This window comes from Kitasatospora albolonga (assembly GCF_039535905.1).
GTDB lineage: Bacteria > Actinomycetota > Actinomycetes > Streptomycetales > Streptomycetaceae > Kitasatospora > Kitasatospora albolonga.
In genome coordinates this window covers 1-46388 of sequence record NZ_BAAAYB010000121.1, presented here as the reverse complement: position 1 = coordinate 46388, position 46388 = coordinate 1, and the positions used below count along the sequence as shown (strand labels likewise).

Below are 46388 nucleotides of genomic sequence, written 5' to 3'. Positions count from 1 at the left end.
ACGGACTGCAAGCAGGTCTCTTCCAGGGTCCTCAGTCTGGCAGCCCAGTCCATGATCTTCCTGACTGACCCGCGCGCGCGCCCTTCGTATTGTCGGTACTTATCCCTGTGCACTGACACCGAGCAGCGCTCTCACCAACCGTGGTAAGATGACACGCGCACGTCCAGCGCGTCGGCCGGTATGCGCGCGTGGCCAGGATCCCGGTGCATTATTCTGCTAACCGTGATGTCCTGAAGCGATCCGAGCCGCTACACCTGAGTTTAGGCCCAGATGTAGGTGCAAAGCACCAGCTAGACAGACGTGACTCCTCTAGCACGAGCCAGGTAGCACACGTACGGCCGCCAGCCGTGCATGTCGCGCGTGCACACGGCCCTCGAACGCAAGTACGTTCGACTGGCCCGGGCGATGTTCGAGACCTGCATGGCTCCGTCCTGGTCGAGCTCCAGCGATATGCGTACCAGACGGCATCCGCAGAACGTACCTCCTGCTCCAGCCCCTGGCTACGCCGCATACGATTTCCTTCATGAGTACTCCGCGTTGCGGAAGCACCTCGATGCGGGCCGCACGAGTCAGTCGTCCATGCGACTGCTCCAGGAAGCAATGTAGCGCCTCCGGGCATCAGCTCCCCGGCCAGCACGGATCGCTACGCTTCGGCAAGTTGATACGCTGGGCCTCGCGGCGCCCTGGCGCCTGCTGGTAGGAACCAGTAGCGCCGCCCTGAGCTGCGGGGCTAAGATCGGAGCGGGACACTAGGTGAACCAGATCACGTCTCGAGGACTCTGGTCGCGGTTAGCCGGACAGCAGGAACGCGGGCGGTGCAGGTCGTCGGTGAGGTGGAGGCAGGTGGCTACGGTTACCCAGGTAAATCGGCCAAGGTTCGGGTCTCTCGAACAACCGAGCCTTGCACGGTGAGTTACGGACAGCCCGTATTGCAGCCTTAGGTCTGCGGAACATACTGCCTAGAATGAAATCAGTGAGGCTTCTGAACAAGCAGTTGCGAGAGGCCCTTGCCGAGCGGTCAGAAGGAAGCCGACGTCGAGCTCGATGGTGACGGTCCTCCTGCTCAGATCGAAGCAGACTTCGGCGATAAGCTTAGTTCTGCACCAGCCAAGAGCTAGAACTCTCCATCGCAGAGCGCGTCGCTTCGAACGACGGCGCCGGCCGCCTCCCTACCGCATCGTCCCGGCAGCTATCGATCTGGCGCGTGCAGAGCTCGCGCCGGTAATCCTAGATTAGCCCCGTGAGTAGAAATGTTATGTTGAAGGCCGCGCTGCCCCACCAGCGCGTCCAGACTGCCAGAAGGACTCTAGGCTGTGCAGCCACCAATGTAGTCCGGAGAGCCAATTCTCGGGCTCCTAGCGCCTCCGGTTGTGCGAGGTCATGGTCAGGCTGAGCTCAGCCCTGGTCGGAGCTGAAGGACTGTTATCCAGCAACGGACAGTAGTCTGTCATACTTTGGCGATGACGAGTCCTGACACGTTGTCACTCTGTCAGCAGGCTATCTGCATCTCGACGATGTCTCGCTATCTCGCTAACCCGGACCGACGAGCATTCTATAGGCACCATGCCTAGGTCCGTCGCGCGGCCGGCGAAGTTGAGCGATGGCTGTCCTCGTCGAGGCGCTGCGGACCGTGACGCTTGACATACTATCCGCGCCCCGCTCTACGTACCGCCGTGTGAGGTCCGCGTAACGAAGCGTATCGCAGGTGAGCCGCGGGCTGGATTGAAGTTGAGTGCCCTGCGTGTGAATGCCGCTCCCGGTCCGCAGTTAAGTGAGTCGCACAGGTGGCGCGCCACTCCGGACAGGCCTGTAGATGCGGCGGTCCATGAGGACGTACAAGGGTGTCGAGGTGTTGTCGACCTGAGCGACAGTCGTGGCCGCATCAGACAGAGGTGGCAGCGCGCCCCCGGGGGCAGGCTCCGGAACCCAGAATCGGCGTGCGGTGGCCGCCACAAGTGTATGCGGTTACGGGCACCGTAGCGGGTTTTTAAAAGGACTATCCGCAGAACACGGCTAATCACGTCCGGGCACGTGGCAACGTCCGCTCAGCGGCCGCAGGACATAGCCCCCATTCCATTATGTGTCTGCCATGCCACTGAGGTAGAGCAAGGCCCCAGTAGCGCGCTCAGGCTCTGCGACACATGGCAGGTCTGGCCCCGATGGCGATAAGGCTCTTCCAGCACGGGAGCTCCGCATATCAGACTTTTCATCTGTAAGTTATGATGTGCGCATGAAACAAGACTTTAGTGGATGCATATCCGTCCGGCCATAACGGCGATTCTAGACCTTCGGCTACAGGTGGCTACTCGGCCGATCTCCAGCAGCAACTGTACTATCGCTCGGCGACATGGCAGGACTCTTGATGACCGCCGTCTGTTCCACCAGCACGTGGCCGCAGATGTACAGAGTTGTGTCGATGCACCGAGGAAGTCTCGAAAAGCCGGATCGCGTGTGGTTAGACCTAGGCGGCCCGGCTAGCTGGGATAACTTTCAGAGGTGCGGAGTGGCCGAAACAGTCGCGCCATGGCATCCAGGCCGTGCTAGTAACACCGACGCCCATCGGGAGACGGGCCGGCTGGAAGCCGAGGTGTATGTATTCACGTACGAGGGCCCCTCAGCGCGGACTCCCTTAGTATGGACGTCAAACCGCCGGGGTGCGGTGCTTGGGTGGCTAGCCGGACTGCCCCTCGAGCCGATAGAGCACACCGCGGCACTCTGGCCTGCGAGCTTCGCCGCGAAAGCCATGTGTGCGCTCAGCATAGCTCGTGTCAAGTTGACGGTGCATCCACACCACGCCGGCAGGAGAACAGTGCGGCTTTCTCGTGCGATCCAGGCCTAGGCGCTCGCGAACGTCTGGTGCTACGGACAGGCGCGTCCAAGAAGGTGACTGTAGGCTGGACACGTCTTGAGGATCGCCCAGACTAGTGCGTCTGTACGAAACGTCTTTGTTTTTCTCGTTCGCTGGCATCCGCGGCAGCAGATCCCCGACCAGCCGGCCGGGCGCGCGCCCAGCGGGATCAGGTGGTGGGCCAACTGGTTGGCCCTGGCGTCGAGTTCGGCCGTAGCTCAGGCGGACCTCGCCCGCCTCGACCGCGACCGCCTGCGGGGCGGTGCGGGCCCGCTCGGCGATCAGCTCGTGCACCGGAACGGTGGCCGGGGCGGTGACCAGGGCCGGGGCCAGGGCGGCCCGCTCCTCCTCCTCGGTGAGCAGCGGCAGCCGGCTGACCGGCAGCGCCGGGTCGGCCAGCCCGGCGTCCAGCAGGCGCAGCAGCTGGGCCAGCAGCCGGCGGACGGTGGTGGCGTCCAGCACCTCGGTGGCGAAGTCGGCGTTCAGCTTCAGCCCCTGGGCGGACTCGCCCACGGCCAGCGTGAGGTCGAACTTCACCGCGTCGGTGCCGACCGGCAGCGGAGCCGTCTCCAGCCCGCCGAACTCCTGCCCGCTGCCGCCCCCTTCGCCGGCCTGCTGGGCCAGCAGCATCAGCTGGAACAGCGGGTGACGGGAGAGCGAGCGGGCCGGGTTGAGCTCCTCCACCAGGCGCTCGAAGGGGACGTCCTGGTGGGCGAAGGCGGTCAGGTCCGCCTCCTTGACCCGGTCCACCAGCTCGGCGAAGCCCGGGTCCCCGGAGGCGTCGGTGCGCAGCACCAGGGTGTTGACGAAGAAGCCGACCAGCTCGTCCAGGGCCTCGTCGCCGCGCCCGGCGGTGGCGGTGCCGATCGGGACGTCCGTCCCGGCGCCGAGCCGGGTCATCAGGGTGACCAGGGCGGCCTGCACCACCATGAAGACGGTGGCGCCGCGCTCCCGGGCGAAGGCGGTCAGCCGGGCGTGCAGCTCCGGGGAGCCGACGGCGGAGACCGCCGTGCCCTTGTGCGCCGGGACGGCCGGGCGGGGCCGGTCCAGCGGGAGCGCCACCTCGTCCGGCAGGCCGGCCAGGGTCTCGCGCCAGTGGGCGAGTTGGGCCGAGATCAGGCTCTCGGGGTCGTCCTCCTCGCCGAGCAGCTCCTGCTGCCAGAGCGTGTAGTCGGCGTACTGGACCGGCAGCGGCTCCCAGGCCGGGGCCGCCCCGCCCCGCCGGGCGGTGTAGGCGGCGGCCAGGTCGCGGACCAGCGGGCCGAGCGACCAGCCGTCGGTGGCGATGTGGTGCATCACCAGCAGCAGCACGTGCTCCCGCTCGGCGAGCCGGTAGAGGAAGGGGCGGATCGGCAGGTCGGCGGTGAGGTCGAAGGAGAGGTTGCAGGCCCGGTCCAGTTCGGCGGCCAGCTCCTGCTCGGTGGTGGTGCCCTCCGTCCAGACCGGGCGGGCGAGTTCGGCGTCCAGCACCCGCTGGTACGGACGGCCGTCCTGCTCGCCGTAGGTGGTGCGCAGGGCCTCGTGCCGGGTGAGCACGTCGGCCAGGGCCAGCTGCAGCGCCTCGGTGTCCAACTCGCCCCGCAGGCGCAGCGCGTGGGGCAGGTTGTAGGCGGAGCTGGTGCCGGTGATCTGCTCGTAGAACCAGAGTCTGGCCTGGGCGTAGGAGAGCGGGATCACGAGGTGACCTCCTTGGACCGGGCCCGCAGGGCCGGACGGGCGCGGACGGCGGTGGTCAGGCGGCCGGTGAGGTCGGCCACCGTCGGCGCCTCGAAGACGGCCTTGATGGTGAGTTCGGCGCCGAGCACCGAGCGGACCCGGCTGATCAGGCGGGTGACCAGCAGGGAGTGGCCGCCGAGCTCGAAGAAGTTGTCGTCGATGCCGACCGTCTCCAGGCAGAGGATCTCGGCGAACAGGCCGCAGAGCTTCTCCTCCTTCTCGTCCCGCGGGCCCCGGCCGGCCGGACGCTGCGTCAGGTCGGGGGCCGGGAGGGCGCGCCGGTCGAGCTTGCCGGTGGGCGTCATCGGCAGCGCGTCCAGCTGGACGAAGGCGGAGGGCACCATGTACTCCGGCAGCCGCTCCGCCACGTGGGCCCGCAGGGCGGCGGTGTCCACCGGGCGGTCGGCGGTCAGGTAGGCCACCAGGCGCCTGTCGCCCGGGCGGTCCTCCCGGACCACCACCGCCGTCTGGCCGATCTCGCCGTAGGAGGCGACGGCGGCGCGCACCTCGCCGGGCTCGACCCGGAAGCCGCGGATCTTGACCTGGTCGTCGGCCCGGCCGAGGAACTCCAGCGAGCCGTCCGGGAGCCAGCGGACCAGGTCGCCGGTGCGGTACATCCGGCTGCCGGGAGGGCCGTAGGGGTTGGCGACGAAGCGTTCGGCGGTCAGGCCGGGCTGGCCGGTGTAGCCGTTCGCCAGGCCGAGGCCGGCCATGTGCAGCTCGCCGACCACACCGGGGGCGACCAGGTCGAGGTGCCGGTCCAGCACCCAGAGCTGCTTGCCGTTGAGCGCGCGGCCGACCGGGATCGAGGGGCGCCCGGCGTCCGCCGGGGTGATGTGGTGGGCGACGGTGAAGATCATCGACTCGGCGGGCGAGTAGCCGTTCACCAGCCGGATCTGCGGGAAGTCCTCGACAAGGCGCATCACGTGCGGGATGGAGGCGGCCTCGCCGCCGGTCATCACCTGGCGCAGCTTCGCGAAGGTGGCCGGGTACTCGTCCAGCAGGAAGTTCAGCAGGCTGGCCGAGACGTGCAGGGTGGTCACCGCGTGCTCGGCGGCCAGCGCGGCGATCACCGTGGGCTCCGGGCGCTGGCCCGGCTGGAGCACGCAGGTGCCGCCGGAGAGCAGCGGGGAGAACAGCTCCAGGGCGAAGGCGTCCCAGGAGACCGGCGAGCACTGGAGCCAGACCTGATCGGGGCTCAGCTCCGCGAAGTCCTGGCCGAGCAGGGTGCCGACGATCGCCCGGTGCGGGGAGACCACGCCCTTGGGCGTGCCGGTGGAGCCCGAGGTGAACATCACGCAGGCGGCGTCCAGCGGGCCGGCCAGCTCGGGCGGGGCGGTCGCGGGGTGCCCGGCGGCGCCCTCCACCAGAAGCTGCGGGGCATCGATCCGGCCCGCGTGGGCTGTGTCGGTCACCACCCAATCGGCCGTCCTGGCCAGGGCGTTGAGCCGCTCGACCGGGAACTCCGGGTCCAGCACGGTGTAGGTGCCGCCGGCCTTGAGGACGGCCAGCACCGCCACCACCAGCTCGGGGGTCCGCTCCAGGTGCAGGCCGGCGACCTCGCCGCGCTTCAGGCCGCCGGCGATCAGGTGGTGGGCGAGGCGGTTGGAGCGCTCCTCCAACTCCCGGTAGCTGACGGTGGTTCCGCCGAAGACCAGGGCGGTGGCCTCCGGGCGGGCGGCGGCCTGCCCGGCGAAGACGCCGTGCACGGTGCGCTCCGGGTCCACCGTGGACGGCTGCCCGCTGAGCTCCTCGGTCAGCAGCAGGCGCTCCGCCGGGGAGAGCACGTCCACCAGGCCGACCGGCAGCTCCGGCGCGGCCAGCGCGCCCTCCAGCAGGCGGACCAGACGGGCCGCCAACTCCTCGACGGTGGCGCGGTCGTAGAGGTCGGAGGCGTAGTCGATGTTGATCTTCAGCCCGGCCGGGGCACCGGCCTCGCGGCGCTCGGTGACGGCCACGGTGAGGTCGAACTTCACCGTGTCCACCCCGGCCGGGACGATCGAGGCCTCCAGGCCCGGGATGCTCAGCTCGGCCGAGCTGTTGTTCTGCACCACCAGCATGATCTGGAACAGCGGGTGCCGGGAGAGGGTGCGGACGGGGTTGAGCTCCTCCACCAGGCGCTCGAAGGGGACGTCCTGGTGGGCGTAGGCGTCCAGGTCCGACTCCCGGACCCGCTCGACCAGCTGACGGAAGCTCGGGTCGCCGGAGAGGTCGGTGCGCAGCAGCAGGGTGTTGACGAAGAAGCCGACCAGGTCGTCCGCCGCCTCGTCCACCCGGCCGGCCACCGGGGTGCCGAGCGGGATGTCGGTGCCGCCGCCGAGTCGGGAGAGCAGCGCGGCCAGCCCGGCCTGGAGCACCATGAAGAGGGTGGCCTGGTGCTCCCGGGCGAAGCTCAGCAGCCGCCCGTGCAGCTCGGCGTCGGTGCTCACCCAGACCGCGTCGCCCAGGTTGCTCGGGGTGGCCGGGCGGGGCCGGTCGGTCGGGACGTTCAGCTCCTCCGGCAGCTCGGCCAGCGCGCCGCGCCAGTAGGCGAGTTGACGGGAGACCAGGCTGGAGGGGTCGTCGTCCGCGCCGAGCAGCGCCTGCTGCCAGAGGGTGTAGTCGGCGTACTGCACCGGCAGCGGGGCCCAGTCGGGGGCCTCGCCCGCGGTGGAGCGGGCCGCGTAGGCGGCGCCCAGGTCGCGGATCAGCGGGCCCATCGACCAGCCGTCGCTGGCGATGTGGTGCATCACCAGCAGCAGCACGTGCTCCTGCGGGCCGAGGTCGAACAGGTGCACCCGCAGCGGCACCTGGGTGGCCAGGTCGAAGCCGCGGTTGGCGGCCCGGGCGACCGCCCCGGCCAGCCCCTGCTCCGTCACCGGTGCCTCGTCCCAGGGGATCTCGGCCTGGTCGGGGGCCAGCACCCGCTGGTACGGGCGGCCGGCGAACTCCTCGAAGACGGTGCGCAGCACCTCGTGCCGGGCCACCACGTCGTCCACCGCGGCGCGCAGCGCGCGGGTGTCCAGGGCGCCGCGCAGCCGGACCGTCACCGGCACGTTGTAGGCCGAGCCCTGCTCCTCCAACTGGCCGAGGAACCACAGTCGTTGCTGGGCGAAGGAGAGCGGCAGGCGCTCCGGCCGGGCCACCGCGCGCAGCGCCGGGCGGGCGTGCTGGGCGCGGTCCACCCGCTTGCCGAGCCGGGCCACGGTGGGGGCCTGGAAGAGGTCGCGGATGCCGATCTCCACGCCGAGCACCGAGCGCAGCCGGCTGACCAGGCGGGTGACCAGCAGCGAGTGGCCGCCGAGGTCGAAGAAGTCGTCGTCGATGCCGACCGACTCCAGGCCGAGGATCTCCGCGAACAGGCCGCAGAGCAGCTCCTCCTGGGCGTTGCGCGGCTCGCGGCCCAGCTCGCCGCGGTTGTGGTCCGGGGCGGGCAGGGCCCGGCGGTCCAGCTTGCCGGTCGGGGTGATCGGCAGGGCCTCCAGGAAGACCACGGCCGAGGGCACCATGTACTCGGGCAGCAGCGCGGCCACGTGGGTGCGCAGCGCGGCGGCGTCCACCGCGGCGGCGTCGGGCGAGCCGTCGGTCACCACGTAGGCCACCAGGCGCTTGTCGCCCGGGCGGTCCTCGCGGACCACCACGGCGGCCTGGCCGACCCCGGGGAAGGCGGCCAGGGTGGCCCGGACCTCGCCGGGTTCGACCCGGAAGCCGCGGATCTTGACCTGGTCGTCGGCGCGGCCGAGGAACTCCAGCACGCCGTCGCCGCGCCAGCGCACCAGGTCGCCGGTGCGGTACATCCGGGCCCCCGGCTCGCCGAACGGGCAGGCCACGAAGCGCTCGGCGGTCAGCCCGGCCTGGCCAGCGTAGCCGTGGGCCAGGCCGACGCCGGACATGTAGAGCTCGCCGGTGACGCCGGGGGCGACCAGGCCGAGGCCGTCGTCCAGCACGTAGAGCCGCTTGTTCCCGAGCGGGCGGCCGACCGGGATGGAGGGGCGGGAGCCGTCGGCGGCGGTGATCTCGTGCGAGACGGTGAAGATCATCGACTCGGCGGGGGAGTAGCCGTTCACCAGCTTGATCTGCGGGAAGCCGTGCACCAGCTTCATCACGTGCGGGATGGAGGCGGCCTCGCCGCCGGTCATCACCTGCTGGAGGTGGGTGAAGGTGTCCGGGTACTCGTCCAGCAGGAAGTTCAGCAGGCTGGCCGACACGTGCAGGGTGGTCACCTGGTGGCGTGTCACCAGCTCGGCGATGACGGCGGGTTCGGGCCGCTGGCCGGGCTGGAGGACGCAGGTGCCGCCGGAGAGCAGCGGGCCGAACAGCTCCAGCGCGAAGGCGTCCCAGGAGACCGGGGCGCACTGCAGCCAGACCTGGGCCCGGTCGAAGTCCACGAAGCCCTGGCCGACCAGGGTGCCGACGATCGCCCGGTGCGGGGAGACCACGCCCTTGGGCACGCCGGTGGAGCCGGAGGTGAACATCACGCAGGCCGCGTCGCCCGGGCCGGCCGGGACGCCGGGCGCGGTGGCCGGGTGGCGGGCGATCGACCCGGCGTCCCGGTCGAGGTGGAGCTCCCGCGGGCCGTCGGTCAGCCTGCCCCCCAGCTCCGAGACGGTGAGCAGCAGGGCGGCCTCGGTGTGGCCGAGCACGGCGGCGATCCGGTCGGCCGGGAAGTCCGGGTCGAGCATGGTGTAGGTGCCGCCGGCCTTGAGCACCGCCAGCACGGCGGTGACCAGCTCGGTGGAGCGCTCCAGGTAGACGCCGACCACGTCGCCCCGGCGCAGGCCGCTCGCCACCAGGTGACGGGCCAGCCGGTTCGCCCGCTCGTCCAACTCCCGGTAGCCGACGGTCTCCTCGCCGAAGACCAGCGCGGTGTCCAGCGGCCGGCGGGCGGCCTGCTGCTCGAACAGCTGGTGCACGCAGGCCTCGGCCGGGTACTCGGTGGTGGTGTCGTTCCAGTCCACCAGCAGGGCGCGGCGCTCCTCGCCGGAGAGGATCTCCAGCCGGCCCACCGGCACGTCCGGCTCGGAGAGCTGACCCTCCAGCAGCCGGACCAGGCGGTCCAGGATGACCTCGACCGAGGCCCGGTCGAACAGGTCGGTGGCGTACTCGGCCATCGCCCGGATCCCGGCCGGCTCGCGGTCCGTGCCGAAGGTCTCGGTGAAGCCCAGGGTGAGGTCGAACTTGGCGGTGTCGGTGGTCACGGGCGCCATCTCGGCGTCCAGGCCGGGCAGCCGCAGCTTGGCCTCGGCGTTGTTCTGCACCACCAGCATCACCTGGAACAGCGGGTGCCGGGAGAGGGTGCGGACGGGGTTGAGCTCCTCCACCAGGCGCTCGAAGGGGACGTCCTGGTGGGCGTAGGCGTCGAGGTCGGTCTCCTTGACCCGGGCCACCAGCTGACGGAAGGTCGGGTCCCCGGAGAGGTCGGTGCGCAGCACCAGGGTGTTGACGAAGAACCCGACCAGGTCCTCCAGCGCGTCGTCGGTGCGCCCGGCGGTGGGCGTGCCCAGCGGGATGTCGGTGCCGGCGCCCAGCCTGGTCAGCAGCCCGGCCAGGGCGGCCTGCATCACCATGAAGAGGGTGGCGTTGTTCTCCCGGGCGAAGGCCAGCAGGCGGCGGTGCAGGTCCTGGTCCAGGTGCGCGGTGGTCACCTGGCCCTGGTTGGAGGGCAGCGCCGGGCGCGAGCGGTCGGCCGGCAGTGCGATCTCCTCCGGCAGGTCGGCCAGCGCCTCGCGCCAGTAGGCGAGTTGCTGGGAGAGCAGGCTCTCCGGGTCGTCGGCCGAGCCGAGCAGGTCCTGCTGCCAGAGGGTGTAGTCCACGTACTGCACCGGCAGCGGCTCCCACTGCGGGGCGGCGCCGTCGCAGCGGGCGGCGTAGGCGGTGGCCAGGTCGCGCATCACCGGGCCGAGCGACCAGCCGTCGCTGGCGATGTGGTGCATCACCAGCAGCAGCACGTGCTCCTCGGGGCCGACCGCGAAGATGTGCGCCCGGATGGGGAGTTCGACCATCAGGTCGAAGGCGTGCCGGGAGGCGAAGTCCAGCTCCAGCGGCAGCTCCTCGGCGTCGGTGTCCAGCACCGTCACCATCGGCCGGGCCACGCCCGGGGCGACCACCCGCTGGTAGGGCTCGCCGTCCACCTCCAGGAAGACGGTGCGCAGCGCCTCGTGCCGGCCGACCACGTCGGAGACGGCGGTGTGCAGGGCGTCCACGTCCAGCACGCCGCGCAGCCGGATGGTGTGCGCCACGTTGTACGTGCTGTTCGGCCCCTCCAGCTTGTTGAGGAACCAGAGGCGGCGCTGCGCGTACGACAGCGGGATCTCCTCGGGACGCTCTTCCATGACGTAGGACCCCTTCCGCGCCCCTCGGGCGCCACGGATTCGCTCGGCGAGGCGCAGCACGGTGGGCGCCTCGAACAGGTCTCGGACGGTCAGCTCGACGCCTGCGGCGGAGCGGATGCGGGCGATCAGCTTGGCGGCCAGCAGGGAGTGGCCGCCCAGTTCGAAGAAGTCGTCGTCGATCCCGGCCCGGTCCTGGCCGAGCAGCTCGGCGTAGAGGTCGCAGAGCACGGCCTCCTGCCGGGTGCGCGGCGGGCGGGACTCCTGACGGGGCGTGAGGTCGGGGACGGGCAGGGCGCGGCGGTCGAGCTTGCCGGTGGGGGTGAGCGGCAGCGCGTCCAGCCGGACGAAGGCGGCGGGCACCAGGTGCTCGGGCAGCAGCCTGGCCACGTGGGCCCGCAGCTCGGTGGTGTCCACCGGCCGGTCGGCCGTCAGGTAGGCCACCAGGCGCTTCTGGCCGGGCCGGTCCTCGCGGACGGTGACGGCCGTCTGGACGACGCCCGGGAAGCCGGCCAGCGCGGCCCGGACCTCGCCGGGCTCGACCCGGAAGCCGCGGATCTTGACCTGGTCGTCGGCCCGGCCGAGGAACTCCAGGGCGCCGTCGGGCAGCCAGCGGACCAGGTCGCCGGTGCGGTACATCCGCTCGCCGGGTGCGCCGTGAGGGTTGGCGACGAAGCGTTCGGCGGTCGGGCCGGGCCGGCCGGTGTAGCCGTGGGCCAGGCCGAGGCCGGACATGTAGAGCTCGCCGGGCGTGCCGGGGGGGCAGCAGCGCCAGGTGGTCGTCCAGGACCCAGAGCTGCTTGCCGTTGAGCGCGCGGCCGACCGGGATCGAGGGGCGCCCGGCGTCCGCCGCGGTGATGTGGTGGGCGACGGTGAAGATCATCGACTCGGCGGGGGAGTAGCCGTTGACCAGGGTCAGCCCGGGGTGGTCCCGGACCAGTCGCATCACGTGCGGGACGGAGGCGGCCTCGCCGCCGGTCATCACCTGGCGGAGGTGGGTGAAGGTGCCCGGGTACTCGTCCAGCAGGAAGTTCAGCAGGCTCGCGGAGGCGTGCAGGGTGGTGACCCGGTGGCGGGCCACCAGCTCGGCGATCAGGGCGGGTTCGGGCCGCTGGCCGGGCTGGAGGACGCAGGTGCCGCCGGAGAGCAGCGGGCCGAACAGTTCCAGGGCGAAGGCGTCCCAGGAGACGGGGGAGCACTGGAGCCAGGTCTGCGCGGGGTCCAGGGAGGCGAAGTCCTGCCCGAGCAGGGTGCCGACGATCGCCCGGTGCGGGGAGAGCACGCCCTTGGGGGCGCCGGTGGAGCCGGAGGTGAACATCAGGCAGGCGGCGTCCAGCGGGCGGGCCGGTTCGGGCAGGGCGGTGGCGGGGTGCTCCGTGGTGGGGTGCTGCGGGGCGCCCTCGACCAGCAGCTGCGGGGCGTCGATCCGGTCGGCCAGCGCGGCCCGGGTGAGGATCCGGTCGGTGCTCGCGGCCAGGGTGTTGAGCCGCTCCACCGGGAACTCCGGGTCCAGCACGGTGTAGGCGGCGCCGGCCTTCAGCACGGCCAGGACGGCGGTCACCAGCTCGGGGGAGCGCTCCAGGTGGATGCCCAGGACCTCGCCGGGCCGCACACCGCTCGCCCGCAGGTGGTGCGCCAGGCGGTTGGAGAGCTCGTCCAACTCCCGGTAGCTGACGGTGTGTTCGCCGAAGACCAGGGCGGTGGCGGTGGGGCGGGCGGCGGCCTGTTCGGCGAAGACTCCGTGCACGGTGTGCTCGGGGTCGACGGTGGACGGGCCGCCGCTCCACCGCCCGGCGAGAATGCCGCGCTCCTCGGCGGAGAGCAGGTCCAGCTGCCCGACCGGGAGTTCGGGGCCGGTCAGGGCGGCCTCGACCAACCGCAGCAGCCGCTCGCCGAAGGTCTCGACGGTGGCGCGGTCCAGCAGGTCGGTGGCGTACTTGAGCAGCACGCCGATGCCCTCGGCGTCCTCGGCCAGCTCCACGATCAGGTCGAACTTGGCCACGTCCAGGTCGATGACCTCGGCCTCGGCGGCCAGGCCGGCGAAGTCGGGCCGGGCGTCCGGGCTGTTCTGCAGCACCAGCATGACCTGGAAGAGCGGGTGGCGGGCGAGCGAGCGGGCCGGGTTGAGCTCCTCCACCAGGCGCTCGAAGGGCAGGTCCTGGTGGGCGTAGGCGTCCAGGTCGGCGTCCCGGACCCGGGCGACCAGCTCGCGGAAGCCGGGGTCGCCGGAGAGGTCGGTGCGCAGCACCAGGGTGTTGACGAAGAACCCGACCAGGTCCTCCAGCGCACTGTCGGTCCGGCCGGCCACCGGGGTGCCCAGCGGGACGTCGGTGGCACCGGTGAGCCGGGAGAGCAGGGCGGCCAGGGCGGCCTGCACCACCATGAACAGGGTGGCGTCGTTGCTCCGGGCGAACTCCTGGATCCGGTCGCGCAGCGCGCCGTCGATCCGGGTGGTCAGCACCTGGCCGTGGAAGGACGGGGAGGCCGGGCGGGGCCGGTCGGCCGGGAGGGTCAGCTCCTCCGGGAGGTCGGCCAGGGCCCGCCGCCAGTGGGCGAGTTGGGTGGCCAGCAGGCTCTCCGGGTCCTCGGCCCCGCCCAGCAGCTCCTGCTGCCAGAGGGTGTAGTCGGTGTACTGCACCGGCAGTGGCTCCCACTGCGGGGCGGCGCCGTCGCAGCGGGCCCGGTAGGCGGTGGCCAGGTCCCGCAGCAGCGGGGCCAGCGACCAGCCGTCGGCGGCGATGTGGTGCAGGGTCAGCAGGAGGGTGTGCCGTTCGCGGTTCTCCTCGGCGGGTGCCTCGAACAGGTCGGCGCGGAGCGGGAGTTCGGTGGCGAGGTCGAAGCCGTGCGCGGCGGCGGCGCGGACGGCCCCGACCAGCTCGCCCTCGGCGGGGCGGGAGACGGACCAGGGGATCTCGGGCCGCTCCAGCACCTGCTGGTACGGGATGCCGTCCCGCTCGGTGAAGACCGTGCGCAGGGCCTCGTGCCGCTCGGCCAGGTCGGCGACCGCGGCCCGCAGGGCCGCCCGGTCGAGCGGGCCGGTGAGGCGGACGGTCAGGGGGACGTTGTAGGTGGGGCTGGGGCCCTCGACCTGGTTGAGGAACCAGAGGCGGGCCTGTGCGAAGGACAGCGGAGTCATCGGGCCTCCCGGTGCCAGGGCATTCGACCTCTCGTGGGCCCGCCCCAATGGATGGTGGTCAGGAGGCCTGGGCGACCAGGCTGGCGGGGCGCAGATCGGTCCAGTGCTCCTCGATGTAGCCGAGGGCCTCGGCCCGGGTGGCCCCGGACTTGACGGTCTCCCAGCCGGCCGGGACCTCGATGGCGGCGGGCCAGAGCGAGTGCTGGTTCTCGTGGTTCACCAGCACCAGGAAGGTGCCGTCCTCGTTCTCGAAGGGGTTGCTCATCGGGTCCTCCTGGGGAGTCGTTGTGGGGCTTACGCTATGAGCTCGGTGGTGCCCAACTGGGCAGTCCCGCACGGCAGTTGAGCGGCAGTTAGGGCAGCAGCGCGGGGGTGCGGCGGACCGCGCAGGCCTCGGCCACCCGCAGCGCGACCGGCAGTAGCCGGGCCAGCGTGGGCGGGCCGAAGACCGAGACGCCGAGCGGGAGTTCGCGGAACTGCCCGACCGGCAGCGAGACGTTCGGGTACCCGGCCAGCGCGGCCGGGGTGGAGCTGCCGGGGGTGCCCGGATCGCCGAGCTCGTAGTCCAGCACCGGGGCCGGCTCGTTGGTGGGTGCCAGCAGCGCCTGGACGCCGTAGCGGCGCATGGTGCGGTCCAGCAGCCTGCGCGCCGCGTCCCGGGAGCGCTGCCGGGCGGGCACGGCCCGCTCCCGCTCGCCGGGCCCGATCAGCTGGGCCTGCTCGAAGAGGTCCTGGCCGAAGAGCGAGAGCTCGACCGGATCGCTCCGGTTGCCCTCGATCAGCTCGGCCAGCGTGCGCGGGCCGCCGGGCCGCCCGGCCAGGTACTGCTCCAGCGCCGGGCGGAACTCGGCGTACATCGCCAACAGCCCGTCCTCGACGGTCTGCTGGTCCAGCGCCAGCTCCACTGGCACCACCGCGATCCCGGCGGAGCGCAGCGCCTGGGTGGCCGAGTCCAGCACGGCGTCCACCACCCCCGGCATCCGCGGCACCCGCCAGACGCCGACCCGGAGCATCCCCGGATCGGGCTCGGGGGCGGTCTGCCCGCCGAGCACCGACAGGGCCAGCGCGGCGTCGGAGAGCCGGGAGGCCAGCACGCCGACGCTGTCCAGTTCGGGAGTGATCGGCACCACCCCGTCCAGCGGCAGCAGACCGGTCTCCGGCTTCACCCCGACCACCCCGCACAGCCCCGCCGGGCCGACGATCGAGCCGTCGGTCTCGGTGCCCAGCGCCAGCGGGGCCATCCCGGTGGCCACCGCCACCGCCGAGCCGGCCGAGGAGCCGCCCGGGCTGCGGTCCAGCCGGTACGGGTTGCGGGTCTGCCCGCCGACCCCGGACCAGCCCTCGGTGGCCTGCGTGGAGCGGAAGTTGGACCACTCGGAGAGGTTGGTCTTGCCGAGCACCACCGCCCCCGCCGCGCGCAGCCCGGCCACCACCCGGGCGTCCCGGGCCGGCGGGTGGCCGGCCAGCAGGCGCGAGCCCGCCGAGCCGGCCAGACCGGCGGTGTCGATGTTGTCCTTCACCAGCACCGGGATGCCGTCCAGCGGCCCGCGTTCGGCTCCGGCCGCGTACCGGCGGTCGGCCCGGGCGGCCTGCTCCAGCGCCGACTCGTCCACCGCCAGCACCGCGTTCACCAGCGGGTCCACCAGGTCGATCCGCTCCAGGCAGCGCCGGGTGAGCGAGACGCTGGTCAGCCGCCCGTCGCGCAACTGGGCCTGCAGCTCCGGGAGTCCGGGGAAGCCGGCGGCTCCGTGGTCCAGGCCGGTCGGGCCCAGGTGCGAGGTGTCAGTCAAGGCGCACCCCGCGCAGTCCGGGGGAGGCCAGGGTGACCAGCGCGGCGGCCACCGCGAAGACCGCGAAGACGCCCATCGCGGCGGTGAAGCCCAGCAGGCTCACCATCGCGCCCACCGCCAGGTTGGCCAGCGGGGCGGCGGCGAAGATGACCAGCGAGAGCACCGACATCACCCGGCCGCGCATCGGCGCCTCGGTCCAGCGCTGCAGCATCGAGACCAGCACCAGGCCGGACTGGCCGGTCACCATGCCGAGCACCGCGTAGCAGGCCATCGCCAGCGGCAGCGAGTCGGTGAAGGCGATCGCGGTCAGCGCCAGCGCCGCCGCCCAGACGGTGGAGACCAGCACCCGGCCGCCGTGCTTCCCGGGCGGCCAGGCCATGGTGACCAGCGAACTGGCCACCGCGCCCACGGTGTAGGCGGTGAGCAGCAGACCGGCGCCGGTGGCCCCGGTGCCCAGCCGCTCGGAGAGCAGCACCAGGCCGAGGTTGACCGGCGGGGCGCAGGCCAGCTCGGTCAGGCCGATCACCAGCAGCACCAGCATGATCCGGCGCTGGCCGCCGACGTAGCGCAGCCCGTCCATCAGCATCTGCTTGAACGGCGGCTTGGGCGGGGCGGGTTCGGCGCTCGGCTGCGGATGTGGCTGCGGCTGCGGCTGCGCCGGGGCCCGGGTGTACTTCACCCGGCCGGAGGCGAAGGCGGAGAGCAGGAAGCTGGCCGCGTTGGCCAGCGCCACCAGCGGGACGCCGCCGGCCGCCACCAGCCAGGCGCCGACCGGGCCGCCGGCGGCCTGCCCGCCCCGGATGCCGAAGACGAACAGCGCGTTGCCCCGGACCAGGTCCTTGTCCTCCAGGATCAGCGGCTTGACCGCACCGGAGGCCGGGATGAAGAAGGCGCTGATCAGCGCGAGCAGCAGGGCCGCGCCGAGCAGGACCGGCACCGAGGGGCTGCTCACCGCGATCAGGCCGGCCGCGGCCAGCATCACCGCGCCGCGCAGCAGGTCGGTGACCACCATCACCCGGCGCGGGCCGCTGCGGTCGGCGATCACGCCGCCGCCGAGCAGGCCGATCAGCCGGGGCAGGCTGGCCGCGGTGAGCACCGCGCCGGCGGTGGCCGGGCTGAAGTCCCGCACCAGGGTCCAGGTGAGCGCCACGTACCAGGCGGAGTCGCCGAGTTGGGACAGGCTCATGGCCCCGGTGAAGGAGAGGTAGTTCAGGCCGAGCGGGCCGTGGCGGCGCGAGGGCGCGGCGGTCTCCTCCTCGGTCCTGGGGAGCGTGTCAGCCATGGTGCAGCACCTCCGGAACGCGCAGGGCGGGGGACGGCGAGGGCAGGCCGGCGGGCTGCGGCCAGACGTCCTCGGGGGAGAGGGCGGAGGGCGTGTACTTGCCCACCGCGCTGATCAGCAGCCGCAGTTCGAGCGCCAGGGCCTCCACCAGCCTGGTCAGGCCGGCCTCCGGGTCCTCGTCGGTGGCCACCAGGGCGGCCCGGCCGAGCCCGGCGGCGGTGGCGCCGAGCGCCAGGCTCTTCACCACCCGGCTGCCCTCCCACATCCGGCCGGAGACCAGCAGGCAGTCCGGCCGGGCGCCGATCCGGGCCAGGCACTCGCCGAGCGGCAGCCCGGCGTGCGCGATCGAGGCCACCGGAGCCCAGCCGGTGCCGCCCTCGGCACCGTCCACGGTCACCGAGTCGGCGCCGGCGGCCCAGGCGGTGGCGGCGGCGTGCGCCACGTCCCGGCCGGGGTGGAGCTTCACCCAGACCCTCGCCCGGGGGTAGTTGTTGCGCATCAGCCGGATCTGCTGACGGAGGATCTCCTCGGTGAAGGTGCCCGGGCTGCTGCACCGCAGCACCCGGTCGGCCTCCGGGCCGAAGACCTCGTCCAGGGCGAACTGCTCGTCCACCGCGGCGGCCGCCGCCCGGTCCAGCACCGTCATCCCGCCCAGGCCCGGCTTGGCGCCCTGACCCACCTTCAGCTCGAAGGCCAGCCGGCCGCTCTCCAGCAGCGGCTGGGTGCTCGGGTCGCTGTAGACCAGGTTCCACACCTCCGCGTCGGCGTCCTCGGTGGACTGCTGGACCGCCACCCCGCCCAGCCCGTACGGGAGTTCCTCCAGGTAGGCGGCGATCCGGGCCAGCGCGGTGCGCCTGGTCTGCTCCCCGGTGCGGCCGTAGCCGCTCATCGGCACGATGTTCTCGCCGATCACCATCGGGATGCCGAGGCGCCCGGCCTGCCGGCTCGCGGCCAGCACCTGGTCGGTGCCGGCCGCCTTGGTGGAGCCGAAGGCGGAGAGGTAGAGCGGGAGGGCGGAGCGCAGGCCGCCGATCACGGTGGCGAGCTCCACGTCGGTGTGCAGCGGCTCCCGGCCGAGCTCGATCAGCTTCTCCAGCCGCTGCGGCATGAAGACCGGCGGGGTGATCCGCAGCTGCTCCAACGGGTCGGTGGAGACGCTCTGTTCGGCTCCGAAGAGGGTGTGGCCGTAGTGCGCCTCGCCGGGGAAGGCGGCGGCCGCGCCGAGCCGGGCCCGCTCGCGGATCGCCTGCTCCGGCAGGCCCCGGGTGTGCAGACCGGGGGTCTGCGGGCCGGTCACGGGGACACCACCCCGGGCAGCTTCGGGAAGGCGTTGGCCTGCCAGGCGGAGTCCAGGCCGGTCACGTAGCGGGTGAAGCGCTCCACCCCGATGCCGAAGCCGGCCGAGGCGGGGATGCCCTCGCGGACCAGCTGGAGGTACCAGCCGTACTTGGCCGGGTTCTCCCCGGTCTCCCGCATCCGGGTGACGATCCTGGCGTAGTCGAACTCCCGCTCGCTGCCGCTGCACAGCTCGCCGTAGCCCTCCGGGGCCAGCAGGTCGAAGTTGCGCAGCACGCCCGCGGTCTCGGCGCTCTCCCGGTCGTAGAAGCCGCGCGAGCCCTTGGGGTAGTCGGTGACGAAGAAGGGCTTCTCGGCGCGCTCGGAGATCAGCGCCTCGCCGGTCCAGTCGATCTCGGCGTCCGGGCTCTGCGGGTGGCCGCCCTCGCGCAGCTCCGCGACCGCCTCGGCGTGCGTCATCCGGCCGAAGGCCTCGCCGAGCAGCCCGGCGAAGGCGCCCACGTCCCGGCCCAGCTCCTCGAACTCGCCCGGGAGCCGGGTGACGGCGCGGGAGACCATGTGCCGCACCAGGCCCTCGACCACGGCGGTGATCTCGTCCCGGGAGGCGCCGGCCATCTCCACGTCGATCTGGTGGAACTCGGCCAGGTGGCGGTTGGTGTTGCAGGTCTCCAGCGGCTCCAGGCGGACGTTGGGCGCGATGCAGAAGATCTTCGGGAAGGCCAGCAGCGAGGCCTGCTTGTAGAGGATGGCACTGGTCATCAGCTTGTACTGGTGGCCGTAGTAGTCCACGTCCACCTGCTTGGCGCCGCGCGCGCCCGGGTCGGTGACCGGGCCGATCACCGGCGGCAGCATCTCGTGGAAGCCGAGGCCGGTGAGGTACTCGCGGGCACCCGCCAGCAGCTCCTGCTGGATCCGCAGCACGGTGCGGGTGGTGGCCGAGTTCAGGTGGGCGCGCGGGTCGGCCGGGGGCAGCAGCTGCTCCCAGGTGCGCGCGGTGGGCTCGACGGTGCTGGTCATCGGACGGACTCCTTGGTCTGGGAGGGGAGTTGACGGGTGGTGGCGGGATCGAGAGCGAGCCGGTCGAAGCGCTGCTGGACGTAGGAGAGGGAGCTGATCAGCCCCGAGGAGGTCATCCGGGCGGTGGAGCGGGTGCTGCCGCGCACCGGCATCGCGCCGGTGTCGGACCAGTGCAGCCGTCCGGCCGAGTCCAGGTAGCTGCGGGAGCGCCCGGCGTTGTCCGGGTGCAGGCAGTACGGGACGTCCAGCACCCCGCGGGCGAAGGCCCGGGTCAGCGCGCGGCCGAGGTCGGGGTCGAGGTCGAGCACGGCGTGCACCAGGTCGAGCGCCTCGGCGTGGATGCCGGTGTCGCCCACCTCGGGCGGCGTCCCCGCGCTCTCGGAGGCGCGGGCGGCGGCCTCCAGCGCCAGGACGTTCTCCTCGACGGTGGGGATCCGGTGCGCCTCGGCGGTGGTCTTGACGATCAGCCGGGCGGCGCCGGTGTGCACCGCGAGCCGGGCGGCCTCCTCCAGCAGCAGGGTCGCGCCGCCGGGGGTGCGCGGGTAGACGCCCATGTAGGCGTAGACCACCAGGTGCCAGTCGGTGTCCCCGAGCAGCTCGGCGGCGATCCGGCCGAGCGCGGTGACGGCCTCCAGGTCCTGCCCGGGGTGGGTCTGCTGGGCGTAGCTGAGCGAGACGGAGCGCAGGCCGTGGGCGCGGAAGAACAGCGCCTCCAGCACGCTGATCGCCACCAGCAGGCTCGGCGGGGCGAGTTGGCCCATCATGCAGCCGCCGAAGGTCTCCAGGTGCGGCTCCATCCCCTGGTCGCGCAGCCGGGCCAGCACGGCCACGCTCGCCTCCCAGTTGGCCACCGACCGCTCGACCGGGGTCCGGCTGTAGGGCAGGCAGTAGGAGATCGGGCCGCCCTCACTGGCCGTCAGACCGGCCGCCACCGCCGCCTCGAAGATCTCCCGCGGGGCGGCCGAACCGTGCCGGACCTGTACCGGGAAGGAGGGGCCGGCGATGCCCTCGGTGACGCCGAGGGTGGTCGCGGTGGAGTAGGCGACGATCGGGTAGCCGTTCAGCGGCACGCCCTCGGCCAGTGCCCGGCGGGCGGCCCGGTGGTCGCCGACCCGGGTGTAGCTGTCCAGGGTGAGGGTGCCGACGGTGGTGGCGTCGGCCTGACGGGTCGCCAGCAGTCCGGCCCGCATCCGGGCCGGGTCGCTCATGCCCATCCGGGGCTGCACCACCAGGCGGCCGGAGTTGCGGGCGGCGCGGACGTAGCCGCCGAAGGAGCCGGCCGGCGGGGCTGCGGTTCCGGGGTCCGGGGCGGTGCCGTCGGGGCGTCGTGCGGGGGCGCTCACCGGGCACCGGCCAGCGGGACGGCGCGCCTGGCGGGGATGGCCCGCACGTAGTCGTGGAAGCGGGCGATCCCGGTGCCGTCCTGGAACACCGCGTCGAACCCGGCCTCGGTCAACTCGGCCACCTGGCCGTCCTGTTCGGCTCCGGCGATGCCGAGCTTGCCGCCGATCACCACCCGGGTGGAGCGCAGCTCGGGTCGGGCCCGGAGCTGCCGGATCACCCGGCGGCCGTCGTTCAGGCCGTGCCCGTTGACGGTGGAGACCACCACCAGGTCGGGGCGGCGGGCCAGGCACTCGTCGATCAGCAGCTGGTCCGGCACGCAGGCACCGAGGTTGGTGACCCGGTGGCCCGACTCCTCCAGCAGGAGCTGGAGGTAGATGAGGTTCCAGGTGTGGGCGTCGGAGGCCACGCTGGTGACCAGCACGTCCAGGCCGGTGCGGTCGGCCCGGGCGGTGCGGGGGCGCGGCTGGGCAGGGCGGTGCTTCAACTCCATGGTCGTCTCACAGGGTGGTCGAGGGCACGCCGGACCACGGGGGTCGGTACGGCGGAGGGGCCCGGTGGGCTGCGGCGCTGCGGTGATCGGCGCCGACAGCCGAACGCTAGGTGGCGGCGCGGCGCTCGTCCGGCAGTTCGCACCGGCAGGCGGGCGGCGGTTCGGTGGCGCGCGCGGGTAGGTAGGTGGTCACCCCGGGGGCGCGAGGAACTGCGCGAGGCGGAAGAAGCGGAGCCGATCGCCGGGTGCGGGGAATGAGCTGCAACTGGGAGTCCGTACCCGGCAGTCGGGTCGTCGTCTCCCGCTTCGCGCAGTTCCTCGCGCCCCTGGCGGTTCACCCCGTGGCGGCGAGGACTCGCAGGGGGCGTGCGGCCGGGGCCGGGGTGGTCGCCTCGAGGAGGGCGTGGCGGACCAGGTAGGGGACGGTGAAGCGTTCGCCGGAGTCCAGGTCATCGGCGGTGGCGCCGGGCGTGGCCCGCACCAGCCCGCGCACCAGCAGGGCGTGCACGGCGGTGGCCAGTTCGGCGGCCGGGGTGCGGGTCCGCGCGAGCAGCTGCTCGAAGGAGCGCCCGGGGCCTCGGCCGGGACCGGCCAGGTGACGGAGCAACTCGCGTTCGGCATAGGCCAGTTCGCCGATGCTCTGGTGCAGCGCGGCGCGCAGCACCGGCCCGGCGGCGGGGGAGTCGGCGGGCTCCAGCGGGCTCTGCCTGGCCCACAGCAGCAGGCGGCGCGGCGGCTGGATCAGGCACCACTCGGCGGCGTGCTCGATGGCGGCCGGCAGCCCGTCGAGGCGGCGGCAGAGCTCGGCCACGGTGGCGGCCTCCGCCGGATCCAGCCGGTGGCCGGGGCGGACGTGCTGGAGTCGGGCGAGGAAGAGCCGGACGGCGTCCTGGCGCAGCAGGTCGGCCGGGTCGGCGCCGGGCGCGGGGCGCGGGGCGGGCAGCGGGGCCAGCGGCAGCACCCGTTCGCCGGGCAGCCGCAGCGGTGCCGCGGCGGTGGTCAGGACGCGCAACCCCGGGTGGCGGGCGAGGAGTTCGGCGATCGGCGGACCGTCCTGGAGGCAGTCGACCAGCAGGAGGGCGTCCGGGGCGGCGAGGGCGCCGTTCACGGTCCAGCCGCTGCGGTGCAGGCGGTCCGCGGCGGCGCTGGCCAGCCGGGTCTTGCCCACCCCGGGCAGGCCGGTGACGGTGACCAGCCGGCGTCCGCCCTCGCGGAGCAGGCCGAGCAGGGCGGCGAGTTCGGCCTCGCGGCCGATCAGCGCGGGGTCGGGCGGGGCCTCGCGGCCCTCGGTGTTCTCGGTGGCGGCCCGCTCGAACGCGGCACGTCTGGCGCCCTCCAGGCGGAGGGTGGCGACCAGCAGCCGGACGGTCTCCCGGCGGGGCCGGTGCACCCGGCCGGACTCGAGATCGCGGACGGCGCGGACGCTGAGCGCGGAGAGGTCGGCCAGTTCCTGCTGGGTGAGTCCGGCGTGCCGGCGGAATTCCCTGAGGAGGCCGGAGAATCGGACAGAATTCAACGCTTCGTCCACGGTCTGATTTCCCCACGTCTCTCTGTCCGTATTGGATGTCTGTCGCGTTCCGGCGGCATATCCGGACTTCTTGTCATGTCCGCGCTTCGCCGATTCGGGCCGGTCGCCCGCTCGCGCCCGGGTGCTCCGTCGCCGTGCGGCCGGGGTGGCCGTCCGCGGGGTGCGGGCCCGGGGATGCGGTCAGCCCCAGCCCAGGTCAGAACCGGTGGACGGGCTCGGGGAGGGGACCACGGTCACGTTGGTGGTCTGCGAGCCGGTGTCGGCGACGGTGTCGGCGGAGGCCGGGGAGGCGGCGAGGGTGGCGAGGAGGGCCGTGGCGGTGGTGGCGAAGAATACAGCAGCGGTGGTGAAGAGCTTGCGGTCCATGGTGGTTTCCCCTCGACTTCCCGATGTTCGCCGGGTGTTTCCCGGCAACGACGAGTCTGCCGGGGCCCCGAAGGCCGGGTAAGGGCCCTCCAGGGGCCGTGAGTACGCCATGACGCAGATACGAGGGGGTCATACCGGACAAGCCCGGACATGACGGACCGTCATGTGGTTGCTCCGTGAAGGAACTGCGGCCGGATCAGGTGCCCTTGTCGTCCATTCGGCGATAACATGACATACGACTCCCCTTCGTATGTACATTCGACCATGGCGGGATGTGTGGCCGTGCGCTCCGTCGGACCTGGCACAACCTTTGTGATGGCAGAACTGGGCCCGGAAGAGCTGGAGTTGTTCCAGTACGTGGCCGAGCGGCAGCAGGTGGACGGAGACGAGTTACGTCAGGATCCGGACCGCGCCCGGACGGTGGACCGGCTGCTGGAGCTCCGACTCCTCAAGCGCTCGGCGACCCGGCCCGGGATGCTGCTGGCCGGCCTGCCGGAGGCCGCCGCCGCCGAGCTACTGGCCCCGGCGGAGCGGGAGATCGAGCAGCGCAGACGGGAGATCGAGACCACTCGGCAGCGCCTCGCCGCCTTCCAATTCGCCTACGAGCAGGCCAAGTTCACCTCAGGGTCGGTCGGCGGCGGGGTCCAGCGGCTGACCGACCTGGACGAGGTCCGGGCCGTCATCACCGAGCTGGCGGACGGGGCCACCGAGGAGATCCTGACCTCGCAGCCGGGCGGCGCCCGCAAGGACGACGTGCTCAAGGAGTCGCTGGCCCGCACCGAGCGGGTGCTCGCCCGCGGCGTGCGGATGCGCACGCTCTACCAGCACACCGCCCAGTTCTCCACGGTGACGGTGGAGTACGTGGACCACGTCTCCCGCCTCGGCGCCGAGATCCGCACCCTGGGCGACGGCTTCATGCGGATGCTGGCCTTCGACCAGACCGCCGCCGTGATCGCCATGCGCGACAGCGACGCCGGCTGCATGCTGCTGCGTGACCCGAGCCTGGTGGACTTCGCCATCGGTGCCTTCGAGCGGGCCTGGACCTCGGCCACCCCGTTCCCCGAGAACTACAGCCAGGAGCGGGTGCTGGCCATCTCCGAGGACATGAAGCTCTCCATCGTCCGGCTGCTGGTGCAGGGGCTGGAGGACCGGGCGATCGCCCGCCGGATGGGCATGTCGCTGCGCACCTGCCAGCGCCACGTGTCCGACATCATGGACAAGCTCGGCGCCCGCAGCCGGCTCCACGCGGGCTTCCTGATCCACGAGTTGGGCCTCGACCTCGGCCCGGGCGGGCCGCCCGGCGAGCGTACGGAGATCTGAACGACGGTGCCCCGCAGGCCGGTTCGGCCTGCGGGGCACCGTGTTCAGGGGGTGCTCAGTACCGCGTGGTGACGCTGACGCCGTCGAAGCCCTGCTGGGCGTAGAGGCTGAAGAACACCCAGCCGGAGGGCGGGTCGCTGATGGTGAGCGTCTCGCCGTTGCCGGTGTTCACGGACTTGGCCAGGTAGGACGAGGTGGTCGCCCAGCTGGAGCCGTTGTAGTAGAGGTCGCCGTTGCCGGTGCCGCCGCTGCTGGTGACGGTGAGCTGCCGCACGCCGGCCGGCAGGTAGACGAACATGTAGCTGTAGTTGCCGGTGGTGGCCGCGACGCCGTCCCGGCGGCAGTCCTTGTCGTACTGCCGGGTGTCGGCCTGGGTGCAGAGCGGGGCCGGGGGCTGCTGGAGGCTGCCGCACTGGCCGGCGCCGCAGGCGGTCAGCCAGGCGGCGAAGTCGGCGTCGTAGCGGGTGCCGATGGTCGAGGTCAGCAGGGTGCGGGCGCCCGCCCAGTCGCCGGCCCGGTACTTGGCCAGCAGCGTGGCCATGTCCTGCGGGTGCGACTGGAGCATGTAACGGACCGCCAGGTAGCCCCAGTTGTAGACCCGGGTGGAGTCGGCGTTGTCGTAGGTGGTGTCGAAGAGGGTGCTCAGCTTGTAGGTGCCCTTGGCCGCCTGCGCGATGGCGTCGTCGTAGCGGACGTTCCGGTAGGTGTAGGAGACGTACTCGGCGACGCCCTCGACCCACCAGACGGTCGGGGTGGACATCCCGGCCTCGAAGTCGCCGGCCATGTCGAAGCGGCCGTCCAGGTAGTGGGTGTACTCGTGGTTCAGGTTCCAGATCTGGAAGGCCGGGCGCTCCCAGGTGGCCTCGTGGGCGATGAAGCGGGCCTGGTTGCCGGCCTTGGACGGGTCGCCCTCCAGGTACATCCCGCCGTTGTCGACCTCGATGTCGTAGATCGACCAGGCGTAGAGGCTGTAGTCGTAGTAGGAGTCGAAGACCACCACCTCCAGGCGCTGGTTCTGGTCGCCCGCGACCGGGCCGCCGTCCTTCACCAGGGAGTGGAAGAAGGCGTCCTGGTTGGCCAGGCTGGTGCAGGTGCCGGCCAGTTCGGCGGCGCTCATGTCCTGGGCGCGGATGCGCAGCGTGGGGCCGCAGGTGTGGTCCACGGTGAGCACCAGCGGGATCAGCCGGGTGGGCAGGTCGCAGATGCCGTAGAGGGCGCAGTTGCCCTTGTCCTTGTTCTCCGCGAACCAGGCCAGGTTCATGGTGAGCGGGCCGGTGGCGCCGACCAGCGGGTAGCGGGCGATCAGGTCCTTGACCAGCGGGCGGGCCTGGGGGCGCAGTTCGGGGAAGGAGACCAGCGAGCCGAGCTGGATGCCGATCGAGGTGGCCAGGTCGCCGCCGGTGAGGCCGGCCGCGTTGCGGGTGACCAGGTCGGCCATCGCGGTGGCGAAGGACGGGTCGGCCTGCAGGGCCGCGATGAACTCGGGCAGCTCGGTGCCGCGCTCGATGACGGTGCGGGTGTTGTCCACCGCGCTCCACATGGCGCCGCCGGTGGACGGGTTGAAGCCGTTGAGCAGCCACTTGACCACGCCGGTGTAGCGGGCGTTCTCCTGGGCGCTGTCGATCAGGGTGACGGCCTCGGCCAGGGTCTCGCCGTTGGCCTGGCTGACGTCCTTGGAGCGCGGGGCGCCGAAGAAGGCGTCCAGGGCGCCGCGGGTGGCGCCCTTCAGCGGGGTGCCGTAGGCGCCGACCTCGTTCGGGAAGCGCCACTGCACGTAGTAGCCGACCCGCAGGAAGAGCACCAGCTGGCCGATGGCCGAGCTGTTGGTGCCGTCGTAGGTGGCCGAGGCGGTGCGCAGCGCGTCGGCGACGGTGGCCATCTGGTCCTCGCGGAAGACCTTGGCGGCGCCGGCGGCGTCCAGGCTGAAGAGCGAGTTCATGCAGGCCACGTCGACCGACCTGACCTGCTGGACCAGGGCGGCGCCGGTCCTGGCGAAGTCGGCGGGGGTGCAGCTCGCGGCGGCGAGCGCGCTCGGCGCGGAGCGCAGCGCCTTGCCCTGCTTCTGCTCGTGGGGGGTGCCGGCCCTGGGGGAGTCCTGAGCGTCCGTCAGGGTCTCACCCGGGACGGGCCGGTGGTCGTCCGGCACCTGGGGGGACTTGGGCAGCGGGAAGCTGCGGGGGGCCGGGTGGCCCTGGGGCTGCGGGGCGGGGGTGGCGGCGCGGCTCTGCGGGGCGAACAGGCCCAGGGTGAGCAGGAACGCGAACGCCAGGGTGAGCAGACGGCCCAGCTGGGCCGTCGGTATCCGGGAGGGTCGCACGGTGGGGGCCTCCGGGCCGAGTAGTGGCCGTGCGGTGGGGGGCGCGGCCGACTCAATGTGTGACATGTAAAATGGCACACCTCGGACCGGGTACGGAAGGCCCGTCAGATCTCGGATGGGTATCGGAGGGGAAGGTTCCGGAAGGGTCGGCTCAGGGGATCGGCGGCCGGGTCGGGCCGGGGCCCAGCGTGGTGGTGCCGGGTGCGGCACGGTGGCCGAGGCCGGTGCGGTAGACGTCCAGTGCCTGTTCGGTGCGGCCGCTGCGCCGCAGCAGGTCGCCGAGCAGACGGCAGAGGTCCGCCAAGTCACCCGCCGCGCCGGTCCGTTCGAGCAGGGACAGCGCGTTGACGTAGTGCTCCTCGGCGGTCTCGGTCTCGCCCGCCTCCTCCGCCACCAGGCCGAGCAGCCGGTGCGCCCCGGCCGCGTGCACCGCGCCGCGCCCCGGACCCAGCCGGTCCAGCAGGGCGTGCAGCAGCTCGGCCGCCTCCCGCCTCCGCCCCCGGCGGCGCAGGACGTCGGCCAGCTCCACGTCCACCTGCTCGGTGAACAGCTCCGCCCCGTGCGCGGCCAGCATCGACCGGGCCGTGCGCAACTCGGCTTCGGCCCGGTCGAGTTCCCCGTCCTGTGCCAGCACGTAGCCGCGCATCCAGTGGCACTTGGCCAGGTCGGTGCCGAGCCGGAGGTGCCGGTAGAGCTCCTGTGCCCTGGCCAGTGAGGCGTCCGCCTCGGCGGCCCGGCCCTCGGCGATCAGCGTCCGGGCCACGCTGCGGTGCAGCCCCGCCACCAGGGCCGGGTCGGTGGCGGCGGGGGCCAGCGCGAGGGCCAGTTCGGCGGCCTGGGCGGCCCGGGCGTGCGCGCCCATGTCCATGTACGGGCCGATCACGGCGGAGTAGAGCAGCAGCAGCGCGTCCGGGTCCGGCAGCCCGGCCGCGTTCAGCCGGTCGATCGCGCTCTCCAGCAGGTAGCAGGCGTAGCGGAGTTCGCCCGCCAGCAGGTGGGCCACCGCCCGGCCCCGGACGGCGGCCGCCCGGCGCGGCGGCGGTTCGTCGGCCAACAGCTTCTCGGCCGTCTCGAACTGCTCCCGGGCCAGCTCCAGCTCCCCGCTCTCCAGCGCGCACTCGCCGAGCCCCAGGCGGGCGTCCGGGAGCAGCTCGGCCAGGCCGTGCAGCTCGGCCCGCTCCAGCACGGCGGCGAACCGGGCGGCGGCCGCGGCCCGGTCACCGGTGGCCAGCGCGGCCTGCGCCTCGGTGAGGTCCAGCCGCAGCTCGGTGGCCAGGTGGGCGGGGCGGCCGGTGGCCAGCTCGTCCTGGGTCACCCCGAGCCGCTCGGCCAGGTAGCGCAGCGCGGCCTCGGAGGGCCGGACCCGGCCGGCCTCCAGGGTGGAGACGTAGGCGGCGGTGTAGCCCTCGCCGGCGAGCGCGCGCTGGGTCAGGCCCCGTTCGCGGCGCAGCTGTTGGAGACGCTGCCCGATCGCCGTCGGTTCGTCCTGGTCCGTCACGTCCGTCTCCCCTCCGGTGCTGGGCCGCCCGGTCCTGCCCGTCTCACCGCCCCATTGTCGGGGGCGGGACGGGTGCCCTACATTAACTCACCGCTTAAGTGTGATTAACCCTCAACTTACTCCCATCGGAGGTCCGTTCGTGCCCTCGTCCAGGATCGTCCCGTCCGCGCTGGCCACCGCCCTGCTGGCCGGCCTCGCCCTCGCCTCGCCCGCCACGGCGGCCCCGGCGCCGGCCCCGACCGCCCGCCACCAGGTGGAGACCTTCGCCGAGGACGGCACCATAGGCCGCGCCGAGGTCCCCGTCACCAACGCCAAGGCCGCCCCGCAGCGCCTCGCCGCCCCCGTCCAGGGCGACGGCGACGTCTCGGCCGTCGTCCACAACGGCTCCACCGCCACCAAGCTCGACGTGGTGGTGATCGGCGACGGCTACACCGCCGCCGAGCAGGCCAAGTTCCACAGCGACGCGGCCACCAAGTGGCAGGAGATCACCGCGGTCGAGCCCTACGCGAGCTACCGGTCGCTCTTCAACGTCTGGGCGGTGGACGCCGTCTCGGCCGAGTCCGGCGTCACCGGCGACCCGGACCGCGCCACCACCCGCAGGACCGCCCTCGGCTCCTACTTCTGGTGCGGCGACGTCGAGCGGCTGCTGTGCGTCGACACCGACGCGGTCGAGCGCTACGCGGCCAAGGCCCCCGCCGCCGACCTGGTCATCGTGGTCGCCAACAGCGCCAAGTACGGCGGCGCCGGCTACAACGACGTCTCCTCGGAGCTCGGCTACTCCGGCATCGCCACCGTGGCCGGCGGCAACGCCAAGTCCGGCCAGGTGGCCGTGCACGAGACCGGGCACTCGCTCGGCAAGCTCGCCGACGAGTACTGGTACGACGGCCAGGGCGGCTACACCGGCAAGGAGCCGGCCGAGAGCAACCTCAGCAAGCAGACCCTCGCCCAGATGAAGCGCACCAAGACCAAGTGGTACCGCTGGCTCGGCCAGACCTCGCCCGACGGCGGCACCGTCGGCGCCTACCAGGGCGGCGGGTACTACCCCACGGGCCTGTACCGGCCCACCGACAACTCGATCATGCGATCGCTCGGCCGCGAGTTCAACCTCCCGGGCCGGGAGGCGATGATCGCCGGCTTCCACCGCTACGCCACCACCCTGGCCAGCGACACCCCCACCGCCGCTCCGCTGGGCGCCTCGGCCGTGGTCACCGTCGAACTCCCCACCCCCGGAACGCGGTTGCGCTGGTACCTGGACGGGCGCGAGCTCGTCGGGCTGCGCGACCGCACCACCGTCCGCACCGCCGACCTGCACCTCGGCAAGGGGCAGACCCGCGAGCTCACCGCCCGCGCCACCGACCCCACCCCGGCGGTGCTCGACCCCGACCTCAAGCTCCTGCTCACCGACACCCTCACCTGGCAGGTCACCCGCTGACCTCCGCCGCCCGGCCCGGTGCCGCGCGGCGCTCCCCGCCGCGCGGCACCGGCCGACGCCTGGTGCGAACGTACGGGCACCGTGCTCCCGGCACTCCGCGATCTGGTCAACTCGCCCCATTCCGGCGGGTGCTGACGTCTCGTTAGCGTCCGTCCCCATGACCACCATCGAAGAGGCGCGGACGGCGCGGCGGGCGGGCGGGGTGCCCCAGGTCCTGGGGGCCGCCGTGCTCTGGGGGACGGTCGGCCCGGCCCAGGTGCTGGCCGGCTCCGCCGCCGCCCCGGCCGCGATCGGCGCCGCGCGGATGCTGCTCGGCGGCCTGGTGCTGGCCCTGTGCACCGTCCGCCCGAAGGCCCTGCGCACGCTCGCCCTCCCGGGTGTGCGCCGCTGGCTGCTGCTCAGCGTCCTGGTGACCGCCGCCTTCCAGCTCTGCTTCCTGGAAGCCGTCGACCGCACCGGCGCCGCCCTCGCCACCGCCGCCGCCTTCGGCACCACCCCGGTGGCGGCCGGCCTCTGCGCCCGCGCGCTCCGGGCCGAGCGGCTCACCCCGGCCTGGTGGCGCGGCACCGCCCTCGCCGTGGCGGGCATCGCCCTGCTGCTCGTCCCGGGCGGCGGGCCCCGGGCCGACCTCGCCGGCATCCTGCTCGCGGTGGCGGCCGGTGCGAGCTTCGCCGTCTACATCGCGGCCACCGGCCCGCTGACCCGGCACGGCGGGGACCCGTCCGCCGCCGCGCCGGTCAGCGTGCTCGGTGCGGGCCTGCTGGTGCTCCCCGCCCTGCTGGCCGCCCCCGAGGGGTTGGCCACCCCCCGCGCCGCGGCCCTGATCGCCTGGCTCGCGCTCGGCACCACCGCCCTCGGCTACCTGCTCTTCACCCGGGGCGTCGGCCGGGTCGGCGCCGCCACCACCGCGACGCTCAGCCTGGCCGAACCGCTGGTCGCCGCCCTGCTCGGCCTGCTGCTCGGCGAACGCCCCGGCCCCTCCGCCGCCCTCGGGCTGGCCCTGCTGCTCGGCGGCCTGGCGCTGGTCGCGCTGCCGGGCCGCGGCGGCGGAGGCCCTCAACGGTCCTGATAGCCCGCCATGGTCGCCCGCACCCGGTCCGAGAAGAACAGCGGCCCGACCGCGTCCGCGTGCGCCATCCCCTCGGAGGTGAGGCGCAGCACCGCACCGTCCACCAGCCACGCCCACCCCCGCTCGGCCAGCAGCGCGAACTCCGCCGCGAAGTCCGCCTCCGGCTCGGTGCCGAACAGCTCCCGGTAGCCGCCGACCGACAGGCCCTCCACGTCCAGCAGGCGTTGGAGCACGTGCATCCGGCGCCGCTCCCCGCCGTCCATCCGGTACGCCCACTGCGCCCGGCGGAACTCCTCGGTGGGCGTGGCGATGTACTCGTCGATGATCCGCCGCACCTCCGGCACGGCCACCGCGTAGTCCGTGGTGTAGTGCAGGTCGGTGGTGAACGACCGTGCGCCGACGCCCAGTCCGACCATCCCGGCCTGCTGGTTGTACTCGGCGATGCCGGCCTCGCCGGCCCCCTCCACCGCCGCCGTGCCGATCCGCTGGAAGACCCGCATCGAGGTCTGCCGGTACCCGGCCGCCAGCAGGTGGTCCCGGCCGAAGCGGTAGAGCCGCAGCCGCTGCTCGTCCCAGCGCCGCCCGTCCCGGTCGTGCCGGGCCATCAGGCCGGTCAACGGCCGCACGTACAGCGGGTAGAGGTAGACCTCCTCCGGCTCCCAGGCCAGCGCCGCGTCCAGCGAGACCCGGAAGGACTCGTCGGTCTGCCCGTCGATCCCGTAGATCAGGTCGATGTTGAGGATCGGGAAGGCCGCCTCCTTCAACCGGCCCAGCGCCTCCTCCACCTCGGCCCGCTTCTGCGGCCGCACCGCCGCCCGCGCCTCCTCGTCCAGGAAGCTCTGCACCCCGATGCTCAGCCTGGTCGCGCCGCGCTCCCGCAGCACCGCCAGCCGGTCCGCCGTCGCGGTGGCCGGGGAGGTCTCCACCGACCACGGCACCGCGCGCAGGTCGGCGCCCATCACGTCCTCGCAGACGTCCGCCAGCCGGCTGAGCTCACCCGCCGTCAGGTACGTCGGCGTCCCGCCGCCGAACGCCGCCAGCGCGAACCGCACCGGCTCGCCCTTGGCCTCCAGCGCCTCCCTGGTCACCCGGGCCTGCCGCTCCAGGGTGGAGAGGAAGGCACCGGTCACCTCCTCCGGCGCCCCGGTGCGGGTGAAGAGGTTGCAGAAGCCGCAGCGCATCTCGCAGAACGGCACGTGCACGTAGAGCGAGAGCGCGTCCAGCCGCTCCTTCGCCCACAGCTCGCTGAGCAGCGGCCGCTCCTCCAGCAGCCGGTAGGACTTCTGGTGCGGGTAGGCGTAGACGTACTGCTGGTACGGCGAATCGGCGGCGGGCTCCGGCCCCGGGTCCGGCTCCGATCCGAGCGCGACGAGCGGCAGGGGGATGGTGGTATCCGTCATGCCCGTAACGGTATTGACGGTCCGTCAGATCTGATCATCGGGCGATCCTTCAGAATCCGCCCGCTCCGGGTGCGCCCTCCTCGGTGCTTTCACAACCTTGTCGGCCGCCGCCGCGCCGGGATAACCCTCGTACCCATGACCCGACTCCTGATCGCCGCCGGCGGTGGCGGCGACGCCATCGCCACCGCCCTGGTGCACGCCGCCCTGCACGGCCCCGACGCCCCGGCCCTGGTCCTCACCTACGCCTGGGAGCGTCTGGTGGTCGACCCGCTCCCCGGCCCGCGCCGGGCCGCCGACTTCACCGGCCTGGCCACCGGCGGCGGCGCCCTGCGGCTGGTCACCCCCGCCACCGCGCCGCGCCCGCCCGCCGGATCGCTGCTGCCCCGCCTGGCCGCCGAACTCCGGCCCGAACTCGGCCTGTTGGACCCGTACGAGGGCGCCGTCGGCCTGGCCCGCCAGCTCCGCGACGCCGCCGCGCACTGCGGGGCCGACCGGATCGACCTGGTCGACGTCGGCGGGGACGTGGTCGCCGACGGCACCGAACCCACCCTGCGCAGCCCCCTCGGCGACGCCCTCGCCCTCGCGGCCTGCGCCCGCAGCGGCCTGCCGACCACCGTCCACGTGGCCGGCCCCGGCCTCGACAACGAGGTGCCGCTCCCCGACCTGCTGCCCCGCCTCGGCCCGCCCGCGCTGCGGCTGACGGCCGTTCACACCAGCGCCGTCGACCGGGTCTTCGACTGGCACCCCTCCGAGGCCGGCGCCCTGCTGGTCGCCGCCGCCCGCGGCGTGCGCGGCGTCTGCGGCACCCGGGACGCACCGCAGCCGCTCACCCTCACCGCCGCGAGCGCCGACGTCCACCGGCTCACCCTGGGCCGGGCCCTGGAGCTCAACCCGCTGGCCCGCGCGCTGGACGGCTGCACCACGCTGGCCGAGGCCGAGGAGGCGAGCACCGAGGTCTGCGGCTTCTCCGAGGTCGCCCGCGAACGCGCCCGCGCCGCCCGCGGCGAGGGCGCGGTGCCGCCCGCCCTCCCCTTCGACCCGGCCGCCTTCGCCACCTGGGAGGACGGCACCGCCGCCCTCGGCGTGGAGTACGTCACCACCCGCCGGATCACCGAGGAGCTCGACCTCACCCCGGCCGCCACCCGCCACCTGCGCGCCTGGCTGTCCACCGCCCGCCCCGACCGCTCGGCCCCACCGCTGTGGCGGCTGCGCCCGCGGCGGTCCCGCTGAGGGGGCGGTGGCGAGGAGACGCCGCTCCAGGGGTCGGGTGCGGGCGCGGGTCGTCGGAGGAGGGTGTCCCTGCCCCGTCGCGGCGGCAACTGCTCGGCCGCCCGGCTGCTCGGCCGGGCGGCCGGGCGGCCGCGGGGCGTCAGGAGCGGCGCTTGGGCTTGGCCCGCTTGGCCGGTGCGGCCTTCTTGGCGCCGGCCCGGCCGGGCTGGCCGCCCTTGCCGCCCTTGGCGGTGGGCTTGCCGCCCTGCTGCGGCCTGGCCCCGCCCGGCTTCTTCTTCGGCTGCTGCTTGGCCTGCTGCTGCTCCTTGGACTGCGCCGCCATGCCGCGCGAGCTGTTCACCGTCCGGCCCCGGACGATGCCGATGAACTCCTCCACCAGATCGGTGGTGTGCTCCTCGGGCCAGGCCAGCGCGATCTGCGACTGCGGGGCCTCCGGCACCGGACGGAACGTCAGGTCCTTGCGGTGGTGCAGCCGCGCCAGCGACTGCGGCACCAGCAGCACGCCGATCCCGGCCGCCACCAGCTCGATCGCGTCCGCGGTGGTGGCCGGGCGCTCGAAGGCCGGGCGGCCCGGCAGCTCCTGCCAGCCGAGGGTGTCGTCCAGCGGGTGCAGCACGATCTCTTCGGTCAGCTCGCCGAGCTCCACCTCGTCGAGCGCCGTCAGCATGTGGTCCTTGGGGACCACCACCACGGTGGTCTCGGTGTAGAGCGGGATCGCACTCAGCACCGAGCGGTCCACCGGCTGGCGCACCAGCCCGGCGTCCGCGAGCCCGTCCCGCAGGGTCGCCGACCCCTCCGGCGCGTCCACCTGCACCAGCGTCAGCGGCACCAGCGGGAGCCGCTCGGCCCAGACCCGCACCCACTTGGTCGGGATCACGCCCGGAACGTACGCGAGCCGGAAGGAAGGGGAGGGAACCACCTGCGAGTCAGTCACCCCGCCAGGCTACCGACCCCCGCGCCCGTCACCGACCACCGCCGTGACCGGGGCGTGTGCCCGATTCCCTTACCCTTGTCCCCATGACATCGCTCAATTCCTCCCAGCAGATGAAGCCGGCCACCGCGGCCAAGAAGCTCGGTGTGTACCTTCCGGCCACCCCTGCCGAGTTCCAGGAGGGCGTCGTCACCCGCGACGAGCTGAACGCGCTCCAGACCAACCCGCCGGCCTGGCTCACCGAGCTGCGCCAGAACGGCCCGCACCCGCGCCCCGTGGTCGCCGCCAAGCTCACCGTCTCGATCGCCGGCCTCGCCCGGGGCGGCGTCACGGACGCCCTCACCACCGAGCAGATCGAGGCCATCAAGGCCGAGAACCCGCTCTGGCTCCAGCACGAGCGCGCCTCCCTGGTCGACGTCCGCAAGGAGACCAAGCGCATCAAGGAGAAGAACGAGCAGAAGGCCGCCGACAAGAAGGCCTGACGCCCTGACGCTCCACCAGCAGTACACCGGCCCGGGACACTTCGGCGTCCCGGGCCGCTCCGCGTCCCGCACTCCGCGCGCCCTAGGCTCCTGCCATGGACGCACACCTCAGCCAGGTCGTGGTGGACTGCCGCGACCCGCGCGGCCTCTCCCGCTTCTGGGCCGCCCTGTTCGGCACCGCCCCCGTGGACCGTGCCCGGGGCTGGTCGCACGTCGACCTCCCCGCCGGCGGGCGGCTGGCCTTCCAGCCCGTCCCCGAGCCGCGGACCGCCAAGAACCGGCTGCACCTCGACATCGCCGTCGGCGACCTCTCCGCCGCGGTCGAGCTGGCCGTCTCCCTGGGGGCCGCCACCACCGGCGAGACCGTCACCGACGACCAGGGGTCCTTCCGCACGATGGCCGACCCCGAGGGCAACGAGTTCTGCTTCGTCACCTCCTGATCCGGCTACCCGTTCCAGTGCCGGGCGGCGTGGGCGAGGGCCGGGCCGTCCAGCTCCGCGACCAGCCGTTCGAAGAGGCGGACGGCGGCGGGGCCGCTCCAGTCCTCGGTCAGCACCTCGGGCGGCAGGCCGGGGTCGCGGAACGGCAGCTTCCGCCAGTGGTCGACCACCGCGAGGTAGGTGGTGAAGGCCTGCTCCCCGTCGGCGGCGGAGCCGGTCGGCAGGCCGCCGTACTCCTCGATGAAGTCGCGGTAGCGCCGGTCGATCCCGGCGAGGTCCCAGCCGCCGGCGACCATGGCGGAGAGCTGCTGGCCGCCCACCTGGTCGCCGACGAAGACGGCGCACTGCGCGGTGAGGTCCAGCTCGGCGATGGCGCGCCGGGCGGCGGGGAGCATCCGGGCCGGCGCGATCCACACCGCCGCGCCGATGTTGCCGAAGCCGAGCGAGGCCAGGTGCGCGGTCAGCTTGTGGCGCACCGCGCGCGCGGACTCCGGCACCGAGAAGTTGACGAGGCACCAGCCGTCACCCAGGTCGGCGGGCTGCCGCGCGTGCCAGATCACCTCGTCACCGGCGGCGAGCGCCTCCAGCGCGAGGGGGGTCAGCGCGTAGCCGCGCAGGCCGGAGCGGGCTTCGGACTCCAGCCAGCCGCGCTTCTTGAGCCGGAAGACCGCCGTCCGGACGCCGGAGGCGTCGAGGCCCGCCTGGGTGAGGAGCTCCACGGTGCCCGCGATCGGCATCCAGTCGCCCAGCGGACGGACCACCGCGCCGAGGAAGCTCACGAGCAGGGTCCGGGAACGGCGGGCGGCCGCCGGGGGCGGGGGCGGGGCGCTCTTCGTCTCGCTCATCCGGTTCAGTATCACCGACGGCGCCGTTCATGATTTCATCGGCCCGCTCCGGCCCGCCCCGGCCCCGGTCCCGGGCGTCCACCGCTGGTGCACCCGGTCCACGGACCCCTCGCGCAGCAGCTCCAGCCGTGGCGGGATCCGGTCGGTCCGCGAGGTCGGCGGCCTGCGGCGGCCCGCGTCCCACTGGACCGGCCAGTCGGCGCCTTCGCCCCGGTACTCCTGCTCGGCCGCGGCCTGCAAGGTCCACTGCGGGTTGTAGAGGTGGGTGCGGCCCAGTGCGCACAGGTCCGCCCGGCCGGCCAGCAGGATGGAGTTGACGTCGTCGTAGGAGGAGATGGCCCCGACCGCGATCACCTTGACGCCGGCCGGCCCGGCCACCTCGTGGCGGATCCTGTCGGCGAACGGGGTCTGGTACGAGCGGCCGTAGGCGGGCCGCTCGTCCGCGGTGACCTGCCCGGAGGAGACGTCGATCGCGGCGGCGCCGTGCTCGATGAAGGCGCGGGCGATCTCCACGGCGTCGTCCCCGGTGTTCCCGTCCGGGACCCAGTCGGTCGCCGAGATGCGCACGGTCACCGGGACCTCGGGCGGCGCGGACCGGCGCACGGCGTCGAAGACCTCCAGCGGGAACCGCAGCCGGTTCGCCAGCGGGCCGCCGTACTCGTCGGTGCGCCGGTTGGCCACGGGGGAGAGGAAGGACGAGAGCAGGTAGCCGTGCGCGGCGTGCACCTCGATCAGGTCGAAGCCGGCCTCCACCCCGCGCCGGGCGGCCGCGGCGAAGTCGGCGACCACCTTGTCCAGGTCCGCGCGGGTGGCCTCCCGGGGGAGGTGGCAACCGGGGCCGTAGGGCAGGGCGGACGGGCCGATCACCTCCCAGTTGCCCTCGTCGAGCGGCTGGTCGATGCCCTCCCACATCAGCCTGGTCGAGCCCTTGCGGCCGGAGTGGCCGAGCTGCAGGCCGATCCGGCCGGTGGTCCGCTCGTGGACGAAGCCCGTGACGCGGCGCCAGGCGTCGCGCTGCTCCCCGTTCCACAGGCCCGGGCAGCCCGGGGTGATCCGGCCCTCGGGCGAGACGCAGACCATCTCGCTCATCACCAGCCCCGCCCCGCCGAGCGCCTTGGAGCCCAGGTGCACCAGGTGGAAGTCCCCGGGGACCCCGTCCACCGAGGAGTACATGTCCATCGGGGAGAGCACCACGCGGTTCTTCAAGCGGAGCTGACCGATCGTCACCGGCTGGAACATCGCCGGCGCGGCCCCGTCCGCCCGCTCGCGGCGGGCGAACTCGCTCTCCATCAGGGCGGCGAACCCGGCGTCCCGCTCCCTGAGGTTCTCGAAGGTGATCCGCCGGGACCGGGTCAGCAGGTTGAACGCGAACTGGGCCGGGGCCTGGTCCGCGTACATCCCGATGTTCTCGAACCACTCCAGCGAGGCCTGCGCGGCCCGCTGGGTCGACTCGACCACCGGCTTGCGCTCGGCCTGGTACGCCGTCAGGGCCTGCTCCACCGTCGGCTGTTCGTGCAGGCAGGCGGCCAGGGCGAGGGCGTCCTCCATGGCGAGCTTGGTGCCCGAGCCGATCGAGAAGTGCGCGGTGTGGGCGGCGTCGCCGAGCAGCACCACGTTGCCGTCGTACCAGCGCTCGTTGCGGACCGTGGTGAAGTTCAGCCACCGCGAGTTGTTGGTCAGGATCCGGCGGCCCCCCAGTTCTTCGGCGAACAGCTCGCGGATCCGCTCGACCGCGTACTCGTCCGAGGCCCCCGGCGGGAGCTCCCGCTCCTCGGTCCGGTCGAGGCCGGCCCGGCGCCAGACCTCCTCGTGCATCTCGACGATGACGGTGGAGCCGGCCTCGGAGTACGGGTAGCCGTGGATCTGCACGGTGCCCCACTCCGTCTGCTTGACGAAGAACTGGAACGCCTCGAAGACCAGGTCGGTGCCGAGCCAGATGTACTTGTTGCGCCGCCGGTCCAGCTCCGGCCGGAAGACGTCGGCGTACTTGGTGCGGATCGCGGAGTTCACCCCGTCGGCGGCGACCACCAGGTCGTACGAGGCCCGCAGCCCGTCCACGTCGGGCACCGGGGTGCGGTAGTGGACGGCGACGCCGAGCTCGGCCGCCCGCCGCTGCAGGATCCCGAGCAGGTCCCGGCGGCTCATCGCGGCGAAGCCCTGGCCGCCGACGGTGAACCGGTGGCCGTCGAACTCGATGTCCACGTCGGTCCAGCGGGCGAACCGGTCCTCCATCGCGGCGTGCACGACCTCGTCGGCGTTGTCGATGCCGCTCAGGGTCTCGTCCGAGAAGACCACGCCGAACCCGAAGGTGTCGTCCGGCGCGTTGCGCTCCCAGACGGTGATCTCGTGCGCCGGGTCCAGCCGCTTCATCAGGGAGGCGAAGTACAGGCCCCCCGGGCCGCCGCCGGCGATGGCGATCCTCATGACCGGTCCTCCGCTGCCTGCCCGCGCACGATCCGGCGGAGCTTGAAGTGCTGGAGCTTGCCGCTGGCGTTGCGCGGCAGCGCGTCGACGAAGCGCACGTCGCGCGGGTACTTGTAGGGGGCGATCAGCCCCTTGACGTGGTCCTGGATCTCGCGGGCCTTCGCCGCGTCGCCGACCACCCCGTCGCGGAGGACCACGAACGCGCAGACCACCGAGCCCCGGGCGGCGTCCGGTGCGGCGACCACCGCCGTCTCGGTCACGTCCGGGTGGGTGACGACGGCGGCCTCGACCTCGGGGCCGGCGATGTTGTAGCCGGAGGAGACGATCATGTCGTCGCTGCGCGCCTGGTACCAGAAGTAGCCGTCCTCGTCGCGGACGAAGGTGTCGCCGGTGACGTTCCACCCGTTCACCACGTAGTCGGCCTGCCGCTCGTCGTCGAGGTAGCGGCAGCCCACCGGGCCGATCACGCCCAGGCGCCCCGGCACCCCGGGGGCGGCCTCCGCGCCGTCCGGGCCCAGCACGGTCGCTCGGTACCCGGCGACCGGCCGGCCGGTCGCCCCCGGGCGGATGTCCGCGCCCTCGGCCGAGATGAAGATGTGCAGCAGCTCGGTGGCGCCGATCCCGTCGATCACCTCCAGACCGAGCTCCTCGCGCAGCCGCTCCCACAGCGCCAGCGGGATGTGCTCGCCCGCGCTGACCGCCCGCCGCAGGCCCGAGAGCCGCTGCACCGCACCGGACTTGACGATCTGTTGGTAAGCGGTCGGCGCGGTGGCCAGCACCGTCACGCCGTGCTCGGCGACCAGCCCGGCGAGCTGCACCGGGGTGGTGGTCTCGGTGAGGAAGGCGCAGGCGCCGGCCCGGAGCGTGAAGACCACCAGCATGCCCAGGCCGAAGGTGAAGGCGAACGGCGCGGTGCAGGCGACCAGGTCGTCCGGGCGCAGCCGCAGCGTGTGCCTGCCGAAGGTGTTGTCGATCGACAGGACGTCCCGGTGGAAGTGCACGGTGATCTTCGGGACACCGGTGGTGCCCGAGGTCGGCCCGAACAGCGCCACGTCCGCCGCCGCGGTGTCCACCGCGGCGAACCGCCCCGGCTTCCGCCTGGCCCGGGCACTCAGGTCCCCGTCCGCGCCGCCGCCGTGGGCCACCACCGTCAGCTCCGGCGCCCCGGTCTCCCGGAGGGCGAGCACCTCGTCGAGGAAGCGGTGGTCGACCAGCGCCACCACCGGCCGGGTCTTGGCCACGATCGGCGCCAGCTCGCGGGCCCGCAGGGCGGCCATCGTGGAGACGGCGATGCCGCCCGCCTTCAGCACGCCCAGCCAGGCGGCGACCGCCCAGGGGTTGTTGGGGGAGCGCAGCAGCACCCGGTTCCCCGGCACCAGGCCGAGGTCCTCGGTGAGCACCTGGGCGATCTGGTCGGACCGCAGCCGGAGCTCGCCGTACGTCCAGACCTCGCCGTCCGGGGTGCGCAGCGCGGGCCGGTCCGCGCCGTGCTCCGCCGTCGGACGGTCGATCAACTCGACGGCGGCGTTGAGGCGTTCGGGGTACTGGAGCAGTTCGGTGGTGAACTCCAGGACCGGCCAGCGGTCGGCCGGGGGGAGGTGGTCGCGGGCGAAGGTGTCCCGGTGGGCCGAGGCCGGATCGGTCATGGCCGGCCCGTCCCCTCGGCTCTGCCGGTCCCGTCCGGGTCGGTCGCCGCGGTCGGCCTCGGTGCGCGGATCATCCCCTCCTGGAGCACGGTGGCCAGGTGGGTGCCGTCCGGGGCGAAGAAGCGGCCCGAGCCGAGCCCGCGCCCGGCCCCGGCCGCCTCGGCCTGCTGCGCGTAGAGCAGCCAGCCGTCCGCCGCTCCCGGCGGCAGGGCGCGGTGGAACCACATCGCGTGGTCGAGGCTGGCGGTGACCAGCCCCTCCTGCGCCCAGTGCAGGCCCAGCACCCGGAGCACCGGCTCCAGGATCGTGTAGTCGCAGACGTAGGCGATCGCCGCCGCGTCCCGCTGGGCGTCGGTCAGCCCCTCGACCGGCCGCAGCGCGTCGAACGGCCTGACCCAGACCGCCTGGTGGGGCACCCGCGCGCCCTCCACGCCCAGGTAGACCGGGCCCGGGACGTGCCGCATGTCGAAGCTGCGCCCGGTGGACCAGTACTCCTTGGAGGCGGCCGTCATCGTCCCGCCGCTGCGGTCCGCGAGGTGCTCGGCGGAGCTGGGCAGCTCGTGCGGGCCGGGCAGGTCCGGGAGTTCGGCGTGGTGGCTCGCACCGGGCTCGCCGGCGGCGAAGTTGGCCAGGCAGACGTAGAGCGGCTTGCCGTTCTGGTAGCCGCGCACCTGCCGGGTCGCGTAGCCGCGGCCGTCGCGCAGCCGCTCCACCTCGTAGCGCACCTCCTTGCCGATCTCGGCGGGGCGCATGAAGTAGGAGTGCACCGAGTGCAGCGCCTTGCCGTCCTCGACGGACCGCATGGCGGCCGCGGCGGCCTGGGCGACCAGGTCGCCGCCGTAGGCCTTGGGCCACGGGCAGGGCTGGGTGACGGCGGTGAACGCGAGGTCGAAGTGCTCGGGCTCCGCCGGGGTCAGGGTGACGGCGGCGGTGAAGGTCTCCGAGGTGGTGTCGGTCATCAGGGCCGCTCCAGCCAGTCGCGCAGGTCCGCGTCGGGGACCTCGGGGAGGTTGACCACGATGTTCTCCGGGGTGCGGGTGGTCATCCAGGTCAGCGGGTTGTCGCGGTCGAGGTTGCACTCGACGTGGGGCATGAACGGCGGGACGAAGACCCAGTCGCCCTCGGCCAGGTCGACGTAGTCCTCGAACTTCCGCCCGAAGTAGATCCGGCCCCGGCCCAGCAGCACGTAGCCGCCGGTCTCGGCCTCGCCGTGGTGGTGCGGCACCGAGCGGTAGCCGGGATCGTTGCTGACCTTGCCGAACCAGAGCCTGGTGGCAGGGGTGTGCTGGATGCTGATGCCCGAGATCCGGGTGGCACCGGCGGACTGGCCGGTGTCCCCGGGCTCGGTGCCGGCCCGGGTCACCACCGGGACCACCAGGCCGCTCTCCGTGGCGTACATCGAGTTGTCGCCCTCGAGGACGTAGTCCCCGGGTGTGGGGTCCATCGAAGCTCCTTGCTCCTGGGTCTCAGGGGTCTCGGGACGTGACGGAGGATCAGTCGGTGAAGCGCACGGTGTTGCGCAGCGTGCCGATGCCGGGGACCTCGGTCTCCAGCACGTCGCCGTCGGCGAGGAAGCGGCGCGGTTCGCGGGCCGCCCCGATGCCGCCCGGCGTGCCGGTCAGCACCAGGTCACCGGGGCGCAGCACGGTGAAGGCGGAGATGTACGCGAGCAGGTCGGCCGGGTCGAAGACCAGCGTCCGGGTGGAGTCGCGCTGGACCTGCTCGCCGTTGACCCGGCAGATCACCTCCACGCCCGCCGCCGGGTCGAGCTCGTCGGGCGTCACCACCACCGGGCCCACGGGGGTGGAGGCGTCCCAGGCCTTGCCCTGGAACCACTGCAGCGTCCGGTACTGCCAGTCGCGCACCGAGACGTCGTTCGCCACGGTGTAGCCGGCGATCCCGGCCAGCGCCGCGGCCCGGTCGGCCCGGCGCAGGGTCGCGCCCACCACCACGGCGAGCTCCGCCTCCCAGTCGACCTCCAGGCCCTTCGGCAGCACCAGCTCGTCCGCCGGGCCGGTGAGGGTGTCGGCGTGCTTGGCGAACAGCGTGGGGTGGGACGGGAGTTCGCGCCCGGTCTCCCGGATGTGGTCGGCGTAGTTGAGGCCGCAGCAGATCACCTTCCGGGGCGCGGGGAGCGGCAGCACCGGGACGGCGCCGTCGATCACCGCCCCTGCCCGCAGCGCCCCTGCCCGCAGCGCACCGGCCCGGTCCGGCCCGCCCGCCGCGAGGAACGCCGACAGGTCGGTGGCGGGCAGCGCCCGCCAGGCGCCGCCGTCGAGCACCGCGGCGCTGGTGCCTGCCGGGTGGGCCACTGTCGCGAGGTGCATGAGCCGTGCTCCTCCTTCGTACCGCCGAGCGATCCGGTATTTCATTATTTCTGCGACCGTCACGAGACTGTCAATAGATGCTACGGTGACGGCGCCCAAGTTCCCGTCACGCAGGAGCTCGCCATGGCAACCGATCTGACGCCCCGTCCGGTGAACCCCCCGTCCCTGCCCCGGCCCAGCGGCTACTCGCACGGGACGCTCAGCGGCAACACGCTCCACCTGGGCGGCCAGACCGCCCTCGACCGGGACATGAAGATCGTCCCGGGCGGCATCGTCGAGCAGTTCCGGCAGGCCTTCGGCAACGTCCTGGCCACCCTGGCCGCGGCGGGCGGCATCCCGCAGGACCTGGTGAGCGTGACCCTCTACCTCACCGACATCCCCGACTACCAGGCGCACGGCCGGGAGATCGGTGCGGTCTGGCGCGAACTGGCCGGGCCGGTCTACCCCGCGATGGCCGGCATCGGCACCACGGCGCTGTGGCAGCCGGAGGCCCTGATCGAGATCCTCGGCGTCGCGGTCATCCCGGACGAGCGCCTGATCCGTCCCGCCGCCTCCTGAGACGGCTCCGGCCTGACGCACCATCGGATCGAGTCGTGGGAGGCAGCCGTGCCGTCATCCGCCCCGCCGTTCGTGGACCTGCTGCTCCGCGCGGGCCGCGTCCACACCCTCGTGCCCGGGCAGCAGCCGCAGCGGGCGCTCGCCGTGCGCGGCGACCGGGTGTTCGCGGTGGCCGCGACCCCGGACGGGCTCGACCACCTGGCCGGCCCGGACACCACGGTGCTCGACCTGCCCGGCTCCACCGTCCTCTCGGCCTTCGACGACACCCACACCCACCTGATCGCCGCCGCCGACAGCGCCCGCGACGTGGCGGTGGACGGCGCCCGCTCCGTCCCGGAGTTCCTCGACCTGATCCGCGCCCGGGCCGGGCGGACGCCGCCGGGCGAGTGGATCCGCACCGCCGGGCACTGGCAGGAGCTCAACCTCGCCGAGCGCCGCTTCCCGACCGCCGCCGAGCTCGACCGGGCGACCGACCGGCACCCGGTGCTCGTCCTGCGCGGAGTCCACAACCAGGTGCTCAACGGCGAGGCGCTGCGCCGGTGCGGCATCGACGCCGCCACCCCCGATCCGGTGGGCGGCGCCATCGCGCGCGACGCGGCCGGCCGGCCCACCGGCCACCTGCGCGGCGGCATGGCGCTGATCCGGCCGCACCTCCCGGTGCCCGAGCCGGCGGCCAAGCTCGACGGCCTGCGCCTGGCCACCCACGCCTACGCCGCCACCGGCATCGGCACCGTCCGCGACACCAACTCCACCCCGGCCGACCTGGCCGCGCTCCGGCAGCTCCGTGACCTCGGCCAACTCGGCTGCCGGGTACGGGTGCTGCTCGGCACCCTCGGCTTCACCTCGGTGCGGCAGGTGGAAGAGCTGCTCGACGGCATGGAGGAGTGGCGGTACGCCGCCGACCCCTGGCTGCGGGTGTGGGGCGTGAAGTTCTGGATGGACGGCGGGATCGAGGCCGCCGCACTGGACGCCCCGTACTGTCCGGCGCACTGCCCGACCCCCGGGTACACCGGCCAGCTGGCCTGGGACCAGCGGGAGCTGGAGTCGGCCGTGGAGCAGGTGGTGCGCCGCGGCTGGCGGGTCGGCATCCACGCCTACGGCGACCGCGGCGTCCGAACGCTGCTCGACCTCTACGAGCGGGTGCAGCGCCGCCTGCCGGGGCTCCCGTACGGTGCGCTGGTGATGGAGCACGGCGGGCTGGCGGACCGTCAACAGCGGGAGCGCGCCGTGCGGTTGGGCATCCCGGTGACCATCCAGCAGCCGCTGCTGCACGACGTCGCCGCCATCCAGTCCGAGTACTGGGGCAAGGAACGGGTGGCCGCCCTCTTCCCCGCCCGCGGCTGGCTGGACGCGGGCGCCGACGTCTCGGCCGGATCGGACTACCCCGTCGGCTCCTACGGCGCGGCCCACTCCCTGCATGGCCTGACCACCCGGACGACGGTGGACGGGGTGCTCGGCCCCGAGCAGGCCGTCACCCGCACCGAGGCCATCGCCCTGCACCATCCCGACCTACAACGAGGCCGAGAACGTCGAGCGGATCACCTCCCGAGTCCGCGCCGCCGTCCCCGAGGTCCACGTCCTGGTCGCGGACGACAACAGCCCTGACGGCACCGGCGACATCGCCGACAAGCTCGCCGCCGAGGACGACCACATCAAGGTGATGCACCGCAAGGGCAAGGAGGGCTCGGGGCCGCCTACCTCGCGGGCTTCCGCTGGGGCATCGACAACGGCTACGACGTCCTCGTCGAGATGGACGCCGACGGTTCGCACCAGCCGGAGGAGCTGCACCGCCTGCTCACCGCGCTGCGCAACTCCGACCTGGTGCTCGGCTCCCGCTGGGTGCCCGGCGGCAAGGTCGTCAACTGGCCGAAGTCCCGCCTGATGCTCTCGCGCGGCGGTTCGACCTACTCCCGCCTGATGCTCGGCGTGCCGATCAAGGACGTCACCGGCGGCTACCGCGCCTTCCGCAAGGAGACCCTGGAGGGTCTCGGCATGGACCAGGTCGCCTCGGCCGGGTACTGCTTCCAGGTCGACCTGGCCTGGCGCACCGTCAAGGCCGGCTACAAGGTCAGCGAGGTGCCGATCACCTTCGTCGAGCGCGAGCTCGGCGCCTCCAAGATGAGCCGCAACATCGTGGTCGAGGCGCTCTGGCGGGTCACCGCCTGGGGCATCGGCTCCCGGGTGCAGAAGCTCACCGGCAAGGGCAAGAAGTAGCAGCGGTGTCCGCCGGAGGCCCGTCCTGACAGTGCGTCGGGGCGGGCCTCCGGCATGTGTTCGATCACTCACCTGGGCGTGCCTACTCGGCGAAAGCCCCGGCTACCTCCCAAGCTGGCCGTACGGGGTCCGGAGACGACCCACCACGCCGACCAGGGAGCCGATGTGACGCCGGACCAGTCCGAATACCCGGAAGTGCCGGAGCCGGCCGGGGCGTCCGGACTCTCGGCGAGCAGGGCCCGCCGCGGCCGCGCTGACGGTCGAGGTCTTCACCGGCCCCGAGACCGCGTTCTTCGCCACCTCCAGCCTGATCATGGGCGAGCGGACCGCCATCCTGGTCGACGCGCAGCTCACCCGCGGCGCCGGACGCGAGCTGGCCGAGTGGGTGGCCGGCAAGGGCAGGCAGCTGCTGGCCGTGGTGATCACCCACCACCACCCCGACCACTACTTCGGCGCGGAGGAGGTGCTCCGGCTCTTCCCCCGGGCCCAGCTGCTGGCCGCACCGCCGGTGGTGGCGGGGATCGCCGCCACCGTCGCCGCCAAGGTGGCCCCAGTGGAAGCCGGTCTACGGGGACGACATCCCCGACGCCCCGCTGCTGCCCGCCCCGCTGTTGCCCCAGCCGTTGATGATCGACCGTCAGCTGATCCGGGTGCTCGGCCTCGGCCAGGCCGACTGCGAGGGCTCCACCGTGGTGCACGTCCCGGCATCCGCACGGTGGTCGCCGGGGACTTCGTCTACAACGGCACCCACGTCTGGACCGCCGACACCGACCCCGTCCAGCGCGAGGAGTGGCGGGCCAACCTGGCCAGGATCGCCGAGCTCGGCGCGGACCGGGTGATCGCCGGCCACCGGGCGCCCGGCGCGGACGACGACGCCTCCCGGGTGCTCGCCTTCACCAACGCCTACCTGCGGGACTTCGACGCCGCCTTCGCCGAGCACCGGGAGGACGCCGAGGCGCTGGCTGCGGCCGTCAACGAGCGCTACGGCGGGCTCACCCAGCCGGCCCTGCTGGAGCTCAGCGCGGCGGCCAACGTGGCGGCGTACGCGCAGGCGGTCGCGTCGGTGGTCGAGCAGGGCGGCCACGGGAGCGGTCACGAGAACGGTCACGAGAACGGGATCGTGGACGCGGAGAT

The 46388-nt window shown here is 73.2% G+C and carries 29 protein-coding genes and 3 pseudogenes; 10 read left to right on the top strand and 22 right to left on the bottom strand.

Annotated features, from left to right (window positions below; translation table 11 throughout):
• Nucleotides 1-2671 precede the first annotated feature (2671 nt).
• The 12 genes and pseudogenes from ABD946_RS30005 to ABD946_RS29950 all read right to left on the bottom strand — a co-directional run bounded on the left by ABD946_RS30005 (nucleotide 2672) and on the right by ABD946_RS29950 (nucleotide 23121).
• Nucleotides 2672-4525 carry a condensation domain-containing protein gene (locus ABD946_RS30005; RefSeq protein ID WP_345288698.1) on the bottom strand — a complete coding sequence of 618 codons (1854 nt, stop codon included), beginning with the start codon at nucleotides 4523-4525 and terminating at the stop codon, nucleotides 2672-2674.
• Nucleotides 4522-11607: pseudogene (locus ABD946_RS30000) on the bottom strand (amino acid adenylation domain-containing protein); the annotation flags it as partial. The pseudogene ABD946_RS30000 and the gene ABD946_RS30005, both read right to left, overlap by 4 nt.
• A 79-nt stretch (nucleotides 11608-11686) precedes the next feature.
• Nucleotides 11687-14008: pseudogene (locus tag ABD946_RS29995) on the bottom strand (condensation domain-containing protein); the annotation flags it as partial.
• Between the two features lie 58 nt (nucleotides 14009-14066).
• A complete protein-coding gene (locus ABD946_RS29990) occupies nucleotides 14067-14273 on the bottom strand; it encodes an MbtH family protein (protein WP_345288695.1) in 207 nt (68 codons plus the stop codon).
• A gap of 88 nt (nucleotides 14274-14361) precedes the next feature.
• Complete coding sequence (locus tag ABD946_RS29985; RefSeq protein WP_345288694.1) at nucleotides 14362-15798, bottom strand: amidase family protein; 1437 nt, start codon at nucleotides 15796-15798, stop codon at nucleotides 14362-14364.
• Nucleotides 15791-17080 carry an MFS transporter gene (locus tag ABD946_RS29980; RefSeq protein WP_345288693.1) on the bottom strand — a complete coding sequence of 430 codons (1290 nt, stop codon included), beginning with the start codon at nucleotides 17078-17080 and terminating at the stop codon, nucleotides 15791-15793. Before ABD946_RS29980 ends, ABD946_RS29985 begins: the two co-directional genes overlap by 8 nt.
• Nucleotides 17073-18377 (bottom strand): glutamate synthase-related protein, encoded by a 1305-nt coding sequence (locus ABD946_RS29975; protein WP_345288692.1) that lies wholly within the window; start codon nucleotides 18375-18377, stop codon nucleotides 17073-17075. The genes ABD946_RS29980 and ABD946_RS29975 overlap by 8 nt, the downstream gene beginning before the upstream one ends.
• Nucleotides 18374-19393 carry an asparagine synthetase A gene (locus ABD946_RS29970; RefSeq protein ID WP_345288691.1) on the bottom strand — a complete coding sequence of 340 codons (1020 nt, stop codon included), beginning with the start codon at nucleotides 19391-19393 and terminating at the stop codon, nucleotides 18374-18376. The genes ABD946_RS29975 and ABD946_RS29970 overlap by 4 nt, the downstream gene beginning before the upstream one ends.
• Nucleotides 19390-20625, bottom strand: a complete 1236-nt coding sequence (locus tag ABD946_RS29965) for a methylaspartate mutase (protein ID WP_380150386.1) — start codon at nucleotides 20623-20625, stop codon at nucleotides 19390-19392. The genes ABD946_RS29970 and ABD946_RS29965 overlap by 4 nt, the downstream gene beginning before the upstream one ends.
• Nucleotides 20626-20732: 107 nt before the next feature.
• Nucleotides 20733-21227 (bottom strand): cobalamin B12-binding domain-containing protein, encoded by a 495-nt coding sequence (locus ABD946_RS29960; protein WP_345288690.1) that lies wholly within the window; start codon nucleotides 21225-21227, stop codon nucleotides 20733-20735.
• A gap of 334 nt (nucleotides 21228-21561) precedes the next feature.
• Nucleotides 21562-22743, bottom strand: coding sequence for an AAA family ATPase (locus tag ABD946_RS29955; RefSeq protein ID WP_345288689.1), 1182 nt, complete (start codon nucleotides 22741-22743; stop codon nucleotides 21562-21564).
• 192 nt (nucleotides 22744-22935) lie between these two features.
• Nucleotides 22936-23121: a hypothetical protein gene (locus tag ABD946_RS29950; RefSeq protein WP_345288688.1), complete on the bottom strand. Its 186-nt coding sequence runs from the start codon at nucleotides 23119-23121 to the stop codon at nucleotides 22936-22938.
• A gap of 315 nt (nucleotides 23122-23436) precedes the next feature.
• Here ABD946_RS29950 and ABD946_RS29945 point away from each other — a divergent pair, with 315 nt between their 5' ends.
• Complete coding sequence (locus ABD946_RS29945; protein WP_345288687.1) at nucleotides 23437-24441, top strand: helix-turn-helix transcriptional regulator; 1005 nt, start codon at nucleotides 23437-23439, stop codon at nucleotides 24439-24441.
• Between the two features lie 55 nt (nucleotides 24442-24496).
• Here the strand turns inward: ABD946_RS29945 and ABD946_RS29940 are convergent, their stop codons facing one another.
• Together ABD946_RS29940 and ABD946_RS29935 are read right to left on the bottom strand one after the other, a co-directional pair.
• Nucleotides 24497-26824 (bottom strand): M9 family metallopeptidase, encoded by a 2328-nt coding sequence (locus ABD946_RS29940; protein ID WP_345288686.1) that lies wholly within the window; start codon nucleotides 26822-26824, stop codon nucleotides 24497-24499.
• A gap of 85 nt (nucleotides 26825-26909) precedes the next feature.
• Nucleotides 26910-28256 (bottom strand): helix-turn-helix domain-containing protein, encoded by a 1347-nt coding sequence (locus ABD946_RS29935; RefSeq protein WP_345288684.1) that lies wholly within the window; start codon nucleotides 28254-28256, stop codon nucleotides 26910-26912.
• 139 nt (nucleotides 28257-28395) lie between these two features.
• On the opposite strand from ABD946_RS29935, the gene ABD946_RS29930 reads away from it, so the two are divergent.
• Both ABD946_RS29930 and ABD946_RS29925 read left to right on the top strand, forming a co-directional pair.
• Nucleotides 28396-29688: a M64 family metallopeptidase gene (locus ABD946_RS29930; RefSeq protein ID WP_345288683.1), complete on the top strand. Its 1293-nt coding sequence runs from the start codon at nucleotides 28396-28398 to the stop codon at nucleotides 29686-29688.
• A gap of 157 nt (nucleotides 29689-29845) precedes the next feature.
• Nucleotides 29846-30757 (top strand): DMT family transporter, encoded by a 912-nt coding sequence (locus ABD946_RS29925; RefSeq protein ID WP_345288682.1) that lies wholly within the window; start codon nucleotides 29846-29848, stop codon nucleotides 30755-30757.
• On the opposite strand, the gene ABD946_RS29920 is transcribed toward ABD946_RS29925, so the two are convergent.
• Nucleotides 30745-32157, bottom strand: coding sequence for an STM4012 family radical SAM protein (locus tag ABD946_RS29920; protein WP_345288681.1), 1413 nt, complete (start codon nucleotides 32155-32157; stop codon nucleotides 30745-30747). The genes ABD946_RS29925 and ABD946_RS29920 overlap by 13 nt on opposite strands.
• Nucleotides 32158-32292: 135 nt before the next feature.
• Between ABD946_RS29920 and ABD946_RS29915 the strand changes: the two genes are divergently transcribed.
• The gene (locus ABD946_RS29915; protein WP_345288680.1) at nucleotides 32293-33387 is read left to right on the top strand and encodes a DUF1152 domain-containing protein; all 1095 of its coding nucleotides are present in this window, start codon (nucleotides 32293-32295) and stop codon (nucleotides 33385-33387) included.
• A gap of 139 nt (nucleotides 33388-33526) precedes the next feature.
• Here ABD946_RS29915 and ABD946_RS29910 read toward each other — a convergent pair whose 3' ends face one another.
• Nucleotides 33527-34321 (bottom strand): LysR family substrate-binding domain-containing protein, encoded by a 795-nt coding sequence (locus tag ABD946_RS29910; RefSeq protein WP_345288679.1) that lies wholly within the window; start codon nucleotides 34319-34321, stop codon nucleotides 33527-33529.
• An 83-nt stretch (nucleotides 34322-34404) separates the two neighbouring features.
• Here ABD946_RS29910 and ABD946_RS29905 point away from each other — a divergent pair, with 83 nt between their 5' ends.
• Nucleotides 34405-34800 carry a DUF5997 family protein gene (locus tag ABD946_RS29905; protein WP_345288678.1) on the top strand — a complete coding sequence of 132 codons (396 nt, stop codon included), beginning with the start codon at nucleotides 34405-34407 and terminating at the stop codon, nucleotides 34798-34800.
• 95 nt (nucleotides 34801-34895) lie between these two features.
• Nucleotides 34896-35240 (top strand): VOC family protein, encoded by a 345-nt coding sequence (locus ABD946_RS29900; protein WP_345288677.1) that lies wholly within the window; start codon nucleotides 34896-34898, stop codon nucleotides 35238-35240.
• A gap of 5 nt (nucleotides 35241-35245) precedes the next feature.
• Here the strand turns inward: ABD946_RS29900 and ABD946_RS29895 are convergent, their stop codons facing one another.
• Genes ABD946_RS29895 through ABD946_RS29870 form a run of 6 tightly spaced genes read right to left on the bottom strand, consistent with a single transcriptional unit; the run spans nucleotide 35246 to nucleotide 42482 of the window.
• A complete protein-coding gene (locus ABD946_RS29895) occupies nucleotides 35246-36085 on the bottom strand; it encodes a PaaX family transcriptional regulator (RefSeq protein WP_345288675.1) in 840 nt (279 codons plus the stop codon).
• 27 nt (nucleotides 36086-36112) lie between these two features.
• Entirely contained in the window at nucleotides 36113-38509 is a 2397-nt protein-coding gene (locus ABD946_RS29890) for a bifunctional salicylyl-CoA 5-hydroxylase/oxidoreductase (protein ID WP_345288674.1), read from the bottom strand.
• Complete coding sequence (locus ABD946_RS29885) at nucleotides 38506-40155, bottom strand: AMP-binding protein (RefSeq protein WP_345288673.1); 1650 nt, start codon at nucleotides 40153-40155, stop codon at nucleotides 38506-38508. The genes ABD946_RS29890 and ABD946_RS29885 overlap by 4 nt, the downstream gene beginning before the upstream one ends.
• Nucleotides 40152-41114, bottom strand: coding sequence for an acyl-CoA thioesterase (locus tag ABD946_RS29880; RefSeq protein WP_345288672.1), 963 nt, complete (start codon nucleotides 41112-41114; stop codon nucleotides 40152-40154). The genes ABD946_RS29885 and ABD946_RS29880 overlap by 4 nt, the downstream gene beginning before the upstream one ends.
• Nucleotides 41114-41599, bottom strand: coding sequence for a cupin domain-containing protein (locus ABD946_RS29875; RefSeq protein ID WP_345288671.1), 486 nt, complete (start codon nucleotides 41597-41599; stop codon nucleotides 41114-41116). The genes ABD946_RS29880 and ABD946_RS29875 overlap by 1 nt, the downstream gene beginning before the upstream one ends.
• 49 nt (nucleotides 41600-41648) lie before the next feature.
• The gene (locus ABD946_RS29870; protein WP_345288669.1) at nucleotides 41649-42482 is read right to left on the bottom strand and encodes a fumarylacetoacetate hydrolase family protein; all 834 of its coding nucleotides are present in this window, start codon (nucleotides 42480-42482) and stop codon (nucleotides 41649-41651) included.
• Nucleotides 42483-42605: 123 nt separating this feature from the next.
• Between ABD946_RS29870 and ABD946_RS29865 the strand changes: the two genes are divergently transcribed.
• The 4 genes and pseudogenes from ABD946_RS29865 to ABD946_RS29850 all read left to right on the top strand — a co-directional run.
• Nucleotides 42606-43040 carry a RidA family protein gene (locus ABD946_RS29865; RefSeq protein ID WP_345288668.1) on the top strand — a complete coding sequence of 145 codons (435 nt, stop codon included), beginning with the start codon at nucleotides 42606-42608 and terminating at the stop codon, nucleotides 43038-43040.
• Between the two features lie 48 nt (nucleotides 43041-43088).
• On the top strand, nucleotides 43089-44645 hold the full coding sequence (locus ABD946_RS29860) for an amidohydrolase (RefSeq protein ID WP_345288667.1): 1557 nt from the start codon (nucleotides 43089-43091) through the stop codon (nucleotides 44643-44645).
• A pseudogene (locus ABD946_RS29855) lies at nucleotides 44542-45254 on the top strand (polyprenol monophosphomannose synthase). The gene ABD946_RS29860 and the pseudogene ABD946_RS29855 overlap by 104 nt, the downstream one beginning before the upstream one ends.
• Before the next feature lie 313 nt (nucleotides 45255-45567).
• The coding region (locus tag ABD946_RS29850; RefSeq protein WP_345288666.1) for an MBL fold metallo-hydrolase at nucleotides 45568-46388 on the top strand (821 nt) is incomplete at its 3' end.

Bases quoted from the DNA above. Each gene is read 5' to 3' on its own strand.
- ABD946_RS29865 (WP_345288668.1), top strand. From the start codon at position 42,606: ATGGCAACCGATCTGACGCCCCGTCCGGTGAACCCCCCGTCCCTGCCC.
- ABD946_RS29940 (WP_345288686.1), bottom strand. From the start codon at position 26,824: ATGTCACACATTGAGTCGGCCGCGCCCCCCACCGCACGGCCACTACTC.
- ABD946_RS29915 (WP_345288680.1), top strand. From the start codon at position 32,293: ATGACCCGACTCCTGATCGCCGCCGGCGGTGGCGGCGACGCCATCGCC.
- ABD946_RS29880 (WP_345288672.1), bottom strand. From the start codon at position 41,114: ATGACCGACACCACCTCGGAGACCTTCACCGCCGCCGTCACCCTGACC.
- ABD946_RS29980 (WP_345288693.1), bottom strand. From the start codon at position 17,080: ATGGCTGACACGCTCCCCAGGACCGAGGAGGAGACCGCCGCGCCCTCG.
- ABD946_RS29920 (WP_345288681.1), bottom strand. From the start codon at position 32,157: ATGACGGATACCACCATCCCCCTGCCGCTCGTCGCGCTCGGATCGGAG.
- ABD946_RS29905 (WP_345288678.1), top strand. From the start codon at position 34,405: ATGACATCGCTCAATTCCTCCCAGCAGATGAAGCCGGCCACCGCGGCC.
- ABD946_RS29870 (WP_345288669.1), bottom strand. From the start codon at position 42,482: ATGCACCTCGCGACAGTGGCCCACCCGGCAGGCACCAGCGCCGCGGTG.
- ABD946_RS29960 (WP_345288690.1), bottom strand. From the start codon at position 21,227: ATGGAGTTGAAGCACCGCCCTGCCCAGCCGCGCCCCCGCACCGCCCGG.
- ABD946_RS29925 (WP_345288682.1), top strand. From the start codon at position 29,846: ATGACCACCATCGAAGAGGCGCGGACGGCGCGGCGGGCGGGCGGGGTG.
- ABD946_RS29970 (WP_345288691.1), bottom strand. From the start codon at position 19,393: ATGACCAGCACCGTCGAGCCCACCGCGCGCACCTGGGAGCAGCTGCTG.
- ABD946_RS29885 (WP_345288673.1), bottom strand. From the start codon at position 40,155: ATGACCGATCCGGCCTCGGCCCACCGGGACACCTTCGCCCGCGACCAC.
- ABD946_RS29895 (WP_345288675.1), bottom strand. From the start codon at position 36,085: ATGAGCGAGACGAAGAGCGCCCCGCCCCCGCCCCCGGCGGCCGCCCGC.
- ABD946_RS29950 (WP_345288688.1), bottom strand. From the start codon at position 23,121: ATGGACCGCAAGCTCTTCACCACCGCTGCTGTATTCTTCGCCACCACC.
- ABD946_RS29990 (WP_345288695.1), bottom strand. From the start codon at position 14,273: ATGAGCAACCCCTTCGAGAACGAGGACGGCACCTTCCTGGTGCTGGTG.
- ABD946_RS29945 (WP_345288687.1), top strand. From the start codon at position 23,437: ATGGCAGAACTGGGCCCGGAAGAGCTGGAGTTGTTCCAGTACGTGGCC.
- ABD946_RS29875 (WP_345288671.1), bottom strand. From the start codon at position 41,599: ATGGACCCCACACCCGGGGACTACGTCCTCGAGGGCGACAACTCGATG.
- ABD946_RS29900 (WP_345288677.1), top strand. From the start codon at position 34,896: ATGGACGCACACCTCAGCCAGGTCGTGGTGGACTGCCGCGACCCGCGC.
- ABD946_RS29890 (WP_345288674.1), bottom strand. From the start codon at position 38,509: ATGAGGATCGCCATCGCCGGCGGCGGCCCGGGGGGCCTGTACTTCGCC.